The organism is Arthrobacter sp. 2RAF22 (assembly GCF_052115325.1).
Classification (GTDB): domain Bacteria; phylum Actinomycetota; class Actinomycetes; order Actinomycetales; family Micrococcaceae; genus Arthrobacter.
Map to the genome: position 1 here is coordinate 57,672 of NZ_JBFRGL010000011.1, position 56,841 is coordinate 114,512.

50 protein-coding genes and 1 riboswitch (2 of these 51 running past the window's edge) are annotated in these 56,841 nt (G+C 64.1%); of the genes, 25 read left to right on the plus strand and 25 right to left on the minus strand.

All coding sequences use genetic code 11. From position 1 onward, the window contains the following. On the plus strand, positions 1 to 1,633 hold the 3' portion of the coding sequence (locus tag AB4068_RS10450; RefSeq protein ID WP_441433338.1) for an amino acid transporter. The gene continues 356 nt to the left of window position 1, outside the view; 1,633 of the gene's 1,989 nt are visible here — the last part of the coding sequence; the start codon falls outside the window, past its left edge; the stop codon is at positions 1,631 to 1,633. 75 nt (positions 1,634 to 1,708) lie between these two features. On the opposite strand, the gene AB4068_RS10455 is transcribed toward AB4068_RS10450, so the two are convergent. The 3 genes from AB4068_RS10455 to AB4068_RS10465 all read right to left on the minus strand — a co-directional run bounded on the left by AB4068_RS10455 (position 1,709) and on the right by AB4068_RS10465 (position 4,308). Further along, positions 1,709 to 2,050, minus strand: coding sequence for a P-II family nitrogen regulator (locus AB4068_RS10455; RefSeq protein WP_059388134.1), 342 nt, complete (start codon positions 2,048 to 2,050; stop codon positions 1,709 to 1,711). After that, positions 2,047 to 3,462, minus strand: a complete 1,416-nt coding sequence (locus AB4068_RS10460; RefSeq protein WP_441433339.1) for an ammonium transporter — start codon at positions 3,460 to 3,462, stop codon at positions 2,047 to 2,049. The genes AB4068_RS10455 and AB4068_RS10460 overlap by 4 nt, the downstream gene beginning before the upstream one ends. Before the next feature lie 270 nt (positions 3,463 to 3,732). Further along, positions 3,733 to 4,308, minus strand: coding sequence for a helix-turn-helix domain-containing protein (locus AB4068_RS10465; RefSeq protein ID WP_059388136.1), 576 nt, complete (start codon positions 4,306 to 4,308; stop codon positions 3,733 to 3,735). Between the two features lie 303 nt (positions 4,309 to 4,611). Here AB4068_RS10465 and AB4068_RS10470 point away from each other — a divergent pair, with 303 nt between their 5' ends. After that, a complete protein-coding gene (locus AB4068_RS10470) occupies positions 4,612 to 6,144 on the plus strand; it encodes a sodium:solute symporter (protein ID WP_059388137.1) in 1,533 nt (510 codons plus the stop codon). Positions 6,145 to 6,225: 81 nt separating this feature from the next. After that, positions 6,226 to 6,345: riboswitch (SAM riboswitch) on the plus strand. A 14-nt stretch (positions 6,346 to 6,359) separates the two neighbouring features. Continuing rightward, on the plus strand, positions 6,360 to 6,680 hold the full coding sequence (locus AB4068_RS10475; protein ID WP_059388138.1) for a hypothetical protein: 321 nt from the start codon (positions 6,360 to 6,362) through the stop codon (positions 6,678 to 6,680). A gap of 25 nt (positions 6,681 to 6,705) precedes the next feature. Here the strand turns inward: AB4068_RS10475 and AB4068_RS10480 are convergent, their stop codons facing one another. Continuing rightward, entirely contained in the window at positions 6,706 to 6,894 is a 189-nt protein-coding gene (locus AB4068_RS10480; RefSeq protein ID WP_059388139.1) for a hypothetical protein, read from the minus strand. A 267-nt stretch (positions 6,895 to 7,161) separates the two neighbouring features. Here AB4068_RS10480 and AB4068_RS10485 point away from each other — a divergent pair, with 267 nt between their 5' ends. Further along, positions 7,162 to 8,349, plus strand: a complete 1,188-nt coding sequence (locus AB4068_RS10485) for a VIT1/CCC1 transporter family protein (RefSeq protein WP_306962162.1) — start codon at positions 7,162 to 7,164, stop codon at positions 8,347 to 8,349. Between the two features lie 47 nt (positions 8,350 to 8,396). Next, positions 8,397 to 9,317, plus strand: a complete 921-nt coding sequence (locus AB4068_RS10490) for a matrixin family metalloprotease (RefSeq protein ID WP_370872719.1) — start codon at positions 8,397 to 8,399, stop codon at positions 9,315 to 9,317. Positions 9,318 to 9,418: 101 nt separating this feature from the next. Here AB4068_RS10490 and AB4068_RS10495 read toward each other — a convergent pair whose 3' ends face one another. Further along, complete coding sequence (locus AB4068_RS10495) at positions 9,419 to 10,372, minus strand: polysaccharide deacetylase family protein (RefSeq protein ID WP_441433340.1); 954 nt, start codon at positions 10,370 to 10,372, stop codon at positions 9,419 to 9,421. 11 nt (positions 10,373 to 10,383) lie between these two features. Beyond that, the gene (locus AB4068_RS10500; protein WP_306962159.1) at positions 10,384 to 11,895 is read right to left on the minus strand and encodes a purine-cytosine permease family protein; all 1,512 of its coding nucleotides are present in this window, start codon (positions 11,893 to 11,895) and stop codon (positions 10,384 to 10,386) included. A 109-nt stretch (positions 11,896 to 12,004) separates the two neighbouring features. On the opposite strand from AB4068_RS10500, the gene AB4068_RS10505 reads away from it, so the two are divergent. Continuing rightward, on the plus strand, positions 12,005 to 13,492 hold the full coding sequence (locus AB4068_RS10505) for a PucR family transcriptional regulator (RefSeq protein ID WP_441433341.1): 1,488 nt from the start codon (positions 12,005 to 12,007) through the stop codon (positions 13,490 to 13,492). Between the two features lie 42 nt (positions 13,493 to 13,534). On the opposite strand, the gene purU is transcribed toward AB4068_RS10505, so the two are convergent. From purU to glyA, 7 genes are read right to left on the minus strand one after another with little or no spacing between them, the layout of a single operon-like run. Beyond that, the gene (gene purU, locus AB4068_RS10510; RefSeq protein ID WP_059388142.1) at positions 13,535 to 14,443 is read right to left on the minus strand and encodes a formyltetrahydrofolate deformylase; all 909 of its coding nucleotides are present in this window, start codon (positions 14,441 to 14,443) and stop codon (positions 13,535 to 13,537) included. A 2-nt stretch (positions 14,444 to 14,445) separates the two neighbouring features. Beyond that, the gene (locus AB4068_RS10515; RefSeq protein ID WP_441433342.1) at positions 14,446 to 15,837 is read right to left on the minus strand and encodes an L-serine ammonia-lyase; all 1,392 of its coding nucleotides are present in this window, start codon (positions 15,835 to 15,837) and stop codon (positions 14,446 to 14,448) included. Continuing rightward, positions 15,837 to 16,472 carry a sarcosine oxidase subunit gamma gene (locus AB4068_RS10520; RefSeq protein WP_441433343.1) on the minus strand — a complete coding sequence of 212 codons (636 nt, stop codon included), beginning with the start codon at positions 16,470 to 16,472 and terminating at the stop codon, positions 15,837 to 15,839. The genes AB4068_RS10515 and AB4068_RS10520 overlap by 1 nt, the downstream gene beginning before the upstream one ends. Next, the gene (locus AB4068_RS10525) at positions 16,465 to 19,410 is read right to left on the minus strand and encodes an FAD-dependent oxidoreductase (protein WP_441433344.1); all 2,946 of its coding nucleotides are present in this window, start codon (positions 19,408 to 19,410) and stop codon (positions 16,465 to 16,467) included. The genes AB4068_RS10520 and AB4068_RS10525 overlap by 8 nt, the downstream gene beginning before the upstream one ends. Next, entirely contained in the window at positions 19,407 to 19,721 is a 315-nt protein-coding gene (locus tag AB4068_RS10530; protein ID WP_059390258.1) for a sarcosine oxidase subunit delta, read from the minus strand. Before AB4068_RS10530 ends, AB4068_RS10525 begins: the two co-directional genes overlap by 4 nt. Before the next feature lie 24 nt (positions 19,722 to 19,745). Beyond that, positions 19,746 to 20,966: a sarcosine oxidase subunit beta family protein gene (locus AB4068_RS10535; RefSeq protein WP_078106196.1), complete on the minus strand. Its 1,221-nt coding sequence runs from the start codon at positions 20,964 to 20,966 to the stop codon at positions 19,746 to 19,748. Further along, positions 20,963 to 22,333 carry a serine hydroxymethyltransferase gene (gene glyA, locus AB4068_RS10540; protein ID WP_284989680.1) on the minus strand — a complete coding sequence of 457 codons (1,371 nt, stop codon included), beginning with the start codon at positions 22,331 to 22,333 and terminating at the stop codon, positions 20,963 to 20,965. The genes AB4068_RS10535 and glyA overlap by 4 nt, the downstream gene beginning before the upstream one ends. A 153-nt stretch (positions 22,334 to 22,486) precedes the next feature. On the opposite strand from glyA, the gene AB4068_RS10545 reads away from it, so the two are divergent. Continuing rightward, positions 22,487 to 23,158, plus strand: coding sequence for a GntR family transcriptional regulator (locus AB4068_RS10545; protein ID WP_441433345.1), 672 nt, complete (start codon positions 22,487 to 22,489; stop codon positions 23,156 to 23,158). Positions 23,159 to 23,533: 375 nt separating this feature from the next. On the opposite strand, the gene AB4068_RS10550 is transcribed toward AB4068_RS10545, so the two are convergent. Continuing rightward, a complete protein-coding gene (locus AB4068_RS10550; protein ID WP_059388145.1) occupies positions 23,534 to 23,815 on the minus strand; it encodes a hypothetical protein in 282 nt (93 codons plus the stop codon). Then, on the minus strand, positions 23,800 to 24,651 hold the full coding sequence (locus AB4068_RS10555) for a hypothetical protein (protein WP_332601675.1): 852 nt from the start codon (positions 24,649 to 24,651) through the stop codon (positions 23,800 to 23,802). The genes AB4068_RS10550 and AB4068_RS10555 overlap by 16 nt, the downstream gene beginning before the upstream one ends. A 254-nt stretch (positions 24,652 to 24,905) precedes the next feature. Between AB4068_RS10555 and AB4068_RS10560 the strand changes: the two genes are divergently transcribed. After that, positions 24,906 to 26,717 carry a hypothetical protein gene (locus AB4068_RS10560; RefSeq protein ID WP_307052813.1) on the plus strand — a complete coding sequence of 604 codons (1,812 nt, stop codon included), beginning with the start codon at positions 24,906 to 24,908 and terminating at the stop codon, positions 26,715 to 26,717. Positions 26,718 to 26,764: 47 nt separating this feature from the next. Continuing rightward, on the plus strand, positions 26,765 to 27,304 hold the full coding sequence (locus AB4068_RS10565; protein ID WP_307052812.1) for a hypothetical protein: 540 nt from the start codon (positions 26,765 to 26,767) through the stop codon (positions 27,302 to 27,304). Positions 27,305 to 27,511: 207 nt separating this feature from the next. On the opposite strand, the gene AB4068_RS10570 is transcribed toward AB4068_RS10565, so the two are convergent. Next, positions 27,512 to 28,249: a VOC family protein gene (locus AB4068_RS10570; protein ID WP_441433346.1), complete on the minus strand. Its 738-nt coding sequence runs from the start codon at positions 28,247 to 28,249 to the stop codon at positions 27,512 to 27,514. 105 nt (positions 28,250 to 28,354) lie between these two features. Here AB4068_RS10570 and AB4068_RS10575 point away from each other — a divergent pair, with 105 nt between their 5' ends. Continuing rightward, positions 28,355 to 29,179: an IclR family transcriptional regulator gene (locus tag AB4068_RS10575; RefSeq protein WP_441433347.1), complete on the plus strand. Its 825-nt coding sequence runs from the start codon at positions 28,355 to 28,357 to the stop codon at positions 29,177 to 29,179. Here the strand turns inward: AB4068_RS10575 and AB4068_RS10580 are convergent. The 4 genes from AB4068_RS10580 to AB4068_RS10595 are packed head-to-tail and all read right to left on the minus strand — an operon-like array spanning position 29,176 to position 33,340. Then, positions 29,176 to 29,817: an MBL fold metallo-hydrolase gene (locus AB4068_RS10580; protein WP_441433348.1), complete on the minus strand. Its 642-nt coding sequence runs from the start codon at positions 29,815 to 29,817 to the stop codon at positions 29,176 to 29,178. The genes AB4068_RS10575 and AB4068_RS10580 overlap by 4 nt on opposite strands. Further along, positions 29,814 to 30,902, minus strand: a complete 1,089-nt coding sequence (locus AB4068_RS10585; protein ID WP_441433349.1) for an S-(hydroxymethyl)mycothiol dehydrogenase — start codon at positions 30,900 to 30,902, stop codon at positions 29,814 to 29,816. Before AB4068_RS10585 ends, AB4068_RS10580 begins: the two co-directional genes overlap by 4 nt. 60 nt (positions 30,903 to 30,962) lie before the next feature. Further along, positions 30,963 to 32,099 carry an aromatic ring-hydroxylating oxygenase subunit alpha gene (locus tag AB4068_RS10590; protein ID WP_284989676.1) on the minus strand — a complete coding sequence of 379 codons (1,137 nt, stop codon included), beginning with the start codon at positions 32,097 to 32,099 and terminating at the stop codon, positions 30,963 to 30,965. A gap of 44 nt (positions 32,100 to 32,143) precedes the next feature. Beyond that, positions 32,144 to 33,340, minus strand: a complete 1,197-nt coding sequence (locus tag AB4068_RS10595) for an NAD(P)/FAD-dependent oxidoreductase (RefSeq protein ID WP_441433350.1) — start codon at positions 33,338 to 33,340, stop codon at positions 32,144 to 32,146. A 232-nt stretch (positions 33,341 to 33,572) separates the two neighbouring features. Between AB4068_RS10595 and AB4068_RS10600 the strand changes: the two genes are divergently transcribed. The 10 genes from AB4068_RS10600 (at position 33,573) to AB4068_RS10645 (ending at position 47,839) form a co-directional block, all read left to right on the plus strand. Next, positions 33,573 to 33,923 (plus strand): bifunctional 3-phenylpropionate/cinnamic acid dioxygenase ferredoxin subunit, encoded by a 351-nt coding sequence (locus tag AB4068_RS10600; protein ID WP_306962126.1) that lies wholly within the window; start codon positions 33,573 to 33,575, stop codon positions 33,921 to 33,923. Positions 33,924 to 33,973: 50 nt separating this feature from the next. Next, positions 33,974 to 36,481, plus strand: coding sequence for a GcvT family protein (locus AB4068_RS10605; protein WP_441433351.1), 2,508 nt, complete (start codon positions 33,974 to 33,976; stop codon positions 36,479 to 36,481). Between the two features lie 56 nt (positions 36,482 to 36,537). Then, complete coding sequence (gene betA, locus AB4068_RS10610) at positions 36,538 to 38,286, plus strand: choline dehydrogenase (protein ID WP_306962123.1); 1,749 nt, start codon at positions 36,538 to 36,540, stop codon at positions 38,284 to 38,286. Beyond that, a complete protein-coding gene (locus AB4068_RS10615; protein WP_284989674.1) occupies positions 38,283 to 39,803 on the plus strand; it encodes an aldehyde dehydrogenase family protein in 1,521 nt (506 codons plus the stop codon). Before betA ends, AB4068_RS10615 begins: the two co-directional genes overlap by 4 nt. Continuing rightward, positions 39,800 to 40,834 carry a quaternary amine ABC transporter ATP-binding protein gene (locus AB4068_RS10620; RefSeq protein ID WP_059388152.1) on the plus strand — a complete coding sequence of 345 codons (1,035 nt, stop codon included), beginning with the start codon at positions 39,800 to 39,802 and terminating at the stop codon, positions 40,832 to 40,834. The genes AB4068_RS10615 and AB4068_RS10620 overlap by 4 nt, the downstream gene beginning before the upstream one ends. Next, positions 40,834 to 42,867: an ABC transporter permease gene (locus tag AB4068_RS10625; protein ID WP_441433352.1), complete on the plus strand. Its 2,034-nt coding sequence runs from the start codon at positions 40,834 to 40,836 to the stop codon at positions 42,865 to 42,867. The genes AB4068_RS10620 and AB4068_RS10625 overlap by 1 nt, the downstream gene beginning before the upstream one ends. Before the next feature lie 38 nt (positions 42,868 to 42,905). Then, the gene (locus AB4068_RS10630) at positions 42,906 to 43,880 is read left to right on the plus strand and encodes an ABC transporter substrate-binding protein (protein ID WP_307052805.1); all 975 of its coding nucleotides are present in this window, start codon (positions 42,906 to 42,908) and stop codon (positions 43,878 to 43,880) included. Positions 43,881 to 44,305: 425 nt separating this feature from the next. Next, positions 44,306 to 45,601 (plus strand): MFS transporter, encoded by a 1,296-nt coding sequence (locus AB4068_RS10635; RefSeq protein WP_253257232.1) that lies wholly within the window; start codon positions 44,306 to 44,308, stop codon positions 45,599 to 45,601. A gap of 32 nt (positions 45,602 to 45,633) precedes the next feature. Further along, a complete protein-coding gene (locus tag AB4068_RS10640; RefSeq protein WP_441433353.1) occupies positions 45,634 to 46,890 on the plus strand; it encodes an aminopeptidase P family protein in 1,257 nt (418 codons plus the stop codon). Positions 46,891 to 47,011: 121 nt separating this feature from the next. Further along, positions 47,012 to 47,839 (plus strand): IclR family transcriptional regulator, encoded by an 828-nt coding sequence (locus AB4068_RS10645; protein WP_059388157.1) that lies wholly within the window; start codon positions 47,012 to 47,014, stop codon positions 47,837 to 47,839. 51 nt (positions 47,840 to 47,890) lie between these two features. On the opposite strand, the gene AB4068_RS10650 is transcribed toward AB4068_RS10645, so the two are convergent. Continuing rightward, positions 47,891 to 49,024, minus strand: coding sequence for an LOG family protein (locus AB4068_RS10650; protein ID WP_441433354.1), 1,134 nt, complete (start codon positions 49,022 to 49,024; stop codon positions 47,891 to 47,893). A 63-nt stretch (positions 49,025 to 49,087) separates the two neighbouring features. Between AB4068_RS10650 and AB4068_RS10655 the strand changes: the two genes are divergently transcribed. The 5 genes from AB4068_RS10655 to iolB all read left to right on the plus strand — a co-directional run bounded on the left by AB4068_RS10655 (position 49,088) and on the right by iolB (position 52,686). Beyond that, on the plus strand, positions 49,088 to 49,867 hold the full coding sequence (locus AB4068_RS10655) for a gamma-glutamyl-gamma-aminobutyrate hydrolase family protein (protein ID WP_441433355.1): 780 nt from the start codon (positions 49,088 to 49,090) through the stop codon (positions 49,865 to 49,867). A 127-nt stretch (positions 49,868 to 49,994) separates the two neighbouring features. Then, positions 49,995 to 50,399, plus strand: a complete 405-nt coding sequence (locus AB4068_RS10660) for a cupredoxin domain-containing protein (protein WP_216363150.1) — start codon at positions 49,995 to 49,997, stop codon at positions 50,397 to 50,399. Positions 50,400 to 50,409: 10 nt separating this feature from the next. Next, entirely contained in the window at positions 50,410 to 50,859 is a 450-nt protein-coding gene (locus AB4068_RS10665) for a hypothetical protein (RefSeq protein ID WP_306962110.1), read from the plus strand. Positions 50,860 to 51,034: 175 nt separating this feature from the next. Beyond that, positions 51,035 to 51,775 (plus strand): GntR family transcriptional regulator, encoded by a 741-nt coding sequence (locus tag AB4068_RS10670; RefSeq protein ID WP_059388160.1) that lies wholly within the window; start codon positions 51,035 to 51,037, stop codon positions 51,773 to 51,775. A gap of 17 nt (positions 51,776 to 51,792) precedes the next feature. Next, the gene (iolB, locus tag AB4068_RS10675; RefSeq protein ID WP_307052800.1) at positions 51,793 to 52,686 is read left to right on the plus strand and encodes a 5-deoxy-glucuronate isomerase; all 894 of its coding nucleotides are present in this window, start codon (positions 51,793 to 51,795) and stop codon (positions 52,684 to 52,686) included. A 199-nt stretch (positions 52,687 to 52,885) separates the two neighbouring features. On the opposite strand, the gene AB4068_RS10680 is transcribed toward iolB, so the two are convergent. The 4 genes in view from AB4068_RS10680 to AB4068_RS10695 are tightly spaced (at most 35 nt apart) and all read right to left on the minus strand, a layout consistent with a single transcriptional unit that may run on beyond the window. Beyond that, positions 52,886 to 53,926 (minus strand): Gfo/Idh/MocA family oxidoreductase, encoded by a 1,041-nt coding sequence (locus tag AB4068_RS10680; protein WP_059388162.1) that lies wholly within the window; start codon positions 53,924 to 53,926, stop codon positions 52,886 to 52,888. Next, the gene (locus AB4068_RS10685) at positions 53,923 to 54,741 is read right to left on the minus strand and encodes a TIM barrel protein (protein WP_441433356.1); all 819 of its coding nucleotides are present in this window, start codon (positions 54,739 to 54,741) and stop codon (positions 53,923 to 53,925) included. The genes AB4068_RS10680 and AB4068_RS10685 overlap by 4 nt, the downstream gene beginning before the upstream one ends. Next, on the minus strand, positions 54,741 to 55,844 hold the full coding sequence (locus AB4068_RS10690) for a Gfo/Idh/MocA family oxidoreductase (protein ID WP_284989662.1): 1,104 nt from the start codon (positions 55,842 to 55,844) through the stop codon (positions 54,741 to 54,743). Before AB4068_RS10690 ends, AB4068_RS10685 begins: the two co-directional genes overlap by 1 nt. A 35-nt stretch (positions 55,845 to 55,879) precedes the next feature. Next, a protein-coding gene (locus tag AB4068_RS10695) for a Gfo/Idh/MocA family protein (RefSeq protein WP_441433357.1) crosses the window boundary here: on the minus strand, positions 55,880 to 56,841 show its 3' portion. 79 nt of this gene lie beyond the right edge of the window; 962 of the gene's 1,041 nt are visible here — the last part of the coding sequence; its start codon lies beyond the right edge, outside the window; its stop codon occupies positions 55,880 to 55,882.

Here is a 56,841-nt window from a genome sequence, read left to right on the forward strand (position 1 = left end):
CATCGCGATGCTTGAGCGGCTCCTCCCCCGGTGGGGCGGCAAACTCTTCGTCCTCGCCTTGCTGGGATTCGCCGCCACGGACTTCATGATCACCATGACGCTCTCCGCCGCGGATGCGAGCGCCCACGCCATCGAAAACCCTTTTGCACCGGAATGGCTCCATGGGCAGGAAATCACCATCACCCTGGCGCTCATCGCCGGCCTTGGCGTGGTGTTCCTCAGGGGATTCAAGGAGGCCATCAACGTCGCCGTCGTGTTGGTGGGCGTCTATCTGGTGCTGAACGCCGTCGTCGTCGCGGTCGGCTTGGCGCACGTGGTGACCGAGGCGCATGTGGCGACCGATTGGTGGGCTGCATTGAACCAGCAGCACGGCAACCCGTTGATCATGGTGGGCATCGCGCTCCTGGTCTTCCCGAAACTTGCCCTGGGGCTCTCAGGGTTCGAGACCGGCGTCGCGGTCATGCCCCAGATCAAGGGCAGCCCGAGCGACACGGAGGAAAATCCCGCGGGCCGCATCCGCGGCACCCACAAACTGCTCACGACGGCGGCACTCATCATGAGTGCCTTCCTGGTGGCCTCGAGCTTCATCACCACGTTCCTGATTCCGGCCGCTGAATTCCAGCCGGGAGGGAAAGCCGACGGTCGAGCCCTCGCATTCCTTGCGCACCAATTCCTGGGCGACGGCTTCGGCACGGTGTATGACATCAGCACCATCGCCATCTTGTGGTTTGCCGGGGCCTCCGCCATGGCCGGCTTGTTGAACCTCGTGCCGCGCTATTTGCCGCGTTTCGGCATGGCCCCGGCGTGGACCAAAGCCGTCCGCCCGCTGGTCCTGGTCTTCACGGCGGTTGGATTCATCATCACGTTGGTCTTCGAGGCAAACGTGGAGGCCCAAGGCGGTGCCTACGCCACCGGCGTCCTGGTCCTCATGACCTCGGCCTCGATCGCAGTCACCCTGTCCGCGCGCCGGAAGAAGCAACGGGGCAAGGCCCTCGCTTTCGGTGCTGTCGCGGTGGTCTTCGCCTACACCACGGTGGCCAATGTGGTGGAACGCCCGGACGGTATCAGGATCGCTGCCCTGTTCATCCTCGGCATTGTCCTGGTGAGCTTCGCGTCGCGGGTACGCCGGTCCTTCGAACTGCGGGCTACCCACATCAAGATGGACCAGATGGCCCTCGAGTTCACGGCATCGAACGAGGAAGGCCCCATCCGGATCATCGCCCACGAGCCCAAGCGGCTGAGCGCCGACCGGTACGAGTTGAAGCTGCAGCATGCCCAGCAAGCCAACCACTTGCCGGTGGACAGCCACGCGATCTTCATCGAGATCATCGTGGATGACAGCTCAGATTTCGAGCAGGAACTCCTCGTGGAAGGCAAGGTCCGGCACGGCTTCAAGATCCTGGAGATCCACAGCAACAACGTGCCCAACACGCTGGCCGCGGTACTCCTCCACATCCGCGACGTCACGGGACTCATGCCGCACATCTATTTCCGCTGGACCGAAGGCAATCCGATCGCCAATCTGAGCAAGTTCCTCTTCTTCGGCGAGGGCGAGATTGCACCGGTGACCCGCGAAGTGCTGCGCGAAGCCGAACCGGACATCACGCGCAGGCCATGGGTGCACGTGGGCTGAAATGGGCTGAACATGGCAGTGTTGGTGCCGCTCGCCGCAGAGCGGCACCAACAGAGCGGCACCAACACAGTCTTCCTAGCTGATCGCGGAGGCGCCACGCTCCCCGGTCCGGACCCGGACGGCTTGCGAAACGTCGACCGTCCAGATCTTCCCGTCTCCGAACTGGCCCGTACTTGCACCGGAGATGATGGCGTCCACTATTCCGTCCACGAGATCGTCCGTGGCCAGGACCTCCACCCGGATTTTGGGAAGGAGATCGGAATTGTATTCCGCGCCCCGGTACACCTCCACGAAGCCCCGTTGCTGGCCGTAACCGTTGGCTTGGCTCACGGTCATCCCGTTGACTCCAAAGTGTTCCAAAGCTTCCCGGACCTCGTCGATCCGCTCCGGCCTCACGATGGCCGTGACCAGTTTCACGTCGACGCCTTGCTGCGCATCCGATCTGTTTTCCCGTTGGAGCTGGCTTCTGGGTCACCGCTGGAACTCGACGGAGCTTTGCCGTTCTGCGGTTCTCCCGGATTGAAGGACCCGCCAATCATGGCCAGCTCGTAGGCTGTTTCCGCGTGCTCCGTGATGTCGATGCCGGCCAGCTCTTCGTGCTCCTTGACGCGCATGCCCACCGTCTTGTGGATGGCGAGCCCGATGAGCGTCGTCATGATCGCCGTCCACGCAGTGACCACCAAGGCCGTCAATATTTGGGGCCAGAATTGGCTCAGGCCGCCGCCGTAGAAAAGGCCGCCTTCAGTCTTTGCCGAGGGTACCGCGAAGAATCCGAGGGACAGGGTCCCCCACAGGCCGCCGACAAAGTGGACGGCAACAACATCCAAGGAGTCGTCAAGGCCGATCTTGAACTTCAGTCCGATGGCCAGTGCACAGACGGCACCCGCGATGACGCCGATGACGATGGCGCCAATGGGGTCCACGAATCCACAGGCCGGGGTGACCGCCACCAAGCCGGCGACCGCGCCGGATGCGGCACCAAGGGACGTCGCGTGGCCGTCGCGCAGCCTTTCGACAAGCAGCCAACCGAGGAGCGCCGCGCTTGTGGCCAAGAGGGTATTCGTCCAGGCGAGCGCGGCAATTCCATCAGCGGCCAGTTCCGAACCGGCGTTGAATCCGAACCACCCGAACCACAACAGGCCTGCCCCGAGCATCACGAAGGGGAGGTTGTGCGGCCGGATGTTGGGGTCTTTCATGAATCCGAGCCGCTTGCCGAGCACTACCGCAAGCATCAGCCCTGCCATGCCGGCGTTCATGTGGACGACGGTGCCACCGGCAAAGTCGAGGGCCGAGATCTTGCTGCCGATGATCCCTGTGGATCCGAAGAGGCCGCCGCCCCAAACCCAGTGGGCAATAGGAGCGTAGACAATGGTGACCCAGAGGCCGGCAAACAGCAGCCAGGGGCCAAACCTGACCCGTTCGGCCACCGCGCCACTGATCAGTGCCACCGTGATGATGGCGAAGGTGGCTTGGAACCCTATGAAGACCATGTCCGGCAACCCCGGGGCTTTCCCGCCGATGACGCTGGCCAGTCCGCTGAGTCCGAAGTTCGCGAAGGGATCTCCGATGAATCCGCCAAGGGTATCCGGGCCGAACGCGAGTCCGTAACCCCACAGGGCCCAGACCACCGCGACAACGCCGATGGCGCCAAAGCTCATCATCATGATGTTGAGGACGGACTTCATCCTGACCAGGCCGCCGTAGAAGAACGCCAAACCTGGCGTCATGAGAAGGACGAGGGCGGAAGCTGCAAGCATCCAGGCTGTTGCGCCTGGATCGAGGGTCTGGGGGTTCACATCCAGCCCTACGCTGAAGAATACTGGGGTCATTTCGGGAGCCTTCCTGCATATACGGCGCTCCATGGCGCCCGCACGGCGAGACCATTTTTAAAACGAACAGGTCCTGGTACCCCACGGGATACCGACCTTGACGAGTTGCCTTGACTCGAAGGTACAGTCGCCCTGTTTCAGCAGTCGGCACGGATCATTTCAGGCACGTAACACCGAAGGCCCCAGGGTTAAATCCCGGAGTCAGTCATGTTTCAGGCGTGTTACGCCGCGTGTCGGCCACATGCGGTCCCGTATCGCAAAGTGCCGGCGTCAGCGGCTGGCTGCCGGCACCAGGATCCAGAGCACCTCAACGGGCTCGTCGGTTGGATTGACCCAGGTGTGCGGCTCGCGGCCCGGGAAGGACAGCGTGTCCCCCTCTTCGAGTTCGTACTCCTCGTTGGTGAGGATCAATTTGATGCGGCCCTTGACCACGTGCAGGACGTCGACGTCGCAATCGACGGCGTAAAGCTCGGCTTCTCCCCGGCCGCGGGGCTCGATGGAAGCCTGTAGGATCTGCAGCCGTCGTTCCGACCGGGCGGTCAGGAGCCGCTCCACGATTCCCTGGCCGCCAAGCGAAATCCGCGGCCCATCGTCGCGCCGCGTCAGGTGCGTCTCAGGTGCGGCGAAAAGATCGCCGATGGAGACTGAAAGAACTTGGCAAAGCGTCACAAGGGAAGCGACCGACGGCGATGTCAGGTCACGTTCCACCCGGCTCAGGAACCCTTTGGTCAGGCCGGTGGCGTCGGCAACCTGCTCGATGGTGAGCCGCTGCGATTGGCGGGCGGCACGGATTCTGGAACCGATGGCAACGGGGACATTGCTCGGTTCAACGGGGAGAGCCTTCATTCACGAACCTTTCAGGCCGTTTCTGCGGCCCTGTCATTGCAGCAATAGTAGCCGGATCGCCCGCGCGGCAGGGCCTTTGGCAAGCTGGAGGAGCGCCGATGAGTCCGCTGGGCGAGACAGCACCTTGACTGTTACTCGCATCACTACGTATCCTCATAGGCAACAAGTGTTGTTTGTGAGGCATACATCACAGACTACTCTCCCCAATCACCAGCGCAGAGACCTTCCGCAACCCGCAACGAAACCCAGCGGACCGGCGTCGGAATCCCCAAGGGCTCTGCGCATCACTTTCAGGAGCCAACCGTGGACTCTTCGTTCATCAATATTGCGATCGTGGTGGTGTATTTGCTCGCCATGCTGGCCTTCGGCTGGTGGGGCAAGTCGCGCACCAAGAACAACAGCGACTTCCTCGTGGCAGGACGCCGCCTCGGTCCGATGCTCTACACCGGCACCATGGCCGCAGTCGTCCTCGGCGGCGCATCGACGGTTGGCGGCGTCGGCCTCGGCTACAAGTTCGGCGTCTCCGGCATGTGGCTGGTTGTCGCGATCGGTTCGGGCGTGCTCCTCCTGAGCCTGCTTTTCGCCGGCACCATCCAGCGGCTGAAGATCTACACGGTCTCCCAGATGCTGAGCCTGCGTTACGGACAGCGCGCCACACAGACTTCCGGCATCGTCATGCTCGCCTACACCCTGATGCTGTGCGCCACGTCCACGGGCGCCTACGCCACCATCTTCGTTGTACTCTTCGGCTGGGAGCGCTGGCTCGCCATCGCCGTCGGCGGCGCAATCGTCCTGGTCTACTCAACGATCGGCGGCATGTGGTCCATCACCCTCGCCGACCAGGTGCAGTTCATCATCAAGACCGTGGGCATCTTCTTCCTCATGCTCCCGTTCGTCCTGAACGCCGCAGGCGGCTTCGATGGCATCCGTGCCCGCGTTGACGCCAGCTTCTTCCAGTTGGACGGCATCGGGGCACAAACCATCATCACGTACTTCGTGGTCTACACCCTGGGCCTGCTGATCGGCCAGGACATCTGGCAGCGCGTCTTCACCGCCAAGACTCCCAAGGTGGCCCGTTGGGGCGGTGCCACCGCGGGTATCTACTGCGTCCTGTACGGCGTCGCCGGCGCATTGATCGGCCTTGCCGCCCGCGTGGCACTGCCCAACATCGACGTGAAGGCCCTCGGCAAGGACGTCGTCTACGCCGAGGTTGCAACGCACATCCTGCCGATCGGCATCGGCGGCCTCGTGATGGCCGCTGCGGTCGCGGCCATGATGTCCACGGCTTCCGGAGCCCTCATCGCCGCGGCCACCGTTGCCCGCGCCGACGTGGTCCCGTTCGTGGCCAGCTGGTTCGGCAAGACCATCAACACCGACGACACCGAGAACCCCGAGCACGACGTCAAGGCCAACCGCTACTGGGTCCTCGGACTGGGCATCGTGGCCGTGTTGATATCCATGGCGGCGCAAGACGTCGTGGTCGCCCTGACCATCGCCTACGACATCCTGGTGGGCGGCCTGCTGGTTGCCATCCTGGGTGGCCTGGTCTGGAAGCGGGGCACCGGTATTGCCGCGGCCTGGTCCATGGCCGTGGGGTCCGTACTCACACTGGCCCTGCTGATCGCCTATGCCACGGGAATCATTCCCAGCGAAGACGGCGTCTACGCCAACGATCCCATCTACTGGGGCCTCGGAGCCTCGTTGCTGGTGTACGTCGTGGTCTCGCTGCTGACGCCTCCCACGGAGCCCCAGGTCCGCGAAGCATGGGACCGTCGCGTCGCCGGAGGAGTCACCGAGGAACTCCCGCTGGAGGCCCACCCGGTGGCCAGCCACTAAGTTTCACAGAGTCAAGTACGACGGCGGCGCCGCACCTTTTTCCGGGGTGCGGCGCCGCCGTCGCATGTACAGTAGGAAGAGCTTCAAGAGATGTGGCGCCAAGCTCCGACTTGCCACACGCCAACCCCATGTTCACGGGTGGTTCGGATGAAGAAGCGGCCCGGCTCGGACCAGAGACAACCGAACGGGCAAGAGCAACTCCACAGGAGAAGGCCATGCCTTTCGAAAACGGCGCCACCGCCATAGCCGACCGCACCACCCAGCCCAGCACCCTCTTGTCGCCCCGTCCCCGCCGGGTGGACGAATTCGTCCGGGTGATTCCCGGCGTCGACCTCTCCCAAGGCTCCGTCACGTTCGTCGTGGACGGAAACCTGGAACGCTATTGGCACCATGAGCCGCGGCTCATCACCCAAGCCCTTTCAAAAGCGGTCCAGCCCGCCCGCTGGTTCCCCGCCACACGGAAACTCACCCTGACGGTGGCGGCAACCGGGCACCGGGCAGGCGTGCAGAGGCACTTCATCCTGAGCGCGTTTTAGCGCCCAGGGTTTAGCGAGCCCGGGGCTATTCGAACTCTTCGTCCTCGCGGTGTTCCTCTGCGTCGAGCGGAACCACCCGTTCGTCGTCGTCGAGGACCTCGGATTGTTCCTCCCAGTCCTCGTCCACCTCAAGGTCTTCGCTGTAGTCGTAGGCGGGATCGGCCTCGACCGTGGGACGGTCGGGGTGACGGGCGTGGGTTTCGGTGCTGTCCATGGTGCAACCTCCGTTCGACGTGCCGCTGAGCCCATCGCACAGGCACATGAGGCAGCCGGTCACCACGCTACCCCGCCAATTCGTGGACCCTGTCCATCCATCCCAGCACTGCCCCCAGCCGCGGTCAAGGCCTCCCGGGAGCCTCCCGTTTTTGAGGCGCGCCTAAAATGTCCAGTGAGGATTGCCAGCCGAAAAACCGCGGAAATTGGCGATAGAGTGGAGCCGCAATGAGGCGATGAAGCCCGCCCCAGCAACCCAGGAGTCCCGGTGCACCCGCACGCAGATCCACAGAACCCGACAGATCCAGACAACGCGCATCCCGACAATCCCTCGGACCAAAGCAGTCCATCGCAAGATGAAGCGGCCCCCAAGACTCCCCCGTCGTCGTCGGACATCAAGCGCTGGCGTCAGTACTTGGCGGACGAGCGGGCCGAGGCCGCCGTGTACCGCCAACTGGCGCAGCGCCGCGACGGCGAGGAACGCGAAATCCTGTTGGCACTCGCAGAGGCCGAGGGCCGCCACGAGGCACACTGGCTCAAGCTCCTCGGGGAACATGCCGGCATGCCGAAGGCGGCCTCGATCCGAAGCCAAATGCTCGGCTTCCTCGCCCGGAACTTTGGATCAGTGTTCGTGTTGGCCCTCGCCCAAAGGGCTGAAGGCCGCTCGCCTTACGCGAAGGATCCAGCAGCGACCCGCGCCATGGCGGCTGACGAACAGATCCACGAGGAAGTAGTCCGCGGCCTGGCGACGCGCGGCCGCAACAGGTTGTCCGGCACTTTCCGCGCGGCCGTATTCGGCGCCAACGACGGCCTTGTCAGCAACCTCTCACTCGTGATGGGCATGGCGGCCACCGGCGTCCCCGCCACTGTGGTCCTGTTCAGCGGCATCGCAGGCCTGCTGGCAGGCGCGCTGTCCATGGGTGCCGGCGAATATGTCTCTGTCCGCTCGCAGCTCGAGCTCCTCAAGGCCACCCGCCCCACCCAGGCCACGCTGACCGCAGCCCCGGCCCTGGACATCGAGCACAACGAGCTGGTTCTCGTGTATCTGGCCCGGGGCATGTCCCGCGAAGCCGCCGAACACCGGGCCGCTGAACGCATGGGCGTCTACAGCTGCGATTGCGATCCCAGCCTCTCCCTGCACCCCGAAGTGGAAGAAACCGTCAATGAGCACGAGGCCGTGGGCTCCGCTTGGGGCGCCGCGATCTCGAGCTTCTGCTTCTTCGCTTCGGGCGCCATTGTGCCCATCCTGCCGTTCATCTTCGGCATGACCGGCTTCGCGGCGCTTGCTGTGGCCGGTACGCTGGTGGGCATCGCGCTTCTGTCGACCGGCGCCGTCGTCGGCTTGTTGTCCGGAACCTCGCCGCTGACCCGCGGCCTCCGGCAGCTCGCCATCGGTCTCGGCGCGGCCGCGGCCACGTATGGGCTGGGCTTCGTCTTCGGCGCTGTCATCGGTTAGTACCGCCGGCCCGCTGGGGTGCCGGGTACGGGGATTTGGGGGAAGACTTGCATTCAAACTACGGGTACGACGGCGGCCCGCCGCCCAAGCGCCCCAGCACCGCGCTCGCGCTGTTCCGAAATTTGATGCTGGTGGCGGTGGTCGCTGCCGTAGCCGTGTTGGTCAGTGGATTCCTCCGGGGCGACCCTGGAATCACCGGCTTGCTTCCGAACCTGGCCCCGTCCGCCCACGCCACGGCAAGTAGCTCCGGGCCGGGCGGGGCTCCCGGACAAAGTCAGCCGAAGGCGGCCCGCGCGCCGGATACACCGCCGCCTGGCCTGGAAGAAGCCGGCCACCCGCTTGGCTCCCCCGCCAAGCCTGCGGTGGCCAGCAACTCCTTCAAGTTCCTGGCCACCAATGCCGACGGCACCCCCGTGGGCTACTCTCCGTGCCGGCCACTGCACTACGTGGTCAACGCGGCTCTCGCCCCGGCCGGATCCGAGGGGCTCATCGCCGACGCCATTGCAAAGATTGCCGCTGCTACGGGCCTCACATTCGTTGACGACGGCACCAGCAAGGAAACCCCCTCCGAGAAGCGCAAGCCGTACCAGCCCGCGCTCTACGGAGACCGTTGGGCACCGCTGCTGATTTCCTGGACCACTCCCGAGGCGGCTCCCGCATTGACAGGATCCGTCATCGGAACCGGCGGCAGCACCATGTACAGCTTCGGCACCGGACCCAAGAGCTACGTTTCGGGAAGCCTGGACTTGGACGCCCCGCAAATCACGGAACTGCTGGGCGTCTCCGGCGGCGCCCATTACGTCTCCGCGGTGATCCAACACGAACTTGGCCACGTGGTTGGCCTTGACCACGTAGACGATCCGATCCAGCTCATGTACCCGGAGATCGGCGCCCCTGATGGTTTGGCGGCCGGAGACCTGAATGGACTCTACAAACTCCACACCGCTCTGTGCCGCACCGACCTGTAGCCCGGCCCACCCTTAGCCCGCCCACCCAACTAGCTCGCATTAGGTGTCGTTTTGGGCCCTGATAACGACAACAACTGCGAGTCAGTTGGGTGGGGACGGGCTTAGTTGGGGGCGGGTAGTAGGACGCGGGCGGACGTGAAGCTGGCTCCTGCGCCCGGGTAGGACGGGACCTCGATCCGGGCGTGGCTGTGGATCTCGTTCACCGTGGCCTTGGTGTGCTCGGCGATCCGTTCCAAGGTGGTCACCCACATCCCGTCCATGGCCTTGACTCGTCCGATCAGCTGCTCCAAGGCAACCGCCTTGGACGGACGGCCGGAGATGAAGGGGTGGTTGGTCAAGACGAAACAGCTGCCTTGGGTGTGGTGCGCTTCGGCTTCGAGGGTCCACATCTCCAACACCTTGGCCGGACTCTCGATGACCCCGCTGCCTGTCACTCCCGGATAGAACGCGTATTGTTCCCAATCGTCCAAGGCCCAATCCACCGGGATCTCCACGATGTCCCGCGAATCACCCGAATCCGAGGCAACCGCCATGCGGTAGGGGGCATCGCCGTCGAGCAGGCTTGAATCGTAGAGGAAGCCACGGTCCGCGAGTAGCGCCGGCGAATGCCAGTTGAGCTCCCACCACGGTGCCCTGTAGCCGACCGGCCTGACCCCGGCTACCTTCGCGAGCGCGTCGAGCCCGCGGTCCAGGTAGTTGGCCTCGGTGGCGGCGTCGATTCCCTGCATTGGCTCGTGCAGGTAGCCGTGGTGGGCGACTTCATGGCCGCCGTCGACGATCCGCCGCACCACGTCCGGGTAGCTTTCCGCCGTGAATCCCGGGATGAAGAAGGTTCCCTGGATCTCTTGGCGCTCGAGGATCTTCAAGAGTCGCGGAACAGCAACCCTCGGGCCATACGACTGGTGGCTCATGAGGGACATGCGCCTGGTGCTCGTGGGATCGTGCGCGATGGTGCAGGATTCGGCGTCGACGTCGAACGTGAAGGACGCCGCTGCCCTGAAGCCTTCAGGCCAAGTGATCGAGTGTGCCTCGTCGGGGAAAGCGTTGGTGGTCATCAGGTTTCCTTTCAGTCGTTGACCAGATTGGCGACGGCGTCTTCCGCAACGGGCTGCGGCGCCGCGGTCTCGGAAGACAGCGGAAGGTACCGGGCATGGACCCGTGGGCCCAGCGCGCCATAGACTGCCGCGGCAACAAGTCCGCCGGCCAGCCAGGACAAGTCGATCCCGCCCATGGCCGTGGCGATGGGGCCTTGCATGATCGGCAGGACGCCGTACATGAACAGCCACGTGGCAAAGATGCCTACCAGGAGCGCGGTGATCCCGGCCCAGTTGAACGCCGGGAGCCGGCGGGTACCCACAGGGTCGAAGAGCCGGTCGACTGCTACGGGGCTGCGCTTGTCCACCCAGAAGTAGTGCACCAACATGATGCCTCCCCACGCGGCTACCCACGCCACGAGCCCGCCGAGCCACGTGCTCAGCGTTGACGCGAAATCCTCCTGCAGGATGAAGAACACGACGCCGACCAGGGCCAGGAGTCCGACGAAGAGGTTCAAGGAGCGACGCTTGGCCTTGATGTCCAGGGCCTGGGCGGCCACCGAAAAGGTGTAGATGTTCAGGATGTTCGTCGCGATGGGACCGTGCAGCACCAGGAAGAGCACCGGGATGGCCAGCACGCCGAAGTTGTCCACGATGAGGTGGCCGGGATCGGCCGTGCCGCTCTTCGTTGCCAAGCTGGCGCCAAGGATGCCGAGCCACACCACCGGGAGGAACTGGCCGAATACGGAGGCCAGGTAGACCTTGTGCTTGGGGACGGACTTGCTGACGAAGCGTGAATAGTCCGCCGCGTAGGTGAACCAGGTGATCCCCCAGCCGATGCCGATAACCGTCATCACGGTGGTCATGGCCGCGATTCGTGCGCCGCCTTCAAGGACAGCACCGGGAGGGCCAGCGTAGCCCCAATCGATGTTCATGCCGAACCAGGCCACGGCGGACATCGCGATCAGCACCACGATGGTGGGCGGGACGGTCCACTTCTCGAAGGCCGCGATGGCCTTGTAGCCGAACCAGGCGATGGTGACCTGGGCGGACATGATCAGGAAGGCCACCAGGATCTTGGGGCCTACGTTGGGCTGCTCGGGATCGACCATGCCGAGCTTGCCGAGGAGTGCCATCACGAGGTCCAGGATGATCCAGGTGTTGACGGCGCACCAACCGATTCCGAGGAGCGCCTGGATGGCGCTCGGGAGGTAGTTGCCGCGGCGGCCGAAGACGGCCCGGGCCAGGACCATGCCGGTGGCACCGGTCCTCTGGCCCAGGAGGACAAACAAGCCAAAGAGCGCCATGCCGATCAGGTTTCCCACCACCAGGACCGTGACGGTATCGGCAAAGCCCAGTCCAAGCTGGACGCCGAGGGCCCCGAGGACCCAGTTGATGGGGGCAAGGTTTGCGCCTGCCCAGATCCAGAATTGGCCCGCTACGCTGCGGGTACGCGCTGATTCGGGAATGGACTGCAGGTTCTGTTCGACGTCGGTCTGCGCCGTTGCAGCCCCAGGCGTCGCAGTGGATAAGTTCTCGTGCATTGGGGGGATCCTCCGTGTAGGAAAGGGACTCCTTCAATGTATGTGCCCCACATCACAGCAACAAGATACGATGTGTACGATAGATTCCAATAATTAGTTACGGAGTGTCATGTCTTTGCTCCTTGCCGACGCCTTCGAACACGAAAGCCTGAAAGCCGCCGAAGCAGTTCTCCGGACGGATGTGCCCGAGGCACTGTCCCGGCAGCTCCGTTGGGTCCATTCAAGCGAAGTGCTGGACATCGCTCCGTTGCTCCGGGGCGGAGAGCTGCTCCTGAGCGGCGGGCAGGCCCTCGCCACCGCCTCGGACGAGCGGCGCGTGGACTACGTCCGCCAACTGGCGGCGCGCGGCATCACCGCTTTGGCGATCGAAACGGGTCCCGAGCTGCCCGCAATTCCGGAGTCCATGATCGACGCCGGCCAGGACGCCGGGCTGCCCATCATCGAGTTGTGCAAAGTGGCCCCTTTCGTCGGCATCATGCAAGCCATCAACTCGCTCCTTGTCAGTGAGTCGGTCGCACAATTGCAGTTCGGCGACGAAACGAGCCATGCCATGGCGGCGGAACTCGCGCACGGAGGCGGACTGGATCAACTCCTCGCGGTGCTGGCAGGCCGGACGGGTTCCAGCGCGAGGCTCGTCTCGCCGTCGGGCATCACTTTGGGAAGCGCGACGGCGGCCGCGCAGCCCGAGTCCGGGACCGTCACCACCGTCGATGTGCCCGTCCGCGGCGTCCTTGCGGCCCGGCTGGAGTTGGAAGTGCCCGACGACGGCGACGCCAACCTCGCGCAGGTGGCCGGCGAGCGGTGCGTCGATATCCTCGGCTTGGCCCTGCTGCAACGCATGCCGCCGGGACTCAAGGAACTTGCCGGCATCGAACTCATGCGGGCCGTCAGTTCGGGTACGCAGTCATGGCGACTGCAGCAATTGGGACCGGCGTCGGGGTTTCCCGCCAGCGGCCCGGTGGCCGCCGTCGTGGTGCGTTCCCCTGCGGCTGGGCAGCTCCGGACACGGCTCGACGGCATCCTGGACGGCACGGTTCCGCAAAGCGCGAGCTACGCGGACAACGCGGAATTGATTGCCTTGGCCGCGCTTCCCCGCACCAGGGCAGTGGCTTCGCGCATCGCGCTCATCCATGCGCTTGAGGCCCTGGAGGTCCCCGACGGCTCGGTCACCGCCGTGGGTCCGCTGGCGCAGGGAATCGGCGAGGCGCCGTGGTCGCTGGCAGAGGCGCGCCGGACGCTCGAGCTCATGCCGGGGTCCGGGCCGGGAGCCGCGAACGGCGTGGTCGATACCGAGGACTTCGCCGTCGAGCGACTGGCACAAGGAAGCCTCGACGCGGCAGTCCGTGAAGGATTCGTGCGGCGGCAGCTCGGCGCCGTCGTCGAGCATGACGAGCTGCGGCGCTCGGAGCTGATGCGGACGTTGGCCGTCTGGCTGGATACGGGGTGCAATACCGCTCACGCGGCACGGGAACTGCACTTGGAACGGCAGTCGATGCACCACAGGCTCCAGCGGATTTTCGAGTTGTGCGGCGGGGACCCCCGGGGAACGGGCAGGCTCGTCGCGCTTCACGTGGCAACACGCTTGGCGCGGCTTTAGGCAACGCCTGAACGGCCCACCGTTGGGTGGGCCGTTCAAACGCTACTTGAGCACTACGGTTCTGCTGCCTTGCAGGATCACGCGCCCTTCGCAATGCCAGCGGACGGCGTTGCTGAGTGCTTTGCACTCGGTGTCGCGGCCGGCTGCCACGAGGTCGTCCGGACCGAAGGTGTGGTCAACTTCTACCACTTGCTGGGCGATGATCGGTCCCTCATCCAACTCACCGTTGACGTAGTGCGCGGTGGCACCCACGGTCTTGACGCCCCGGGCGTAAGCCTGGTGGTACGGCTTGGCACCTTTGAAGCTGGGCAGGAATGAATGGTGGATGTTGATGGCCCGGCCGTCGAGCTTGCGGGCAAGATCGTCGCTGAGGACCTGCATGTAGCGGGCCAGGACCACCAGTTCGACGTCCAGGCGATCGATCAGGTCAAGGAGTTGTCCTTCAGCCGCCGCCTTGGTGTCCGCGGTGACGGGCACGTGGAAGAACGGAATGCCGTGCCATTCGACCGTCCGCCTGTGGTCCGGATGGTTGGAGACCACCCCGACAATCTCGACCGGCAGTTCCCCGATACGGGCCCGGAACAGGAGATCGTTGAGGCAGTGCTCGAACTTCGAGACCATGATCAGGACGCGCCGCTTGGCACCGTGGCGTTGCAACTGCCAGCGCATGCCGAACTTTTCGGCAACAGGCGCAAAGGCTTCCCGGAGCGAGTCGATCGTCGATTCGTCACCTTCCGATGCGAAGTGGATCCGCATGAAGAAATGGTGATCCAGTTGGGAGTCGAATTGCTTGTTGTCGATGATGTCGCAGCCGTGTTCCAGGAGGAAGCCGGAGACGGCGTGCACGATGCCCCGCGTTTCCGGGCAATCGAGCGTCAGGACATGCTCAACGGTGGTAGCCGGCAGGGCCGCTCCAGGCCGCGGGGCGGATTCATTCTGTGTGACAGTCATGGCTAGCACTCCACTACGTTGACGGCGAGGCCTCCGCGGGAGGTCTCCTTGTACTTGCTTTTCATGTCCGCTCCTGTCTCTCGCATGGTTTTGATGGCTTTATCAAGGGACACTTTGTGGCTGCCGTCGCCGTGCAGGGCAAGACGGGCAGCGTTGATGGCCTTCACGCTGGCGATGGCGTTGCGTTCGATGCACGGGATCTGCACCAGCCCGCCTACGGGATCGCACGTGAGGCCAAGGTTGTGTTCGATGCCCACTTCCGCGGCGTTCTCCACTTGTTTGGGAGTGCCTCCAAGGACCTCGCACAGACCAGCGGCAGCCATCGAACAGGCTGAGCCCACTTCACCCTGGCAGCCGACTTCGGCGCCGGAAATGGAGGCGTTGATCTTGAACAGGATCCCGACGGCGGCCGCCGCGAGCAGGAAGCGGACCACGCCGTCGTCGTCGGCGCCCTGCACGAATTTCGTGTAATAGTGCAGCACCGCCGGAACAATGCCCGCCGCACCGTTGGTGGGCGCCGTGACAATGCGGCCACCCGCGGCGTTTTCCTCGTTCACGGCCAGCGCGAACAGGTTCACCCATTCCATGGCGACCAGCGGGTCTGCCGAGCTTGAGCCTTGCAGACCGGCGTCGGTGGCCTTGAGCGACTTGAACAACGACGGCGCCCGTCGCCTGACGTTCAAGCCTCCCGGGAGGATTCCTTCCGCGGCGCAGCCATTGTCGACGCATTCGCGCATGACGGCCCAGATCTGCAGCAGCCGCTCGCGAAGTTCGGCCTCGCTGCGCCACACGAGTTCGTTGGCGAGCATGACATCGGAAATGGACATGCCCTCCCGTGCGCAGATCGCCAGGAGCTCGTCTGCAGTGCTGAACGGATAGGGCAGCACGGTGCTGTCAGCGACCACTTTGTCGTTTCCGGACGCGTCACCGTCCACCACGAAGCCGCCGCCGATCGAATAGTAGCTCCGTTCGCGGAGCACTTCCCCGGTGTGGTCGAGGGCACGGAAGGTCATGCCGTTGGGGTGGGCAGGCAGGGATTTGCGTCGGTGCAGGACCACGTCTTCATCCCAGTTGAAGTCCACGCGGTGATGTCCGGCTATCCGCAATTCGGCGTCGAGGGCGGCCGCGGCAACCTGGTCATCGGCAGTGGACGTGTCCACCGTTTCCGGTGATTGGCCCTGTAGTCCCAGCACCACGGCTTTGTCCGAACCGTGGCCGCGGCCGGTGGCGCCCAGCGAGCCGAAAAGCTCTGCCTGGACGCGCACCGTTGCCGCGAGTTGCCCGGAGGATTCCAGGCCGTCGGTGAACTGCTTCGCCGCCCGCATCGGGCCGACCGTGTGCGAAGACGACGGCCCGATGCCAATGGAAAACAGGTCAAGCACGCTCAATGCCATCAGGGGACCTCAGGAGAGGCGTATTCCCTCATGCCGTCAAGCAGCCAGCGGCCCAGGAAGTCGGCGAACGACGCCCTCGGGAAGATCCGGAAGCTGTCCTCGCCGGTCTTGAACAGCATGGCGGGGATGTTGCCGATTTCCGTGGCCAGGGCCGTTCCGGTGCGGAAGGCGCGGGGGTGCAGGTCCAGCGAACAACCCTTCTCCAGGACGTCTCGCGCCCGGATCCCGGACAGTTCGAAGGTGGTGCGGTTGGCGGACAAGTCCACCACCTGTCCAGGGTTGTCGCCCAAGGCCTCCACCAGGGCGCGGACAAGGTCTCCGCCCAGTGAATCGTGGGCCGATTCCGGTGCGACCACCAGGAATTCTTCCGGCCCAAGCCACAGGGTGGTGGCCCTCTCACCCCCGCTGATGTCACCGCAGGCAGCCGGCAGGCCGCCTGTCACGGACGCGAGGCGGGCTCCGGCGTCGGAATTCCTGTCAACCCGGATCCCCACCATGGTTTGGAACGGGATCTCCTTCAACGCCACGGTTCCAGCCACGGAGCCGGACTCGAAGGTCGGTGCCAAGTGCGACGCCGGGCTGCGGCGTGCCGCACGGAGCGTCTCAGGGTTTGCGGGGGTTGCTGTTTCAGCCATCTTTACGGGTCCCTTCTGCGTCGAAAAGTACGGTTTCTCCGACAACGACGTCCAGCAACTGGTCGCCGACGGAGGCCACCAAGGTCTCGCCGATGCGGTTGCGGCCGTTGGTGATCAGAGCCAGGCCGAAGGAACGGCCCAATGCGGCACTGTGGTAGCTCGAGGTCACGAAGCCCTGCATCGGCACGGGGCCGTAAGCCGGGTTGACCGGGATTCCCTTTTCCACGAGCTGGGTGCCTTCCGGAAGACGGAACGAGCCGTCCGCCGGCAGGACGCTGACCAGGTGCTTGCGGTCAGTGCGGACCGCGTCCTCGCGGCTGTACGAACGCTTGCCGATGAAGTCCTTGGCTTTGGAAACGATCCACTCCATCCCGGCATCCTGCAGGGTGACAGTCCCGTCCGTGTCCTGCCCGACGATCGGGTAGCCCTTCTCGGCACGCAGCACGTGCATGGTTTCCGTGCCGTACGGGGTGATGTTGAACTCGGCACCTGCGGCAGCAACGGCTTCCCAGGTGTTGAGCCCGTACCAGGACGGAACATTGATTTCGTAGGCAAGCTCACCGGAGAACGAGATCCGGCAAACCCGTGCCTGGACTCCGGAGGCCAGCGTGGTCTCGCGGAACGTCATGAACGGGAACGCTTCGGCATCCAGCCCGCCGTCGGCCGCCAGTTGCGGGGCGACTTTGGCGATCACGGCGCGGGATTTCGGCCCGACGACGGCAATCGTCGTCCACTGTTCGGTCACCGACGTGCACACGACGTCGAGTTCGGGCCACTCGGTCTGGTGCCATTCCTCGAGCCAGTCGAGGACCTTGGCTGCGCCGCCGGTGGTGGTGGTCATGAAGTAGCGGCCCTCGTCGAGGCGCAGGGTCACGCCGTCGTCGAAGATCATGCCGTCCGGGGTGCACATGACCCCGTAGCGGGCGGAACCGGGGGCAAGCTTCTTGAACGCGTTGGTGTAGATGCGGTTCAGGAACTCACCGGCGTCCTTGCCACGGATCTCGATCTTGCCGAGCGTGGTGGCGTCCATGAAGCCCACGGATTCGCGGACTGCGGCGCATTCGCGGAGCACCGCGGCGTCCATGTCCTCGCCCGCTTGCGGGTAGTACCACGGCCGCTTCCACTGGCCGACGTCCTCGAAGAGCGCTCCCTGGGCAACGTGCCAGGGGTGGATGGAGGTCACGCGGGCGGGATCGAACAGCTCGCCGCGCTGGCGTCCGGCCAACGCCGCGAAGGCCACCGGCGTGAACGGGGCACGGTAGGTCGTGGTTCCGATGTCCCCGATGCCACGGGCTGCCTCGCCCGCCTGCTTGAGGGCCGCCGCGATCACGCCGATGGCGTTGACCCCGGAGGTCTTGCCCTGGTCGTTGGCCGTGCTGATGGAGGTGTACCGCTTGATGTGTTCCACCGAGCGCATGCCGGCCCCGGTGGAACGGAGCACGTCGGCCACGGACTGGTCGCGCTGGAAGTCGACGAAGTGGTGGTGCCACTCCCCCGCGTTTCCGCTCTGCCCCGGCACCAGCCACAACTGGCGGGTCGGGGCGGAGGCCACGGGCGCCTTCAACTCGACAGGCACCGTCTGGGTGCTGAAGCCTGCGGCGATAGCGGCCGCGGCACCGGCGGATGCGCCTTCGCTCAGGCAATCCTCGAGCTCGTAGCTGCCACGGCCTGAACCGGCAACATGCTGGTCCCTGACCACGGAGCTCGGCACGAAGCCGGCCAGGTCATCGTCCCAACGCAACTTGCCCTGGCGCTGGCTGTGGAGGTGGACCACGGGACTCCAGCCACCGGAAACCGCCAGCAGATCGCAAGCGATCCGTTCGACGCCGGAGGTGACTTCGCCGTCGTCGTTGAGGCTGCGGATGGTGACGCCGTCGATCCGGCCGTTTTCCCCCGCGCCGGAGGTATCGGCGACGGCGCTGCCGACGAGGACGCGGAGGCCGCTTTCGACGGCGGTTGCCGCTTTCTCGCTGAGCTTGGGGCGGGCGTCGACGACGGCGGCGACCTTGACGCCTGCGGCCAGCAAATCCGCAGCGAGCAAGTAGGCCGAATCGTTGGTGGTGCCGATGACGACCCGCCGTCCGGCGGCGACTGCGTAGCGGTTGAGGTAGCTACGGACAGCCGAGGCCAGCATGATGCCGGGCCGGTCGTTGTTCTCGAAGACGAGCGGACGCTCGTGGGCACCGGGGGCCAGGACCACCTGCTTGGCACGGATGTGCCAAATTCGCTGGCGGGAGACGCCGTCCGCGGCCGGGCTGCCGAGGTGGTCGGTGCGGTTCTGTGCCGCGATCACATAGTTCGCGTCGTAGGAGCCGAACGCCGTGGTGCGGTTGAGGACGGTGCATTCGGCGGCGGAGACGAGCTCCGCCTCGACATCGGCGATCCATTCGAGCGCCGGCTTGCCTTCGATCACTTCGGCGAGTTCCGGGGCAGCGGAGCCGGAAAGCAGCGAGCCGCCGAGTTCGGGCTGGTCATCGATCAGGATGACCCTGGCCCCGGTGCGGACGGCTTCGCGGGCTGCCGCGAGGCCGGAAACGCCGCCGCCAACCACCAGGACGTCTGTGTGGACGTACTTCTTGTCGTACTCGGCGCGGTCCTCGTTGGGATCGAGCTTGCCGAGGCCGTTCAGGAACTCAACGTTGAGCCCGTCCACGAGAGACACGGTGGTCGCCGGAAGCATCGACTCGGCGACATGGCCGGGGAAGCGGGCAGCCACCTTGACCAGGGCGTTGGATTCTTCCACGCCGGCGGACATGATGCCGCGGGGCCGGTCCTCGTAGAGGGAGTTGCCTGCGTTGATGCGGCCGTTGGCCAGCAGAGCGGAAGCAACAGTGTCCCCCGGGTGGCCGGTGTATTCCTGGCCGTCCACGGTGAACCGCCAGGAGATGCTGCGGTCGATGCGGCCGCCGGTGGCGAGGCGGGCGTTCTGCGGGGTCACTTCGTTGCTCCTTCCGGAGTGGTGGCTGCTGTGGGGTTCACATCAGGGCGCGGTTCGCCCATCTTGTAGATGGCCTGGATGTCATAGCTGACGGTGTCACGGAGCATGTTGAACCATTGGCGGCAACCGGTGCTGTGTACCCAGCGTTCGGCGAAGGCGCCTTTCGTGTTGTCGCGGTAGAACAAGTACTCGGCCCACTGGCGGTCCGTTAGCGCGTCCGGGTTTTCCGGGTAGGCCACGTGGGCCTGGCCGCCGTAGTGGAATTCGGTTTCGTCTCGTGGCCCGCAATTGGGGCAGCTGATGAGCAGCATGGTTGGTCTCCTAAAAGGCTGCGGCTAGTGGGCGACGGCGGCGGCGCCGTGTTCGTCGATCAGGGCACCGGTCTCGAAGCGTTCCAGTGAAAAGGGCTTGTTGAGCTCGTGCGGCGTTCCCGTGGCGATGGTGTGGGCGAAGGTCAGGCCCGCAGCGGGCGTGCCCTTGAAGCCGCCCGTTCCCCATCCACAGTTGACGAACATGTTCTCAACCGGCGAGAGTCCGACGATCGGCGAGGCATCCATGGTGGTGTCCACAATTCCGCCCCAAGTCCGGAGCACATGGGCCCGGGCGAAGATCGGGAACAGTTCGACGGCGGCAGCCATCTGGTGCTCGATCACGTGGAAGGAGCCGCGCTGGCCATAGCCGTTGTAAGAGTCGACGCCGGCGCCCATGACCAACTCGCCCTTGTGCGCCTGGGAAACATAGACATGCACGTGGTTGGACATGACCACCGTGGGGTGGACCGGCTCATGCAGCTCCGATACCAGCGCCTGGAGGGGGTGGGACTGGATCGGGAGGCGGAAGCCGGCCATTTCGGCGAGGACCGAGCTGTGGCCGGCGGCCGCGAGGCCAACCTTTTCGGTGTGGATGGTTCCCTGGTTGGTCTTGACGCCCACCACGCGGTTGCCGTCCTTCAGGAAGCCCGTTACTTCGCAGTTCTGGATGATATCCACGCCGAGCTCGTCGCACTTGCGGGCGAAAGCCCAGGCGACGTGGTCGTGCTTCGCGATGCCAGCCCGGGGCTGGTAAGTAGCGCCCATCACCGGGTAGCGGATGTTGTCGCTGATGTTCAGGATGGGGCAGAGTTCCTTGACCTGCTGCGGGTCCAGCCATTCGGCGTCGACCCCGTTGAGCTTGTTCGCGCCGACGCGGCGGACGCTTTCGCGGACGTCGCCGAGGGTGTGGGCGAGGTTCATGACGCCGCGCTGGCTGAAGAGGAAATCGTATTCGAGTTCCTCGGGCAGGATCTCCCAGAGCTTAAGGGCGTGCTCGTAGATGGCGGCGCTCTCGTCCCACAGGTAGTTGGAACGGATGATGGTGGTGTTGCGCGCCATGTTGCCGCCGGCCAGCCAGCCCTTTTCCAGGACGGCGATGTTGGTCATGCCGTGGTTCTTGGCCAGGAAGTACGCGGTGGCCAAGCCGTGGCCGCCACCACCCACGATCACGGCATCGTAGGAAGCCTTGGGCTCCGGGTTACGCCACAGAAAATCCGGGTGTTCGGGGAGTTGGTCTGCGCTCACTGGGCTGCTCCAATCATTTCTGCCTCAAGTTCGGTGGAAGCGGCGTCGTTGCCGCTGCCAGCCTGGGAAAGGTGCGGGTAAAGCGGGAATTGCTCGGCGAGCGCGGTAACCCTCCCCCGGAGTTCGACGGCGGCCTCGTCTCCCAAGGTGCCGCTGCTGTTTGTGCCAGTGCTGGCGGAGGCGATCAACGCCGTCGCGATGATGTCCGCGACCTCCGCGAATTCCTTGGCACCGAAGCCGCGTGCGGCGAGCGCCGGGGTGCCGATGCGGAGTCCGGAGGAAACCATCGGCGGCCGGGGGTCGAAAGGGACGGCGTTGCGGTTCACGGTGATGCCGATGCGGTGCAAGGTGTCCTCGGCCTGCTGGCCGTCCAGTTCCGAGTGGCGCAGGTCAACGAGGACCAAGTGGACGTCGGTGCCTCCGTTGACCACCGAGATCCCTGCTGCGGCCACGTCGTCCTTCAGGAGTCGTTCGGCCAGGAGCTTGGCGCCTTCCAGCACCCGTGCTTGGCGTTCCTGGAATTCAGGCTCAGCCGCCATCTTGAACGCCACGGCCTTGGCCGCGATCACATGCTCCAGCGGGCCGCCTTGCTGGCCGGGGAAAACCGCGCTGTTGATCTTGCGTGCGTATTGTTCCTTCGACAGGATGACTCCGCCGCGCGGGCCGCCGAGTGTCTTGTGGGTTGTGGTGGTCACGACGTCGGCATACGGCACCGGGTTGGGGTGCAGTCCCGCTGCGACGAGGCCGGCGAAGTGGGCCATGTCCACCATGAGGTAGGCGCCCACGAGGTCGGCGATGCGGCGGAATTCTGCGAAATCCAAGTGGCGCGAGTAGGCGGACCAACCGGCAACGATCAGCTTCGGGCGGTGTTCCAGGGCGAGGGCTTCCACTTCCGCCATATCCACCCGGAGGTCGGATTCGCTGACGTGGTACGGGATGACGTTGTACAGCTTGCCGGAGAAGTTGATGCGCATGCCGTGGGTCAGGTGGCCACCGTGCGCGAGGTCGAGGCCCATGATGGTGTCCCCCGGTTCAAGGAGCGCGAACATGGCTGCGGCGTTGGCCTGGGCGCCGGAGTGCGGCTGGACATTTGCGGCTTCGGCGCCGAAGAGGGCCTTGACGCGATCGATGGCCAGCTGCTCGATGACGTCCACATGCTCGCAGCCGCCGTAGTAGCGCTTGCCGGGGTAGCCTTCCGCGTACTTGTTGGTCAGGACCGAGCCCTGTGCCTGCATGACGGCTGCAGGAGCGAAGTTTTCGGAGGCGATCATTTCCAGCGTGGACTGCTGGCGGATGAGTTCCTGGGCGATCGCCTGCTCAACCTCCGGGTCCGCCTGGGCGAGTGGGCGGATCAGCGGTTCAACCATCGTGGTCTCCTTTTGAGATACTTATATTTACTGACTAATCAGCAACTGATATATTAGAACTGTTGCCATAGTATGTTGAAGATCACACAGCCGTCAACAGTCCGGCGGCAACTGAACCGCCAGACTTGGAATTGTGGCAAACGGGAGAGGCACATGAGCACTGCACTGGAAGCACCGGACACAGGCACGCAGGGAACGTCCTTGGCGGAAAACGCCTACCTGCTCCTGCGCGACCGGCTCATCATGCTGGACATCAAACCCGGAGACCCCATCAACGACGGGCAGGTCGCCGCGGAGCTCGGCATCGGACGGACACCCGTGCGCGAGGCCATCAAGCGGCTGGAAAGCGACCACCTTGTGGTCTCATATCCCCGCCGCGGAACCTTCGCCACCGGCGTCGACATCACCCAACTCGCGGACGTCTCGGAAATCCGCGAGCTGCTTGAGCCCTTGGCGTCACGGCGGGCTGCCCGCATGGCCAGCCCGAAGCTGAGGGAAGAACTGCGCGAGGTCGCCGCAGCCATCAGCGGCCTGGAGGCACACGACGCCGGCCAGCAGGACCTCATGCGCTACGACATCCAGGTGCACCGGCTCATCTACAGGGCCGCGGCCAATCCGCACCTTGAGGACGTGCTGATCCGCTACGACAACCTGGCAACCCGCATCTGGTGCCACATGCTGGACAAGATGCCTTCTGTGACGGGCCACGTCGCAGAGCACGCTGAGCTGCTCACCGCAATCGCCGACGGCGACGAGGACCGGGCGGCAGCGCTCGCCCTGCACCACGTGGCGAGTTTCGAAGAGTCGATCCGCAAGGTGCTCTAGGTTCGTGGGATACCGCTGCCCTTAGCCGTTTCTCTTCCAGTGCTTCGGCCACTTCACGTTAAACAGCAGCAGCCCCAGCAAGAGCGCATCAACCGTCATTACTCCCGCCATGAAGTAAGCCCAACCGATGATCATGGCTCGATCACCACCAGTCGGCCGCCCGAGGTGCGGGGTTGCATCAGAACACTCATACCAATCTCCTGACCCGGATCCCCCAGTCAATCGATAGTCCACCAAGTGTGGCACGACGGCGCCCAAGAAGGAACGGCTTTGGCGATCGACGGCGGGCCGCACTAAAGGAATTGACAACGACGGCGACGTGTCCTTTTCGGGGCGTGTCGCCGTCGTGCGCGCCTGAGCATTGAACAGCGGGAGCTACACTTTCGAGACCTCGCCGCTGTGGGGGCCAATGGTTCCCGTCTGCAGGCTCAGGAGCGTCAAGAGGATGACCATTCCGAGCAGCACAACGGCCGTGGCCAAGGTGAGGGTGCGGTTCCGACTCGGGGCTTCTCTGGCTGCAAGAAAGAGGGCAGATCCTGACAGGACAGCAGAGATAGCTGTGAATGGATAGAGCGGCAAAATCAACAAGATGGCCGCTCCCAGCAGGAAAAATCTGGAGAGCGCAACGCCTGAGCGCTTCCTTACCAAGGGCTGCATGATTGGTCATCTCCTTTTTGACCATTGCCGTGACCTATGATCCGCACGCAGGGGCGAGGCGACGACACGTCCCAACCCCCGACACCGAGTTTGAATTCGCGCTGTCCGACAATTTTAGCCGAGCCGCCCGAGATGATTGCGTGCCTGGAGACCTGGCCATTGTCGCGCCACCCGATTGCAAACGTCTCACCCCACGTGCCGTTGAACCATGATTGTGTTGCTGACGAACCGTTGCCACACCATCCGCCACTAACGGTCAGCTTGTAAAGCCACCCTCCAAAGGCATTCGTGCCTATCACCCAGGATGAAGTGTTCCAGCATCCGGAAGCCAGAGTGCCGAACTGAGCCGGCGTTATTCCCTTCAATGTGGATTTCTTGGCCAGACTATCTGCCGGCGCGTAGCTTTTCGGCGAACTGATGACATTCGCGACCGCGCTATAGGCCTCAAACAAACCAAGCTCTTCCGAGCCGAGCGATTTGGCCGCAAGCTCGGGATTGTCGGACTCAAAGACCTTGCGCGCTACGGCCTCAGCCTTCGCAGCTTCCTTGGGTGCGTTTTCCACTCTCGCCGGAGCGCCTCCCGCGTTGGCATCGACGTCAGCTATGGCGGGTGTCGCTGTTGAAGCGGCTAGGAGCGCAGCCATGGCCAGACAGGCCAGGATCCTTTTGATAATCATTTGGTCCCCAATCGTGAAACTGTCATGGGCGTGGTCGACGACCCGCCTCACGAAGGCCTCATCGATGTTCCTTTTCGGTAATCGAAAGAACAGATACACCGAGTTCTTTAAGGCGCGACGGGGGCCTTCATCGCAAACGCTAACAAGGGAAAACTGCACTGAGTGGTCTTCCGAATCAAAATGAGTGGCGAATCGCCCATATTTGAGTGGTAGCGAGGGGAAGCACGTTAGAACGTTCGTAGCCGCCGTGCTTCGACGATACGACCACCATCCTTGGGAACTGGTTCTGTCAGAGCTTCATCGCGTTACCGGAACTTCACGGAGCAGCACTGCAGACGATGCAGCGGTTGGGCCAAACGCTCGGCGGGGGCCTCTTCCGGGGTGCCGGTTGGGCAGCCGCCGATCTGAGCAAGGTGGATCCTGACGCCGGGCGGAGATGGAAAGCATTCCTCGCGACCTCAATTCACGGTCACTCTGCGCCGGTTGCCACCGAGACATTTTTGTCGTATCAGCCGAACAGCCGCCCTGAAGACCCTACGGTGCTCAGGGCGGCTCTCAGGCCTTACCTCGTGCTCAAGCGACGATGGTCCCTTGATGGCTCCGAGGATCTGACAACTCTCCCCGACGCCGAAGTGCATTGGAACACCAAGGAGCGCAGTCTCACCAAGCACGTCTTGAAGGTCATCGAGGCGACCGTACCCGGCGACTTGATGCTGGGAGCGGTACTCGAAGACTCACTGAGCGCCGCTTACGACCTTCTCGACGCTTATCACGGCCTACGCTCGTGGGATCCGCTCAACTTTCGTCGCTCGGCAATCGAACCGCACGGGCAGGATCGGTTTCGCCATCCCGTGGACGCAGTCATCGATGGGCTGCGAGCGTACGGCGAGAAAGCCCTGCTCGCACGGCCGGACCTGCCCGAACGGTGGTGGTCGATCGGTCGAGACCTCTTCCGACGTCTCGCGCTACATTTGGTCGCACTTGACGCCTCGCGGTCGTACGACGAGAAGATCTCGTGGCTGCTAGAACGATCTGCTCTCTACGAAACTACTCTCAAACACGAGACTTATCGCATCCTCAAAGTGTCGGCGGAAAAAGCATCGAAAGAAGCACGAGATCACCTCCTTTCGGCCGCACAAGCCGGGCCTAGCCTTCCCAAAGACGTCACGGAAGACATCCTCGACCGTGAACAGCACACCAAATACGCAACCTACAACTTGCTTGTATGGCTGACCCAAGTTGCGCCCGGATGGGCTGAGGCCGGCACAGCCCTTGCAGAGGCACAGGACGCAAACCATGTTTTCGCCCCGCGGGAGAATCCCGACTTCGACAAGTGGATGACGACCGGCACCTGGGGCGGAAAACTGCCGATGGAACTGGATGACTTTATCGGGTCCCTTGAAAAGGATCCCGCTGGTACCGTCGATGACCTCCTAGCCGGGGACTACTCGGAACGGAGCTTGAACGAACCAGAGTGGCGCGACGCTCTTTCTCTCGTGAGCCAAGTGGCTGAGTCCCGCCCCGACCTCGGCGAACAACTTTGGGCCCTCGTCGATGATCGGCCAGACCGCGGTTCTCAGGCCGACGACCTTCGCCGAGCTATTGTCGATGGTTGGGCGGAATCGGCTCTGGGTGCGATTGCCAACACCGTCGTCGCACGAGTTACAACACAAGTCGCAAGTTTAGAATCCGCTCGCTCAGTCGGCCGATTCCTGCTGGAGCAGGTTCGAAAGCAGATCGAGAGTGACGAGACACCGGCTCTCGCGGCGATGCGCCGCATCGCCCTCGACCTTTGGAGGAAGCATGGCCACTCGTTCACGCATTCCGAGGCAGCGGACCCGAACTCGATGGCACCGCTTACCTCAATTCTTGGCCAGGAGACCTCGCCCAGTACTGGATGGCTGAGGTTGATCGACGATGGCGGAAACATCGTGATGACTGGTTGGGCCTCAGCGATGACGAGCACGAGGCTCTTACGCAGCTTCTCTGCGGGCCGGCGCACGCGTTCGATGCCACAGGACCCGCTCTGGCGAGCCACTTGTTCTTCTTATTCGCTGCCGACCCGGCCTTCGCGACAGAGCACCTGCTCCCGTTATTCCGTGCTGACGCGACCGCGCCGTTGTTTTGGCCTCCCTACCTTCGCCACCCTCGCTACAACGACAAGCTGCTCGCCGCTGGTTTCCTGGACAGTATCATCGCAGAGTGGGCGCGGCTCGACTCGCTAAGGGTCAACGAGCTCCAGAATCAATTCTTCGGCCTGGTCATCTCGATCGTGTCCTTCGCTGGTATCGCCCCGGAGTCGCGCCAAACCCTGCTCGATCAGAGCGTTCTTGCCGCCGACGGAGCGCACGAAGCGGAGTTTGCTCAGGCGGTGGTGTATTTCCTTCGTGCAGACGGGGTCGACGGTGCTGAAGTGTGGAAGCGATGGCTTCGCGCCCACCTGACATCTCGACTGAACGGCGTGCCGAGAAGGCTGAACGTCGAAGAACTATCCTGCTGGGCTGACACCGTCTCTTACCTCGGCGATGGCATTCCCGAGGCGACCGAGATGCTCCGCAACCGCAGCATCGGTCTCGGCGATCGGTTCATCCGTCCGGACTTCCCGGAAGGAGCGCTCACCCTTTACGGCCCGGTTCTGGCATCGCACTTCGCGGAACGCATTCGCAACTCGTCACCCGGCGACTATTTCACCGTCCACCAAGTGAACGAGCTGATCGATGCGATGCGAAATACCCTCGGCGACGCAGGGGTACAACCGTTAGTGCACGCGGTGACGACGAGAGGATTCATTGGCGGCAGCACCGACCAGTGACGCTCGTGAGGGGCGCTTCCTCATCATCGTTGTCGAGCTCGGCCGGACGCATGGCTGCGGCTCGATACCGATCTCGCCGACGCGCAACGGGCGAAGCCGATGTGAGTGATCGCGGAGGCGAGCGTCCACAAGTCAGCGGCCATGAGGAGCACTGGAAGACCCCTGCATACTCTGCACTGGACGCGCCTTGGAAGCCGAAGCGCTGCGTCAGCCGGGGCTGAGAACGCAGAACTCGTTGCCCTCCGTGTCGGCGAGGCACACCCATGGCACGTCGCCCTGGCCGACGTCGGCGTCCGTGGCGCCCAGGTCCCGCAACCGGGCCACCTCCGCCGCTTGATCATCTCCGGGGTACGGCCTCAGGTCGAGATGGACCCGGCCGCGCGCGGCATTCGCGGCGGGAGTCCGGACGAATTCCAAATACGGCCCAACGCCCTTGGCCGAACGCAGCCTCGCAAAATCATCAGTCTCCTCGTGCACAGTCCAGTCCATCGCCCCGCTCCAGAACCGCACCATGGCCCGCGGATCCGCACAATTGACCACCACCGCGGCGATCGGCCCGGTGTCCTGGTAGATCGGCCGAGGCTCCAACACGCAGAACACGTTGCCCTCCGGATCGGCCAGGACCGTCCACGGCACATCGCCCTGGCCGATATCGGCAGGCGTCGCGCCGAGCTTCACCAGGCGCGCCACAAGCTCCGCTTGATGGGCCTCAGAGGCGGTGGCGAGGTCGAGGTGGGCGCGATACCTCACCGTTTCGGGGTCAGGCACAGTGACGACATCGACGCAGACGGCGGCGGGGTCCGGCCCGGTGAAGCCCGCGGGTTCAACATTGCTCACACCGGGGCCTTCGCTGGAAATATCCCAACCAAGCGCCTCCGCCCAAAACCGGCCCAGAGCCGAGTCGTCCCGGGCCTTGAAATTCACTTGAACAAGTCGCAGTGCCATACCGCCCGATCCTATAACCAGGCAATACCCGGCTGAGCGGCAACATCCCAGGACACGCTGACCGGAGAGGCCGCGCATTTGACCGTGTTTGAGACGATGAACCACATGGACGCTGATGCTAGCCCTGCCAACGACCCCGATTCCGATCCGGCCGGCGCACACCACGCGGGTGTGCAGTCCGTTGACCGGGCCATCACCGTGCTCGAAATCATCGCCCGCAACGGCGATGCCGGCGTGAGTGAGATCGCTGAGGAAATGGGCGTCCACAAGTCAACGGCATCGCGACTGCTGAGCGCCCTGGACGCCCGTGGAATGGTTCAGCAGAACCACGAGCGCGGAAAATACCAACTCGGATTCAACATCCTGCGCCTGGCCAGCGCCATTCCGGCCCGCCTCAGCTTGGTAAAGGAAGCCCGGGAAGATCTCGAAGCCCTTGCGGAGAAGTTCGCCGAGACCGCCAACCTGGCCGTGCTTCGGTCAAATTTCGCGGTCAACGTGGACCAGGCCATTGGCCCCAACACGCTTGGCACGCAGGACTGGATCGGCGGGCTCACCCCGCTCCACGCCACGTCCAGCGGCAAGGTCATGCTTGCAGCGCTGCCGCCTGGGACACGTGACCGAATTCTCAGGGAATCCGGCCAGGCACGATACACTCCGCAGACCATCACCGACCGCGACGAGCTGGAGCGGCAAATGCCGGTCATTGCGGAGGCCGGGTACGCCGCCACGTATGAAGAACTCGAGCGCGGACTCAACGCCGTCGCCGTTCCGATCCGCAACCACAGCGGCACGGTGATCGGAGCCATCAGCCTTTCCGGGCCGGCCTTCCGTTTCGAGCCGGAAAAAATACCCGGCCTGCTCGATGCGCTCAAGCAAGCCGGGTATTCAATCAGCGTCAAGATGGGTTACACAGCAGCCGGCGGCGCCTAAGCGCCGTCGGCCTGGCGATCCAGCGCTGCCTGGGCGAGGTTTTCCGCCTCGGCTTTGATGGTGGTGTTGTCGCCGTGACCGGTCCGGACCACGGTTTCCGGCGGAAGCGTCAGGAGGCGTTCCCGGATCGAGGCCAGGATGGTCGGATAGTCGCTGTGGGACCTTCCGGTTGCTCCCGGGCCGCCGTTGAAGAGGGTGTCGCCGGTGAACACCGTGCCTTCGCTTTCGAGGTAGAAGCACGTGGAACCCGGTGAGTGGCCGGGGGTGTGGATGGCTTGCAGTGCCGTGCCGGCCACTTCGAAGACGTCGCCGTCCGTGATGTAACGGTCCGGGCCGGCGTCCGGGTACACCTGCTCCCACAGGACCATGTCTGCCGGGTGAAGGTGGATCGGCGCGTTCACTGCCTTCGCGACGTCGAGCGCTGCTCCGATGTGATCGTTGTGCGCGTGGGTGAGCAGGATGGCGCGCACCTTCCGGCCACGGACCTGGCCGATGATTGCCTCCGCGTCGTGCGGCGAATCGATGATCACGCATTCGTCGTCGTTGCCGACGATCCAGACATTGTTGTCCACGTCCCACGTACCGCCGTCGAGCGAAAACGTGCCCGAGGTGACGAGGTTCTCAATGGCGACGCTCATCCGATTTCCACCACCGAACGGAGCACTTTGCCCTCGTGCATCTTGGCGAACGCCTCTTCCACCTGGTCGATGGTGATCCGTTCGGACACGAATGCGTCCAGGTCCAGGTTGCCTTGCTTGTAGTGCGCCACGAGCATCGGGAAGTCGCGGGAAGGCAGGCAGTCGCCATACCAGGAGGACTTCAGCGAACCGCCGCGGCCGAAGACATCCAGCAAGGGCAGCTCAAGCAACATGCCCGGCGTCGGGACGCCCACCAGCACTACGCGGCCGGCGAGGTCGCGCGCGTAGAAGGCCTGCTTGTAGGTCTCCGGGCGCCCGACGGCGTCAATCACCACATCGGCGCCGTTGCCGCCGGTCAGGGCCCGGATGGCCTCGACGGGGTCCTCCTGGCTGGAGTTGACACCGTGTGTGGCTCCCAGGGACATGGCCATCCCGATTTTGTTGGCGTCGATGTCCACGGCGATGATCGTCGTGGCGCCGGCGAGCTTTGCCCCGGCAATAGCGGCGATGCCGACGCCGCCGCAACCGATCACGGCCACGGACTCGCCCCGCTTGACCTCACCGGTGTTGATCGCGGCACCGATGCCTGCCATCACACCGCAGCCGAGCAGCCCGACGGCGGCGGGATCGACGTCGTCGTCCACTTTGGTGCACTGCCCGGCGGCCACGAGGGTCTTCTCCGCGAAGGCGCCGATCCCCAGTGCCGGGGTCAGTTCCGTGCCGTCCTCCAGGGTCATCTTCTGGGTGGCATTGTGCGTGTTGAAGCAGTACTGCGGCTGGCCCTTGGCGCACGCACGGCAGTGGCCGCACACGGCGCGCCAGTTCAGGATGGCCCTGTCCCCCGGCGCCACATCGGTGACGTCCGGGCCAACGGCGCTGACCACGCCGGTGGCTTCGTGGCCGAGCAGGATGGGGAAATCATCGGTGATGCCGCCCTGCTTGTAGTGCAGGTCGGTGTGGCAGACACCGCAGGTGAGGATGTCCACCAGAGCCTCCCCCGGACCAGGGTCCGGCACCATGATGGTCTCCAGCGTGACCGGGGCGTTCTTTTCCTTGGCGATGACGGCTTTTACTTTATGAACCATTGGCTTGCGTCCCTTTCCTAGGTTCCTGGTTACTCGTTACGACGACAGACATTCCTCAGGCTAGCTGTCGGCGGGGACGTCGGCGATCTTGCTCGTGACCCAGCTGTGGAACGCCTCAATGTGGTGCTCGCTCGGTACCAGGACGCCGCCCTTGGCGTAGATCTTGGAGCCCATGGCCGGCTGGCAGCGTTCGCAGGCGTCGAAGTCCTGCTCGTTGACCCGGTGGAAGAGCTCCACCGAAGCGCTCACGTCCTTGCCGGATTCCACGACGCTGGGCAGGTACAGCCAGTCGCATTCGACGATCGTGTGGTCGGCAGCCAGCGGGAACATGCGGTGGATGATGACGTGGTCCGGAACAAGGTTGACGAAGACATTCGGCTTGATGGTCACTGCGTAGTACCGGCGGTCGTGGTCGTCGCCGACTCCGGGAATCCGATCCAGGCCTTCGGAACCATCAATCGTGAAGCCCTTGATGTCGTCACCGAACTCCGCGCCGTGGCCCACAAAATACTGCGCCGCCAGGCCGTCGGCGAACTCGGGCAGGACTTCGGTGAGTTCGGGGTGGATCGTGGCGCAGTGGTAGCACTCCATGAAGTTTTCGATGATGAGCTTCCAGTTGGCCTTCACGTCGTACTTGATGCGCCGGCCAAGGCTCAGGTTCGCGATGTCATAGTCGTCGACAGCCCGCAGATCCCCGAGGCGCTCCTCGATCGCGCCCATGACGTCTTCCTCGAACGACGGTGGCTCATCCGCGAGGCTGACCCAGACGTAGCCCATGTATTCCCGGACGTGGACCTTGACCAGCCCGTATTCGTTTCGATCGATATCCGGCATCTTGGTGAGGTTCGGGGCCGCGATGAGCTTCCCCTCAAGATCGTAGGTCCAGGCGTGGTACGGGCACTGGAACGAGCGGTTGGCCTCGCCGGACTCCTCCATGCACAGCTTCACGCCACGGTGCCGGCAGATGTTGTAGAACGCGCGGATCTCGCCCTTGCGGGTGCGGTTGATGAGTACGCTCTCACGGCCGATCTGCACGGTTTTGAACGAGCCGGCCTTTTCCAGGTCCGCGGTCCGCACAGCGCAGAACCACATTTGTTCGAAGATGTGTTCCTGCTCGGCACGGAAGATGTCTTCACTGACATAAGTGTGGCCGGGGAGAGTGGGGATCAGGCTGGGGGAAACAACTTCAGTGGTCATGCTGACTCCTATTCAGTGATGAACGTGGTTGGCGCTCGAGAGGACTAAGGGGTTGCCAGGACGGGCGGGGCATTGCGGGCGTTGAGTTGCCGGCGCCAACGGGTGAACAGTCGCGGCTGGTTCACACCTAGTACGCCCACCGGTTCCTCGCCCCGGTAATACACGGCCAGGAAGCTGTGGTTCTCGAGCTGCCCTGCCTCAATTTCGACGCGCTCCGCGTCCCGCGCATGGCCGGCGAACTGGAGCGTTACTCCGTACTGGTCCGACCAGAAGTACGGCAGGTTGAGCGGTTGGGGTGCTGCTGAGTGATCCAAGAGCCCTGTCACGGCAAGGGCGGCACGTTCCTGGGCGCCGCTCCAATGCTCCACGCGATGGTGCTGCCCGCTGCGTTCGTCGTACCAGGCCGCGCAGTCTCCCACGGCGACCACGCCGGGGACGTTTGTCCGTCCCATCGAATCGCACGTGACGCCGTCGTCGATCGCCAGCCCCGAACCGGCCAGCCACCCGACGTTGGGGACCGCACCGATTCCGAGAAGTACGACGTCGGCGGAACGGTACTGTCCATCGCTGAGCCGGACGCCGGTCACATTTCCTTCGTAGCTGTAATACGAGTCGATTCCCGTGTCACAAATCAGTTCCACTCCATTGATCCCATGGAGCGTGGCCATGACGCCAGCCATCTCCGGACCGATCGGAGCGCTTAGCGGGATCGGGCTCTTGCAGATAATGGTCACGTCCATTCCCAGGCCCTTGGCCGTTGACGCCACTTCCGCGCCGATGAAGCCTGCGCCAACCACCAACAGGCGGCCGCCCGGAACGAGTTCCGGAGCCAGGTCCTGCGCATCCTCGAGAGTCCGCAGAGTAAAGACGTTGGATAGGCCCGCAAGTTCGGGCAGGGTGCGGGCCGAAGCTCCGGTGGCGATCACGACGCCGTCGGCCACCACCGTGCGTCCGTTGCCTAGGGTGATGGTCCTGCTGGCCGCGTCAAAGCTCTTCGCAGGCGAGCCCAACATCCATTCAGCCTGCAGGGGATCCGCCATTCCCCCCTCTTCCGCTTCCAACATCAAGTGCTTGATGCCGATCTTTCCTGCCAGGAACTCCTTGGACAGGGGCGGACGGTCATAGGGCCGCTGCTGCTCATCTCCAATGATGATCAGCCGGCCACAAAAACCCTGCGCGCGGGCAGCGCGGGCGGCGGAAAGTCCAGCCAATGAAGCGCCCACGATCGCCAATGTCTCCATGGCTTCCTCCTCGTTGAGCCGTTCGAAATTTTATTGCGCATTACGCAACGAACTTCGTTATGCGAAACAGTGTGACGGCCTTCACATCGCCTGTCAAGCAATCTGCGCAGTAATTTCCACCTCTTGACAAGCCCCTGTGAGGTCCATCACTCTGTTGCGTATTGTGATCTTCGTTGATCATGAGACAACCGCCCCCAGGTTTTCGACCAATCCGGTGAAAGAGGTTCGTGAGATGCACAGTGCTTGTCCGCTTAGCTCGTTGGCTCCGGGGGACGCGATTCGACTCGAGACGTCTCCGCCGATTGCCGTATTCCACACCGAAGACGGCGAACTCTTTGCCCTCGACGACACCTGCACGCACCAAGACGCCTCACTCGCCGACGGCTGGGTGGAGGACTGCTGGGTGGAGTGCCCCCTCCATGCTTCAAAGTTCAATCTCCGCACGGGAGCCGCCGATGCGCCTCCCGCCAAACTGCCCGTCAGGGTCCACGAAGTCCTGGTAGTGGACGGCCAGATCATGGTCAAGGAATCCGAGGACGAGCCCAACCTGCCGCCCGGGTTGACCGTCGACGGCCACGTCTAGCTTCCGGCGAGCCCCAAACTTCGATACGACTTACCTCAGGAGCAACACGCATGTCCACATCACCCCGCGTCGTCATTATCGGAGCCGGCATCGTCGGCGCCAATCTTGCGGATGAGCTGTCCACCCGCGGCTGGACCAACATCACCGTGGTCGAGCAGGGCCCGTTGACGTTGGCGGGTGGCTCAACCTCGCACGCCCCCGGCCTCGTGTTCCAGACCAACGCCTCCAAGGCCATGACCGAATTCGCTTCCTACACCGCGGACAAGCTGCTCTCCCTCAGCGATTCCGGCGTCTCCTGCTTCAACCAGGTGGGCGGCCTCGAGGTCGCCACCACGCCAGGGCGCCTGGAGGACCTCAAGCGCAAGCTGGGCTACGCGGCGTCGTGGGGTGTGGAAGGCCGGCTCATCGATCCGGACGAGTGCGCCAAGCACTACCCGCTGCTCAACCAGGAGAAAGTACTCGGCGGACTCTACGTCCCCTCCGACGGCCTGGCCTCCGCAGCCCGCGCCGTCGGCCTGCTCATCGCCAAGGCGAGCGCCGCAGGCGTCACGTTCCGCGGTTCCACTCCCGTCACCGGCATTGAACAGACAGGCGGCAAAGTCACGGGAGTCGAAACGCCCGACGGTGTGATCCCTGCGGACATCGTTGTTTCCTGCGCCGGGTTCTGGGGACCCAAGATCGGCGCCATGGTGGGCATGTCCGTGCCACTCCTCCCGCTGGCCCACCAATACGTCAAGACCACCTCCGTACCGGAGCTCGTGGGCCGGAACGATGCCTCGCGGCTGCTTGATCCCGCCAACGGCGCGTGGATGCCCATCCTTCGCCACCAGGACAAAGACCTCTATTACCGCGAGCACGGGGACCGGATGGGCATTGGTTCCTACGCCCACAAGCCCATGCCCGTGGACCTCCGGGAGCTCCCCGAGGTTGCCGCGGCGGACATGTCCGAGCACCGCATGCCATCCCGCCTGGCGTTCACCGAAGAGGACTTCCTGCCGAGTTGGGAGGACTCCAAGGAACTCCTTCCGGCACTTGCCGGCGCGGGGATTGCAAATGGCTTCAACGGCATCTTCTCCTTCACCCCCGACGGCGGTCCCTTGGTGGGCGAGTCCAAGGAGGTTGAGGGGTTCTTCGTTGCCGAGGCCGTGTGGGTGACGCACTCCGCCGGCGTGGCCAGGGCAGTGGCCGAGCTCTTGATCGAGGGCCAATCCCGGATTCCGCTCCACGAATGCGAAGTCTCCCGCTTCGAAGAGATCCAGACCGCGGAGAGCTACGTCAGCGAAACCTCCCAGCAGAACTTCGTAGAGATCTACGATGTCCTGCACCCGCTGCAGCCACGCGTCTCGCCCCGCGAACTGCGCGTGAGCCCATTCAATGCCCGGCAGAAGGAGCTCGGGGCGTTCTTCCTCGAAGCCCAGGGTTGGGAGCGCCCGCACTGGTTCGAGGCAAACCGCGGCTTGCTGGAGATCCTCCCGGAAGAATGGCGCGCACCTGAACGCGAACCGTGGGCCGCAATGTTCCACTCCCCCATTTCCGCTGCCGAAGCGTGGAAGACGCGCACCGCCGTCGCGCTCTATGACATGACGCCGCTCAAGCGGCTGGAGGTTTCCGGCCCTGGCGCCGAAGCCCTCTTGCAGCGCCTCAGCGCCGGGAAGGTCGACAAGAAGCCGGGTGCGGTGACGTACTGCCTACTCCTCAACGGCGACGGCGGCATCCGCAGCGACATTACGGTGGCCCGCCTCGACGAAACCACGTTCCAGGTAGGCGCGAACGGCAACATCGACTTCGCCTACCTCACCACCGAAGCCCGCAAACAGACCGCTGGGGACGTCACCCAGTGGGTCCAGGTCAGGGACATCACGGGTTCCACGTGCTGCGTGGGGCTTTGGGGGCCGCTCGCCCGCGAGGTCATGGCCAAGGTGAGCGACGACGATTTCAGCAACGACGGATTGAAGTACTTCCGCACCAAGAAAGTCCGGATCGGCGGGATCCCTGTCCTCGCGATGCGCCTGTCCTACGTCGGCGAGTTGGGCTGGGAGCTGTACACGACGGCGGAAAACGGCCAAAAGCTCTGGGACCTTTTGTTCGAGGCCGGCCAGGAGCAGGGCATCATCGCGGCCGGCCGCGGCGCGTTCAACAGCCTCCGCCTCGAGAAGGGCTACCGGCTGTGGGGCACCGACATGACCCCCGAGCACGAGCCCTTCCAAGCGGGCCTTGGCTTCTCCGTCGGCAAGGACAAGGAAGGATACATCGGTGCCGAGGCCCTCAAAGCCCGCCGCGAACTGCCCATCAACCGCCGCTTGCGTTGCCTGACGGTCGACGACGGCACGTCCGTTGTGTTGGGCAAGGAACCTGTGTATTTCAAGGGAGAGCCCGCCGGCTACGTCACAAGCGCCGCCTACGGCTACACCGTCCGAAAGCCCATCGCCTACGCTTGGCTGCCCGCCGAAGCGGGCGAGGGTGACACCGTCGAGATCGAATACTTCGGGAAGCGGATCCCGGCCACCATCTCTGCCGATCCCCTCGTGGATCCAACCATGGAAAAGCTACGGGGCTGACGCCCCTCCTGGCTACTCGACACAGCAATGGGGATCACTTCAAAGGAGTTCAACTAATGGCCAACGAAAAGTTTGACTACGTCATTGTGGGTGGGGGCAGCGCCGGATCGGTGCTGGCGGACAGGCTCAGCGCAGACCGCACCAAGACCGTCCTGGTCCTGGAGGCCGGCCGCAGCGACTACCCCTGGGACCTGTTCATCCAGATGCCCGCGGCGCTCACCTTCCCCAGCGGGAACAGGTTCTATGACTGGCGCTACCAGTCCGACCCTGAGCCGCACATGCACGGACGCCGGATCGCCCACACCCGCGGCAAGGTCCTGGGCGGCTCCAGTTCCATCAACGGGATGATCTTCCAGCGCGGCAACCCCTTGGACTACGAACGCTGGGGAGCCGACGCCGGGATGGAGACCTGGGACTTCGCTCACTGCCTCCCCTACTTCAACCGCATGGAGACCGCGCTGGCCGCGGAACCCGACGATGAACTGCGCGGACACGACGGACCGCTGGTCCTTGAACGCGGTCCGGCGCGCAATCCCCTCTTCCAAGCCTTCTTCCGCGCGGCCCAACAAGCCGGATTCGCACGGACCAACGATGTCAACGGGTACCGGCAGGAGGGCTTCGGTCCCTTCGACCGCAATGTGCACAAGGGCCAGCGGCTCTCGGCCTCCCGGGCTTACTTGCGGCCGCACCTCGACCGGCCCAACCTCACGGTCAGGACCCGGGCACTCGTCTCGAAAATCAACTTCGACGGCATTGGAACGTCCGATGTCAGGGCCACGGGCGTGAGCTATCGACGCAACGGCAAGCAGCACAGCGTGGATGCCCAGGAAGTAGTCCTGTGCGGAGGGGCCATCAACACCCCGCAGCTCCTGCAGTTGTCCGGCGTCGGGGACTCCACGCACCTCACGTCCCTCGGCATCAAACCCGTAGTTGACCTGCCCGGCGTCGGCGAAAACCTGCAGGACCACCTGGAGGTCTACATCCAGCACGCCTGCACCCAGCCGGTGTCCATGCAACCCAGCCTGAGCCTGTGGCGCTACCCGTGGATCGGCCTGCAGTGGCTGTTCGGGCGCAAGGGACCTGCTGCCACCAACCACTTCGAGGGCGGCGGCTTTGTGCGCTCCAACGAGGACGTGGCCTACCCCAACCTCATGTTCCACTTCCTGCCGGTGGCCGTCCGCTACGACGGCCAGAAGGCCGATGCCAAGCATGGCTACCAAGTGCACATCGGGCCCATGTACTCCGATGCGCGCGGCAGCCTGAAGATCACCTCCACGGACCCCACCGTCCACCCGTCCATGAAATTCAACTACCTTTCCACGGAGCAGGACCGGCGCGAGTGGGTCGAAGCCATCCGGATTTCCCGGCAGATCCTCGAGCAGTCGGCCATGGCGCCTTTCGATGGCGGGGAGCTCTCCCCCGGTCCAACCGTCCAGACGGACGAGGAAATCCTCGACTGGGTAGCCCGCGACGCAGAAACCGCGCTGCACCCGTCCTGCACGGCCAAGATGGGCCCGGCCACCGATCCGATGTCCGTGGTGGACCCGCTCAGCATGAGGGTGCACGGCACCTCGGGCCTGCGGGTGGCTGACGCTTCGGCAATGCCCTACGTGACCAACGGCAACATCTACGCGCCGGTCATGATGCTGGCCGAGAAAGCCGCTGACCTGATCCAGGGCCGCGAACCCCTCGCTCCGATCGCCGCCGAGTTCTACCGGCACGGCAGCAGCCCGGTTCCGGACAGCCTGGAAGGCCTGGACAGCCGGCCCCAGGTCACTCCCGCGAGGAACCAAGGAGCGGCATGAACAGCCCACAACTTTCCCAGACCCACACGGTGCGCGGCAGCTACGTTGACGGCGGCTGGCGGCAGTCCGCCGGAGGAATCCGCAGCATCAACTGCCCGGCGGACGGAACGCACGTTGCCGACGTCGCGGAATGCACCTCGGCCGACGCCGAGGCAGCGGTGGCGAGTGCCCGGAAGGCGTTCGACGACGGCGGCTGGCCGGGCACTCCGGAACTGGAACGCGGCGCGATCCTGCTCCGCGTGGCCGGGCTGCTCCAGCGGGACAAAGCCGGCTACGCCGCGGCCGAAGCCCTCGACACCGGCAAGCGACTGGTCGAAGCCGAATACGACATCGACGACGTCATCGCCTGCTTCCGTTACTACGGCAGCGTGGCAGGCACGGACGCAGGCCGCGTGATCGATACCGGCCGGCCCGGCGCCATCAGCCGGGTCGTCCATGCACCCGTGGGCGTCTGCGGCCTCATCACGCCGTGGAACTATCCGCTTCTGCAGGCTTCATGGAAGGTTGCGCCGGCACTGCTCGCCGGGAACACCTTTGTCCTCAAGCCCAGTGAGCTGACGCCTTCGACGTCGATCCTGCTCATGGACACGCTGCGCGAAGCCGGCGTGCCCGACGGCGTCGCGAACCTCGTGACGGGAACGGGACCGGAAGTGGGGGCTGTGCTCAGCTCGGATCCGCGGGTCGATCTGGTCTCGTTCACGGGCGGACTGGAGACCGGCAAGCGGATCATGGTGGCCGCGGCGGAGACGGTCAAGCGCGTGGCCCTCGAACTCGGCGGCAAGAACCCGAATGTGGTCTTTGCCGACGCTGACCGTGAGGCCGCCATCGACAACGCCCTGACGGCTGTCTTCCTGAACTCCGGCCAAGTTTGCTCGGCCGGGGCGCGGCTCATTGTCGAAGAGTCCATTCACGAAGAGTTCGTGGCCGAGGTGGTTCGCCGTGCACGCCAGATCCGGCTGGGCGGCCCCTTCGACCAGGAGGCCCAGACCGGCCCGCTGATCTCCACGGCCCACCGGGACAAGGTCCACGCCTACGTGCAGGCCGGGGTTGCGGAGGGCGCCCGGTTGCTGTGCGGAGGCTTCATTCCGGACACCCCGGAACTGGGGCGTGGCAGTTTCTACCCGCCCACCGTATTGGACGGGTGCAAGACCTCGATGCGCGTGGTCCAGGAGGAATCCTTTGGCCCCGTCATGACGGTGGAAACATTCACCACCGAGGAAGAGGCCGTCCGGCTGGCCAACGATACCGTCTACGGACTGGCCGGCGCCGTGTGGACGGCAGACGCCTCGAAGGCCCAGCGGGTCTCCGAAGCGCTGCGCCACGGGACGGTCTGGATCAACGACTACCACCCATACGTTCCGCAAGCCGAATGGGGCGGCTTCGGACAATCAGGCAACGGCCGCGAATTGGGGCTCGCGGGCTTGGCCGAATACCGAGAAACAAAGCACATCTGGCAAAACATCAGCCCCGGGCCCAGCCATTGGTTCGAGCCGTCACAGGCAGGAGTACAGCAATGAGCAGTCCTGACATATCAGTGCGCAACCTCTGGAAGGTCTTCGGACCCGGAGGTGAAAAGATCCCCAAGAATCCCGAGCTGTCGAGCTTGAGCTCCGGCGAATTGCTTGAACGCACCGGCTGCAATGCTGCCGTGCGGGACATGAACTTCGACGTCGCCAAGGGCGAGGTGTTCGTCGTCATGGGCCTCTCCGGATCAGGAAAATCCACCCTGATCCGATGCCTCACCCGGCTGATCGAACCGACGTCGGGAAGCGTCCTGGTGGACGGAAAAGACGTGTTGGATGCGGGAACCACCGAACTTCGGGAACTGCGCCGGAGGAAGATGTCCATGGTCTTCCAGCACTTCGGCCTCCTACCGCACCGCACCGTGCTGGACAACGTGTCCTACGGCTTGCAGATCCGCGGGGCGTCGAAAAACGAGCGTTACGCCAAATCCCGCGAAATCATCGAACTGGTAGGCCTCAAGGGCTACGAGCAGCATTTCCCCGATCAGCTTTCCGGCGGAATGCAGCAGCGTGTTGGGCTTGGCCGCGCCTTGGCGGGCGATCCGGACACCATCCTCTTCGACGAGCCGTTCTCGGCCCTGGATCCCCTCATCCGGCGCGATATGCAGGCCGAAGTCATCCGGCTGCACAAAGAGATGGGCAAGACGATGGTGTTCGTTACCCACGACCTATCCGAAGCGCTCAAACTCGGGGACCGCATCCTGATCATGCGGAACGGCGAGACTGTCCAGTGCGGCACCGGCGATGATCTTGTCGGTTCGCCAGCGGACAAGTACATAGCCGACTTCGTCTCGGAAGTACCCCGCGCGGATGTCCTGACGCTCAAATGGATCACCGATCCGGTAGCTTTGGGCACTCCCGGGGATGCTCCCGTCCTGAGCGCAGGCACCATTATCCGCGACGCCATCCCCACGGTCATGAACTCGACGTGTCCCGTGCTCGTGGAAGAGTCCGGCAAAATCACGGGCCAGATCGACCGCGACAGCATCTTGTCGGTCATCCGCAGCACGGAAGTTGCGGCGTGATGTCCACTCTAGTTCGTGATCGCGCCCCGGTTCAGGCCGGCGCCAACACCCTCCGCCCGCCGCGCAAGCGGCTGAGTCGCCGAGTTTTCCTCCTGGGTGCCGCCGGAGTCCTCTGGCTCCTCGGTTTCTTGTTCCTGCACGGCACATCGACCCTCACGCTGCCGGCGTCGGAATTGACTGACCTGCACCGTTCGCTCAACCAATTCAATGCCTGGGTCGCATCGAACCGGGCGGACAATCCCGTTTTCCAGTACGTCTTCACTCCCTTCCGTTCCGCCGTCGATTCAGTCGCAAATCTGTTCACCAGCACTTTTGCCGCCAGCTCCACCGGGCTTCGCCTACCGGAAATCGGCTGGCTGGGAACTGTCGGCCTGCTCAGCTGGATCGCTTTTGCGGTCGGCAATGCCCGGGTGGGATTGCTGACGGCGGCCGCATTCACGTTCTTCGGGCTCCAGGGCCTGTTTACGGAAGCGGCTTACACCTTCGCCCTCGTCCTCACAGCCGTGCTGTTCAGCCTGCTGATCGGCATCCCGCTCGGAGTCTTGGCCGGGATCTCGGGCCGGGTTTCCCAAGTGATCACTCCGGTCCTCGACTTCATGCAAATCCTCCCCACGTTCGTCTATCTGGCTCCTTTGGCCCTTATCTTCCTGATCGGCCCTGCCTCCGCCGTCATCGCCACGGTGATCTACGCGGTGCCTCCTCTCATCCGACTGACGGCACACGGAATCCGGAACATCCCGGAGAACACCAGGGAAGCCTCCGATTCCTTGGGCACCACAGGGTTGCAGCGGCTTCTCACCCTGCAACTTCCCCTGGCACGGCGCACCATCGTGATGGGGATCAACCAAAGCACCATGGCTGCTTTGTCCATGGTCACCATCGCAGCGCTGATCGCGGCGCCGGGGCTGGGACAAGTGGTTGTGCGTGCCTTGCAGTCGCTCGACGTCGGGACAGCAGTCAACGCAGGTCTGTCGATCGTCCTCCTGGCCATTGTGCTGGACCGGGTCACCACGGCCGCCAGCCGCCGGGCCGAACCCGGAGCAGCCCGCAAGCGCCGGATATCGCGGAAAAGCAGGTACATCCTGCTCGCTGCCAGCCTCGCCGTTGTCCTTGCCATGGTCCAGCTTTCCCGGACGATGCTCTGGGCCGCAGCCTTTCCGAAGAACCTCAACTTTGGCCCGGACATCGTCAGTGGAGTCAGCGCTGCCAGCGCATGGCTGCAGACAAATCTTTCCCTGTTTACGGTGTCGTTCCGCGAGGCCCTGACCAACGGAATCCTCAACCCGTTCCAATCCCTTCTGACCGAGACCCCCTTCTACCTCCTCGTCGCGGTTGTCCTCGTGGCGGCTTACGCACTTGGCGGTTGGAAACTGGCACTGGTCACCGCCTCATGCCTGGCCGCGATCATTTACCTGGGCCTGTGGAGCGATGCCATGGTCACCCTGGCCAGCACCCTTGTTGCCACGGCCGTGGTCATGGTGCTGGGCATCATCTTCGGTGTGGCGATGGGCAGGTCCAACAAGGTGGACCAGATCATGCGGCCCATGCTGGATGCGGGCCAGACCATGCCTGCCTTCGTCTACTTGGTTCCATTCCTAGGCCTCTTCGGCGCAACGAGATTCACGGCCATCGTCGCTGGAATTATCTACGCAGCGCCTGTGGCCATCAAGATCACGGCCGACGGCATCGCGGCGATCTCCCCGACCGTCATGGAGGCTGCGGTATCCAGCGGGTCAACCCCGTGGCAGGTCATCACCAAGGTCCAGCTCCCCATGGCCAGGAAATCCCTGGCCCTCGCCGCAAACCAAGGCTTGATCTACGTCTTGGCCATGGTAGTCGTCGGAGCCCTGGTCGGTGCAGGCGGCCTGGGATACGACGTCGTCGCCGGCTTTGTCCAGAGCTCGCTGTTCGGCAAGGGCCTCGCCGCCGGCCTGGCCATCGTCTTCCTCGGCATCCTGCTGGACCGCATCACCCAGGCTGCGGCAGCCGACCCGGTCCGCAAAATCCGCTCAGCAAAATCGAGCGCGCACTAGTCCTCCCCGTTCACCGCCCCAACAAGGAGACCCCAACCATGAGTAGAACCAGACAGCTTTTGAAACGAACAATTCCCGTACTGGCCGGAACCGTTACCGCAGCCCTCTTGCTAGCTGGCTGCGGAGGCGCTTCCGTGAACCAAGCGGCAGCCGCAGGCTCCTCGGAAACGCCCTGCGGAACCGTCAATGTCGCCCTCAACGCGTGGGTCGGTTACACGGCAAATGCGGCCGTCTACAGCTACGTAGCCCAAAACAAGCTCGGTTGCACAGTAGTCCAGAAGGACCTGTCGGAGCAGATCTCCTGGCAGGGCTTTGGTTCCGGTGAAGTCGATGTCATCCTCGAGAACTGGGGTCACGCCGACCTCACGAAGCAGTACATCACGGACCAAAAAGTGGCTGTGGACGCCGGCCCGACGGGCAACGAAGGGCACATCGGCTGGTACGTACCACCATGGATGGTCCAGAAGTACCCGGACATCCTGGACAGCAAGAACTTGAACAAGTACGCCTCACTCTTTGCCACCTCCGAATCAGGCGGCAAAGGCCAGGTCCTGGACGGCGACCCCGCCTTCGTGACCAACGACGAAGCCCTGGTCAAGAACCTTGGCCTCGACTACAAAGTGGTCTTCTCGGGCTCGGAAGCAGCTCTCATCCAGTCGTTCCGTACGGCCGAAAAGAACAAGACACCGCTGCTTGGCTACTTCTACGAACCGCAATGGTTCCTCTCCGAGGTCCCCCTCAAGAAGGTCAGCCTGCCCGCCTACACCCCGGGCTGCGATGCCGACGCCGAGAAGGTGGCCTGTGACTACCCCGACTACAAACTGAACAAAGTGATGGCCAAGAAGTTTGCGGACAGCGGTTCTCCCGCGGCGAAACTGCTCAAGGCCTTCTCGTGGACCAACGCCGACCAGGACTCGGTCGCAACGGACATCCAGGGCGGCATGAAGCCGGATGCCGCCGCCAAGAAATGGGTGGATGCCCACCCCGATGTGGTGGCTGCCTGGCTCAAATAGCCCCTGACGTTTGCTTTGAAGCTCCCCGGATCCTGCGATCCGGGGAGCTTCTTTTTTGCCTTTCCGGCCGGGGGCTTCATCCCCGTCGCGCCATTCCATGCAACCACGTTGCAGTGGTTGCGCCATCCACCCCACCTAGCTCCCACCCACCCTCCCAACGAGCTAGCACTTGTTGTCGTTTAGCGCCCTCAAAACGACAACAAGTGCGAGTCAGTTGGGCGACAGCCGAAGACTCTTGACGGTGACGCGCAACACATCTATTCTGGTGCAACAGCGTTGCGTTGAATGCAACCCCAAAAGTTCTTGGTGGATTCATGAAAAACGAAACATCCTCCGTGGCAGCCATCCCGGGAAGCGCTCCTGCCGGATCCAAAGGCGGATCCGGCGACCTTCCCGACGAAGCAGCCATCCAAGGCGGCACATCGATGCCAGCCAATAGCCACACAGTCAGCAAAGACACCCGGCGACGGGTCATCACTGCAAGCTTCATCGGCAATTTCGTCGAATGGTTCGACTACGCCGTCTACGGCTACCTTGCCGGGATCATCTCGACCGTCTTCTTCCCCGCATCGGACCGGCAGACCGCACTGCTCGCCACGTTTGGCGTCTTCGCCGTCTCCTTCTTTGTCCGTCCATTGGGCGGATTCATTTGGGGCCACATCGGTGACCGCCTCGGACGCAAACAAGCACTCTCCCTCTCGATCGTGCTCATGTCCGTGGCTACGTTCTGCATCGCCCTCATCCCCGGCTACAACACCATCGGCGTCATGGCGCCGGTCCTCCTGCTGCTCGTCCGGGTTGTCCAGGGCTTTTCGGCGGCCGGCGAATACGCAGGTGCCTCAGCCTTCCTGGTGGAGTACGCGCCGGCCAATCGGCGCGGACTCTATGCCGCCGTCGTACCTGCCAGCACGGCGGCAGGCCTGCTGCTCGGTTCCCTTCTGGCGGCACTTCTCAGTTCGGTACTGAGCGCCGAGCAGCTCGGCGAATGGGGCTGGCGATTGCCCTTCCTCCTGGCCGCCCCGATGGGCCTGATTGGCCGCTACATCCGTACCAAACTCGAGGACACCCCGGCCTTCCGCGAAATGGCCGCGAAGGACACCGCGGTCAAGGCTCCGGCCTTCGCGATGTTCAAGACGTACCGCAAGCAGCTGATCATCGCGACGGGCGCGGTGCTGCTCAACGCCGTCGGCTTCTACGTGATCCTCAGCTACATGCCGACGTACCTTTCCGAGGAGCTTCATTTCGGTGCAGCCGAATCGTTCCTGGCCACCACCATTGCCCTCCTCAGCTACATCGGATTCATCTTCCTGACGGGTATCGCCTCGGACAGGTTCGGCCGCAAGCGCATGCTCATCACGGCTTCCGTACTGTTCGTGGTGCTGACCGTTCCGGCGTTCATGCTCCTCGACACCGGAAATTTCCTGGTCATTGTCCTGGTCCAGATCCTGCTGGGCGCCATGCTCACCCTCAACGACGGCACCCTGCCCAGCTTCCTTGCCGAGCTCTTCCCCACGAGGGTCCGCTACAGCGGCTTCGCCGTCAGCTTCAATCTCTCCAACGCCCTGTTCGGCGGCACCGCCCCGTTCATGGCAACACTCCTCATCGGCCTGACCCACAACCAGCTGGCCCCCGGCTGGTACCTCGTAGCAGCCTCCGTCATTTCCCTCATCGCGGTCCTCTTCGCTGTGGAGACTTCCAAGAAGCCCCTCCAGCAGGACTGAAAACAACCCACCCATTGAAAGGAACACCACCCATGACCATCACCGAGAATGAAGCCGTAAGCGACGTCGCCAAGCTGGAGCGCCTCAAGGTCCTCAACAACGGAGAGAAAGTCTCCCTGACGTTCTCCGACACAGAGTTTGAACGACGCCTCGCGGGTCTTCGCCGGATCATGGCCGAGAAGGATCTGGACGCCGTTGTCCTGACCAGCTACCACTCCATCAAGTACTACTCCGACTTCCTGTTCACCTACTTCGGCCGTTCCTACGCCATGGTGGTCACGGCCGACGACACCGTCACCGTTACCGCCAACATCGACGCCGGAATGCCGTGGCGCCGCAGCTACGGGGACAACCTTGTCTACACGGACTGGCGCCGGGACAACTACATCTTCGGTATCCAGGAAGTGCTGCGAACCCGCGGGATCACCGTCCGCCGCCTGGGTGTCGAGGACGATTCCCTTCCCCTGGACAACCGCAACAAGATCCAGGCCGCCTTCTCCGGGGCGACGCTAGTGGACGTCGCCCAGGCCGCCATGCGCCAGCGCATGATCAAATCGGCCGAAGAGATCGAGGTCATCAAGCACGGCGCCCGGATCGGCGACCTCGGCGGCGAGGCCATTCGCAACGCCATCACGGCAGGAATCACCGAGTACGAGGTTGCCCTGATCGGCACCGAAGCCATGGTGCACGAGATCGCCCGGACGTTCCCGGACTCCGAGATCCGCGACACCTGGGTGTGGTTCCAGTCCGGCATCAACACGGACGGCGCCCACAACTGGGCCACCACCCGCAAGATCCAGGAACACGACATCCTGTCCCTGAACTGCTTCCCCATGACCTCGGGCTACTACACGGCCCTGGAGCGCACCCTGTTCTACGGCGAACCCGATGCCCGCTCCCTGGAACTGTGGAACATCAACGTGGAGGTCCACAAGCGTGGCCTCGAGCTCATCAAGCCCGGGGCGGTCTGCAAGGACATCGCTGCTGAGCTCAACGAGATCTATGTTTCGCACGGTCTTCTCGCCAACCGCACCTTCGGCTACGGACACTCCTTCGGGGTCCTCTCGCACTATTACGGCCGTGAAGCCGGACTGGAGCTGCGCGAGGACATCGACACGGTCCTGGAGCCCGGCATGGTGGTCTCCATGGAACCGATGATCACCGTCCTCGATGGCGAGCCGGGTGCAGGCGGGTACCGGGAGCACGACATCCTGGTGGTCGGTGAAGACGGTGCCGAGAACATCACCAAGTTCCCGTTCGGCCCGGAATACAACATCATCGGCGCCTAACCCCCACTTCCCGTGGACATGCCCAGCCTTGCGTCCGAGCAATGGACATATGACTCATATGCTCATTGCTCTCGGCCAAGGCTGGGCATGTCCCCATTAAAAGAGCCATATAGTGACCATCATGACCCCAGCAGAACCGCGTGCAGAACGGCGTGCAACCACCAGCGAAACCCCGGCCAACGGCGATTCCAAAGGCGCTTCGGTACTCGAGAATGCCATTGCCGTGCTCCGCAGCTTCACCGCCGAAGAACCCTTGCTGGGAGTCACCGAGATCGCCGGCAGGATCGGCTTGCACAAGAGCACCGTGTCCCGGATCCTGGCAACCTTCGAACAAGAACATCTGGTGGAGCGCGACCCCGAGTCCCGCCGCTTCCGGCTCGGCTTGGGGATGATCGCCCTTGCCGGCCCCCTCCTTGCCGAACTGGAAGAGCGCCGCGTGGCCTATCCCGTGCTGCGTGAGCTGAGCGAACGGACAGGCGAGACGAGCGCGCTCATGGTGTGGAACGGGAGCGAATCCATGTGCGTAGAGCAAATCGCCAGCCGCCACCAAGTCAAGCACCTCGCTCCGCTGGGTGCCCGCTACAACGAGGCGCTCAGCTCCTCGGTGCAGGTCTTCCTCGCCGCCGAAGACGCCGACCGTGTCCGCAAGCTCCTCCGCAGCGGCTCCATTACATTGCCCGGTCTCGACGAGGAAGCAATCGAGGCCTACCTTCTTCGGCTGCAGGAGTCCGTGACCCGGGGCTGGGCCTTCAATTTCGGCGAAACGTCCATCGAAGAAGTCGGCGTCGCATCGCCCGTCTTTGACCACCGCGGAGACATCGTTGCCTCCGTCCTGATCCCGGCGCCGAAGTTTCGGGTCTCGCAGGACACGCTCGCCAGCCTCGGCGAGGCATGCCAAGACGCAGCCCGCAAAGTCACCACGCGCCTGGGCGGCCGCGCCCCGCACTAACTCCCAAGTAGCTCGCATTTGTTGTCGTTACGAACCGCCATAACCAAGCAGTTAGCCCGCGACCACGGCGAGCGCTTCCTCGACGCTGTCCACCAGGAAGATCCGGCCCTCCATCACCTTCCCGGCAGCAAGGCTCTGCAACATGGGCCACGCGGGATACTTGTGCTCCCAATGATCGCGCCCTACGAGCACCATGGGCGTGACGGTTCCCGGGGCGCCGTAGAAGTTCTCGCACGCGTCCTGGAAGATTTCCTGCACGGTGCCGGCTGAGCCCGGAAGGAACACGATCCCGCCGTTGCATAGCTCCAGCAGGATCGCTTCGCGCACGGAGTTGGCGAAGTACTTGGCGATGTGGGTGGCGAAGAGGTTGGGCGGCTCGTGTCCGTAGAACCAGGTGGGGATGCCCAGCGACGTCCTTCCGCTCGGATGGTGCCCGACGACGGCGGCCGCCGCCCGCGCCCACGCCGTCACCGAGGGACGGAAACCCGGCACCGCCGCGAGCGACTGCAGCGCGGAGGCGAAATCGGCGTCGGGCAGTCCGCTCAAGTAGGCGCCCAAATTGGCGGCTTCCATGGCACCGGGCCCTCCCCCGGTGGCTACCGTGAAGCCGGACAAGGCCAAGAGCCGGCCCAGGCGCGCCGCGTCGTCGAAGTCCTGTGTTCCGCGTTGCGCGACGTGGCCGCCCACGACTCCCACGATCTTGTTCCCCGCGAAATCCCCGTTGCCCAGGAGCTCGTCCAAGGCGTCCCCGATAGCGTGGTCGTGCAGGGCTGCGGCGAGGGTGGCGTCCAGGCTGGTCCGTTGCCCCGGCATGATGCTCCAGTGGTAGACCTGGGCATCCAAGGTGGCTTCGTATTCCGTGGAGTCAATGTCCTCGTACAGTTCGGCGGCGCTGTAGAGGCTGCCCCGGTACGGGTTGAACGGCACCCCGCGCAGCTTCGGAAAGATGAGTGCGCCTCGGCTCCGCAGGGAGTCCTCGACGCCGTCGTCGAAAGTACAGCCCAGGAAGATGGCGCCTTGGGGATCCAGCCGCTGCAGGTCCGCCCGCCGGCCCCGTAAGTCAAGCGACTGGGCGTGCCAACCGTGCATCGTTGCGGCACCGGAGCTCAGGAGCCGGTCGAAATGGGCCACGCTCTCAATGTCGAGCGTGCGGGGACTGGGAGTCAGTGCGCGCGACGGATTCATGGCATCAGCGTAAGCCCGCGGTTCCCGTTGCGCAGGAGTCTCCCGTCCAGTGCATCATGGAGCATGCAGACTTCCGAACAGCAGAGCAGCGTCCGGCCCCGGATCGGCATTCCCGTCCGCCTCAGCAGCTCCGAAAGCACGGATCCCCGCGTGGGAGAGGCGAATGAACTCTTCGACTTCATCGTCGAACTGGTGCGCGACTCCGGTGCGGAGCCTGTACTCCTGGACGCCTCCTTTACCGACGAAGCCGGTCCGCTGGCCGCCGAGCTTCGCTCCCTCAACGGGGTCCTGCTGCCCGGCGGCGGAGACCTGGATCCGCGGCTCTACGGTGAAGAAGCGACTGACGCCTGCTACGACGTCAACCCTGACCAGGATCGCTTGGACTTGGCGGTGGCCCGTGGATCGCTCGACGCCGGTTTGCCCACCCTCGGAATCTGCCGCGGCCACCAGCTCCTCAACGTGGTCTACGGCGGGACGCTCATCCAGGACATGCGCCCCTCATCGGTCGAGCACAACGGCCTCAGCCCGGCGGAAGGCGAGCTCAGCGCCTGGGCGTGGCACGACGTCGAACTTTCACCGGAATCCAAAGTGGCTGGACTCTACAACGCACGGGGCTCGGTGCGGATTGCTTCGGGACATCACCAAGCCGTGGCCCGGATAGGCGATGGCTTGGTGGTGACGGCGGTCGCGGAGGACGGGACCGTGGAAGCCCTCGAGGATCCGCAGCGCTGGGTGGCATCCGTGCAATGGCATCCCGAGGCCTCGCAGCTGCCCGACGAGGAACGGCTCGCCCCGTTCAAGGCGTTCGTGGAGGTCTGCAGGACGCTGCGTCCGGTGGGGTGATGGAGCGGGACGCCCCCGCTCGCCGGAAACAATTTCCCGCGCCCGTGAACCTGACCGCTCCGGAATTCGTCTCATCAATGTGGCAAGCACTTTCGCGCCACCGGACACGAGAAGCGGGGAACCAAACATGAGGAGCAACCCCAAGGCCATGATGGTCATCGTTGGAGCGGCTGCCCTGATTGCCGTGAGCGGTTGCGGGGCGTCCGGAACCGGCTACCAGGGCGCATCGTCGAGCCCACCTTCCGCCGCGTCGTCGACTGCTCCGCCGTCCGGGACCTCGCAATCGCTCACTATCACCATCAAGGACTTCGGTTATCAAGGACCTGTCTCGGTCAGCCCGGGCGCCAAAATCACCGTGAAGAACGAGGACACGCAGGCCCACACGGTCACCTCGGACGACGGAAAGGCGTTCGACGCCGCCGTCGACGGCGCAGGCGGAACGGTCCAGTTCACGGCGCCCACCACACCGGGCAGCTACCCCTACCACTGCGCGTACCACTCCAACATGCACGGAACGCTGGTCGTGAAATGAGCACAGCAAAATGAGCACCCGTGAAGCGGCCCGCCGCAAGCCGATGAGCCGCAGGCCGAGGGACATCCTGCTGCGGCTGCTTGTGGCGGCGGCCCTGGTCGTCGACGCCGTGGTGCACTTCGATCTCGCCTCCGGCTACCAGTTGGGTGCCCCTGGCGGAATCGGTGAAGGCAATCTGTTCCGCCTTGAGGGCGCGGTCGCAATCCTCGTCGCCCTGTATGTCCTGGTCCGCGGCAGTCGGCCTGCCTACGCCGCCGCGGTGGTCGTCGCTGGAAGCGCCTTCATTGCGGTCCTCCTCTACCGCTATGTCGACATACCTGCCATCGGTCCGCTCCCGTCCATGTACGAGCCCGTATGGTTTTTCGAGAAGACCCTCAGCGCAGTCGCCGAGGGACTGGGCGCCGTGCTTGCCGCCGTCGGCTACGTCCGTCAACGCAGCAGCGCCAGACGCTCGTCCTGATGTCTGGACATGTCCCAAACAAGACCCCTGAAACGGCGCAATAGACGCGCCTCCAGCACCCTTGACCCGCGCAATGCTCCTGCTATCATCAGTAAAGCAGTATGTCCTATCAAGCGAACATGAACGGACATGCTTGCAACTTCCGGGACGGTCCTGGAATGCGAGGGAGCATGCAATGGCGAATCAACTTGGCCTCACTATCGACCGTTCTTCCCCTGTGCCCTTGTACCACCAGGTGGTCCAGGGCATCGAGGCCGCCATCCACAGCGGAGTGCTCGAGCCCGGAAGCCGTTTGGACAACGAGATAGACCTCGCCGCACAGCTCAACCTGTCCCGGCCCACCATGCGCAAGGCCATGGACGAGCTCGTCCGCTCGGGCCTGTTGGTCCGCAAGCGCGGCGTCGGCACACAGGTGGTGTCGAGCCAGGTCCGCCGGCCCCTGGAGCTCTCCAGCCTCTACGACGACCTGACCAACAACGGCAAGAAGCCCACGACGCAGGTCCTGAGCTTCTCGCACATGGAGGCCGACGCTGCGACGCTGACTGCCCTCCAGCTTCCGGCCGGTTCAAAGGTGTACCACTTCACGCGCTTGCGCAAAGTGGGCGGCAAGCCCCTGGCGCTCATGGAGAACTGGGTCCGCGACGACATCGCCACCATGGACGAGGCCATGCTCGCGGAAGAAGGCCTCTACGCCATCCTCCGCCGCGGCGGCGTCAATTTCCGGCTCGCTTCGCAGCGGATCGGCGCCATGATCGCCAATGACTACCAGGCACCGCTCTTGGAGGCGGAAGTCGGCTCGGCATTGGTCACCATGGAACGGACCGCCGTCGACGACACCGGACGCATGGTGGAAACCGGCCACCACGTGTACCGGGCCGATTCCTACAGCTTTGAAATGACACTCGTACAGCGCTAACGCAAGGACACAACTTCATGGCCAACTGGGTCTATCCACTGGGAACCGCCAACGACGGCGATTGGGACATCTCGCTCGGAACCTCCGATTCCGCGTTGACTGTGGACGGGTGGGCCCACACCGGGCTCAAGGTGGCCACGCTCGCCGCGGGCGCCGCCGTCGAACTCCCCGCCGCAGCTGAGGAGCGGATCATTGTGCCGCTCAACGGCGCCTTCACGGTGACGGTCGACGACGTCGAGTATCCCCTCGCGGGGCGGGCGTCGGTATTCCATGGCCCCAGCGATGTCCTGTATTCCGGCACGAACGCCGCGGTCACCATCAGTTCGCCCGACGGTGGCCGAGTCGCCGTCGCGACTGCCCCCGCCAATGCGTCGTACCCCACCAGGCTCGTGACCGCGGCCGAAACCCCTGTGGAGCTGCGCGGAGCAGGCAACTGCTCCCGCCAGGTCCACAACTTCGGCACTCCCGCCGCCCTTGAGGCCGACCGTTTCATCGTCTGCGAAGTGCTGACGCCCGCAGGCAACTGGTCCTCCTATCCTCCGCACAAGCATGACGAGGAAAAGGACGGCGAAACGGAGCTTGAGGAAATCTACTACTTCGAGACCCGCGTGGCTCAAGGGTCGGGTGCACCCGCCGACGCCGATGCAATCGGCTATCAGCGTGTCTACGCCTCAGATGAACGGCCGATCGATGTGGCCGCGGAGGTTCGCACGGGCGACGTCGTTCTTGTTCCCTACGGCTGGCACGGCCCCGCCATGGCCGCTCCCGGCTACGACTTGTACTACCTGAACGTCATGGCCGGCCCGGGACCTGTGCGGGAATGGCTCATCAGCGACGACCCCCACCACGGGTGGGTGCGGCAGAGCTGGGACGGACAGGACATCGACCCCCGCCTGCCGTTCGGCGCCTAAGGAGCGGCACACCCAATCCCCACCGCCACCCTCGCCTCGCAAGTCCCCGCCGGCTCCCAACCTTCGCAAGCTCAGGCTGGGGCCCTCGCCGGCGGGGCCCCACGGCCAGGGAACCCTGGCGGCGTGGGCCCAAGCAGTTGTTGTCGTTCTGGGCCGTCAAAACGACAACAACTGCGAGCTAGTTGGGACCTGTAATCGCCTAACTCGCCTTCGCCCCCACTAGCGCCACTCTGACGGGAACTCCGCTTGCCAGCGACTCCTGCGCGGCATCCGCCACACGGGAAGCTGCGACGGCGTCCTCGGGGGTGCACGGGTTTTCCCGTTGGCCCAGGACCAGTTCAACGAAGGCCGCCATTTCCGAGCGGTAGGCCTGGTCGAAGCGTTCGGCGAAGGTCTTGTGGGGTTCTCCGGACGGGAAGGCGATCCCGGCCTCGGCTGATTCCATGGCTGTCTTGTCGTCCAGGCCAACCATGACGGAACGCTTGGAGCCTTGGATTTCGAGGCGAACGTCATGCCCTGCACCGTTGTAGCGGGTTGCCGAGACTGTGCCGACCGTCCCGTCGTCGAAGGTGATCAGAGCTAAGGCGGTGTCCACATCGCCCACTTCTCCGATGGCGGGATCGCCGTTGTTGGAACCCTTGGCATAGACCTCTACGATCTCGCGGCCGGTCAGCCAGCGCAGGATGTCGAAGTCGTGGACCGAGCAATCGCGGAACAACCCGCCGGACGTTGCCAGGAACTCCACGGGCGGCGGTGCCATGTCGCAGGTCACGGCGCGCAGTGAGTGGATCCAGCCGAGCTCCCCCGCTTGGTACGCACGCCTGGCTTCAAGGTAGCCGGCATCGAAGCGACGCTGGTGGCCGATCTGCACCACGCCATCGTTGGCACGGATATGTTCCAGGACAGGCAGCGAATCGGCCACATTCATGGCTACAGGCTTCTCGCAGAACACCGGGATACCGGCGTCCACCCCAGCTCGGATTAGTTCCGGGTGCGTACCCGTGCCGGTTGCGATCACCAGCCCATCCACGCCGGAGGCGATCAACGCCTCCACCGAGGGCAGGAACTCGGCGCCGAGACCAGCTGCGACTCGACGGGCATGGTCTTCAGCCACGTCCGTGAGCCGCAACTCCACGTTGATGCCTTGTCCATTCAATTCCCCGTTGAGGGCCGCGATGTTGCTGGCATGCATGACGCCGATCCGCCCTACTCCAACCAGCCCGAGAACGACGTCCTTCATAGTGCTACCTCCGTTGAAAAAGCTGAGCTGTTGCGGGATTCCGCGGCCTCAACCGTGAACGCCCGCCGGAATGCCTCGAGCGCCTCCATGTCGTCTCCGCTGGCCCAGGCCTCCATGCCGACGGTGCCTTCGTAGCCCGCGGCGACGAGCGCCCGAGCCACAGCCAGGTAATTGATTTCGCCGGTGCCGGGTTCACAGCGGCCGGGGACGTCCGCCACCTGGATCTCGCCGATGTGCGGCAAGGCGGTACGCACCAGTTCAATGAGGTTCCCCTCCCCCAATTGAGCGTGGTACAGGTCCAGCATCATCTTCACGTTGGGATGTCCGGCCGCCTCCACGAGCGCCAAAGTGTCCTTGGCCCGTGCGAGCGGAATTCCGGGGTGGTCCAGCACGGTGTTGAGGTTTTCGAGGCAAAACGTCAGTCCGTGCTTTTCCCCGAGCGCGCCAAGGCGTTCAAGGGTCCGGGCACCCGTGATCCACATACTGCCGTTGGCCCGGTAGGCGGGACGGGCTGCTTTGCCGTCGATCAGCTCCGCCGAGTGCACCACCATGCGGCTGACGCCGAGTTCCAAAGCGGTCGGAACCAGCGTCTCGGCCGTCCTCACCACATCATCGGCGGTGTCCGCGTCAACCAGGCTGCCGGAGGTGTAGCCGGTCATGGAGGAAAAGACCGCACCGCTCGCCTTGAGTGCGGCAATGTCCTTGCTCCTCGAATCCCAGAGTTCGACGTCGAATCCGGCCTCATGGATCCGACGTACCCGCTCGGCGAACGGCAGTTCCGTGAAGACCATTTCGGCGCAGACAGCCAGCCGCATCAGACACCGGCCTTGCTGTTGCTCGAAACTGCAGGTACCGCCACCGGTCCGCCTTGCTGGACCGATTCGATGCAGGCCAGCGCCACCGCGAGGGCGCGCCGCGCATCCGCGGCTCCCGGGGTGAGGGTGAAAGCGCCCGACGGCGGTTGCGTGCCATCGCGGCGCGCGCGGACTGCCGCCGCGAAGTCCACGAGCTCAGCGGTGTAGGCTTCGCGGAACAGTTCCACGTTGAGCCTCGGAGTCTCAGCGGAGAGGCCCTCTGCCGTGTACCTCAGGGCAGCCGTTTCAGTGGGCCGTCCGGCCTGCACCATGCCCTTGGAGCCGAAGACTTCGCCCCTGACGTCATAGCCGTACAGCGCACTGAAGTTGGCTTCCGCCACCGCCAGGGCGCCATTGCTGTAGCGGATGGTGACCACGGCGGTGTCCAGGAATCCCTGGTCACGAAGGCTCGGCTCAACCAGTGCGTCCGCGACGGCGTAGACCTCCACCGGTTCGGCGCCTTCGTTGAACCAGTTCAGAGTGTCGAAATCGTGGATGAGGGTTTCCAGGAAAATCGTCCAGGCCGGAATCCTGGCTGCATGTCCGATGCTCCCGGTACCCGGATCCCTTGTCAACGAGCGCAAGAGCTGCGGCTCCCCTACAATTCCTTCGGCCAGGTCCTTCTTCGCGGCTTGGAAGTCGGTGGCGTAACGGCGATTGAAGCCGATCTGGAAATGTACCCCGGCGGTTTCGACGGCGAGGAGGGCGGCGTCGAGCTCTTCGAGGCTCTGCGCGGCAGGCTTCTCGCAAAATACGTGCTTGCCGGCGGCCGCGGCCTGGGCGATCAGGGAAGCGTGAAAACGCGCGGGACTGGCGATGATGACGGCATCGATGTCAGGATCGGCCAGGATGTCCGCGGCGTCGGGGGTGACCTTCGCCGTACCAAGCTGGGAAGCCACGGACGCGGCGGAGTCCACGTTGGGATCGGCGACGGCGGCCAGGACCGCACCCGGAACCCTGCGAGCTATGCTTTCGCCGTGAAACGCTCCCATCCAGCCGGACCCTATGAGTCCAAGCCGCACAGGCGTGGGGAGACTGGAGGAGTGCTGTTCGATGTAGGCCATGGGCCCGTCCTTTCGATAGTCAGTACAACAATTGCTCAGGCGGCATTGCCTTCGCCCTGGAATTCAATGCCCACTTGGCGGCGGATTTCATCGGCAACATCCATCGTCCGGATGGAGGAGGCCAGGGGCCGTTGTTGGGTTTCCGTCTCACCCGCGGCGACGGCGCGGGCCACCGCTGCGGCTTCGAAGTGCAAGCCTTCCACATGCCCGCCCACAGCCTCGTTGTGGCGAAGCCGCGTGCCGTCCGGGAAACGGAGCTCGAAACCGCCGGGCATATTGAAGGGGCCGTCGATGGTCAATGTGGCCTCGGAGCCAACGATCGTCGCCGCGGTGGGGGTGAAATTATGCAAGTGCGTATTCATCACGGCCTGGCCCCCGCCCGTGAATTGCATGATGGCGGAGAGTTGGCCGTTGACACCCGATTCGTGGGGCTCGCCGAAAGCGCTCAAGCGTTCCGGGGCGCCGAGGACTTCGGTGATGAGGGCCAGAGGGTAGGTGCCGAGGTCCAGCAATGGCCCGCCAGCCAGAGCGGGATCGAAGATGCGGTGGCCTCGTTCAAAGTGCTCACCGTATTCCGCCAGGACCGTCGTTACGGTACCCAGCGTCCCGGCGTCGAGCACTTGCCGGATCACGTCGAACTTCGGAAGGAAGAAGCTCCACATAGCCTCGGCGGCGAAAACGCCGGCTGCCTTGGCCCGCGCGGCGATATCCCGTGCCTGCGCGGCATTCAGGCCGATCGGTTTCTCGACCAGGACGTGTTTGCCGGCCTCGATGGCCATCAAAGCAGCCGCATGGTGGAAGTTGTGCGGAGTGCACACGTACACAATGTCTATGTCCGGAGCCGCGGCCAGCTCTTCGTAGCTTCCATAGGCGGCGGGCACGCCGAAAGCATCCGCGAACGCCTTGGAGCGGTCCAGGGAGCGGGAGCCGACGGCGGCGATCACTTGCGTTGAGTGGGCCTGCACCGATTCCGCGAAGCGTTCGGCAATCCACCCCG

What these genes read in the sequence shown, in the direction of transcription:
- iolB (WP_307052800.1), top strand. Translation starts at nt 51,793, where the DNA reads ATGGCCAACTGGGTCTATCCACTGGGAACCGCCAACGACGGCGATTGG.
- AB4068_RS10575 (WP_441433347.1), top strand. Translation starts at nt 28,355, where the DNA reads ATGGACGCTGATGCTAGCCCTGCCAACGACCCCGATTCCGATCCGGCC.
- AB4068_RS10465 (WP_059388136.1), bottom strand. Translation starts at nt 4,308, where the DNA reads ATGAAGGCTCTCCCCGTTGAACCGAGCAATGTCCCCGTTGCCATCGGT.
- AB4068_RS10545 (WP_441433345.1), top strand. Translation starts at nt 22,487, where the DNA reads ATGAGCACTGCACTGGAAGCACCGGACACAGGCACGCAGGGAACGTCC.
- AB4068_RS10660 (WP_216363150.1), top strand. Translation starts at nt 49,995, where the DNA reads ATGAGGAGCAACCCCAAGGCCATGATGGTCATCGTTGGAGCGGCTGCC.
- AB4068_RS10595 (WP_441433350.1), bottom strand. Translation starts at nt 33,340, where the DNA reads ATGGAGACATTGGCGATCGTGGGCGCTTCATTGGCTGGACTTTCCGCC.
- AB4068_RS10630 (WP_307052805.1), top strand. Translation starts at nt 42,906, where the DNA reads ATGAGTAGAACCAGACAGCTTTTGAAACGAACAATTCCCGTACTGGCC.
- AB4068_RS10665 (WP_306962110.1), top strand. Translation starts at nt 50,410, where the DNA reads ATGAGCACCCGTGAAGCGGCCCGCCGCAAGCCGATGAGCCGCAGGCCG.
- AB4068_RS10580 (WP_441433348.1), bottom strand. Translation starts at nt 29,817, where the DNA reads ATGAGCGTCGCCATTGAGAACCTCGTCACCTCGGGCACGTTTTCGCTC.
- AB4068_RS10655 (WP_441433355.1), top strand. Translation starts at nt 49,088, where the DNA reads ATGCAGACTTCCGAACAGCAGAGCAGCGTCCGGCCCCGGATCGGCATT.
- AB4068_RS10505 (WP_441433341.1), top strand. Translation starts at nt 12,005, where the DNA reads ATGTCTTTGCTCCTTGCCGACGCCTTCGAACACGAAAGCCTGAAAGCC.
- AB4068_RS10520 (WP_441433343.1), bottom strand. Translation starts at nt 16,472, where the DNA reads ATGGCTGAAACAGCAACCCCCGCAAACCCTGAGACGCTCCGTGCGGCA.
- AB4068_RS10690 (WP_284989662.1), bottom strand. Translation starts at nt 55,844, where the DNA reads ATGGCCTACATCGAACAGCACTCCTCCAGTCTCCCCACGCCTGTGCGG.
- AB4068_RS10500 (WP_306962159.1), bottom strand. Translation starts at nt 11,895, where the DNA reads ATGCACGAGAACTTATCCACTGCGACGCCTGGGGCTGCAACGGCGCAG.
- AB4068_RS10585 (WP_441433349.1), bottom strand. Translation starts at nt 30,902, where the DNA reads ATGGTTCATAAAGTAAAAGCCGTCATCGCCAAGGAAAAGAACGCCCCG.
- AB4068_RS10570 (WP_441433346.1), bottom strand. Translation starts at nt 28,249, where the DNA reads ATGGCACTGCGACTTGTTCAAGTGAATTTCAAGGCCCGGGACGACTCG.
- AB4068_RS10480 (WP_059388139.1), bottom strand. Translation starts at nt 6,894, where the DNA reads ATGGACAGCACCGAAACCCACGCCCGTCACCCCGACCGTCCCACGGTC.
- AB4068_RS10495 (WP_441433340.1), bottom strand. Translation starts at nt 10,372, where the DNA reads ATGACCACCAACGCTTTCCCCGACGAGGCACACTCGATCACTTGGCCT.
- purU (WP_059388142.1), bottom strand. Translation starts at nt 14,443, where the DNA reads ATGACTGTCACACAGAATGAATCCGCCCCGCGGCCTGGAGCGGCCCTG.
- AB4068_RS10625 (WP_441433352.1), top strand. Translation starts at nt 40,834, where the DNA reads ATGTCCACTCTAGTTCGTGATCGCGCCCCGGTTCAGGCCGGCGCCAAC.
- AB4068_RS10645 (WP_059388157.1), top strand. Translation starts at nt 47,012, where the DNA reads ATGACCCCAGCAGAACCGCGTGCAGAACGGCGTGCAACCACCAGCGAA.
- AB4068_RS10475 (WP_059388138.1), top strand. Translation starts at nt 6,360, where the DNA reads ATGCCTTTCGAAAACGGCGCCACCGCCATAGCCGACCGCACCACCCAG.
- AB4068_RS10685 (WP_441433356.1), bottom strand. Translation starts at nt 54,741, where the DNA reads ATGCGGCTGGCTGTCTGCGCCGAAATGGTCTTCACGGAACTGCCGTTC.
- AB4068_RS10670 (WP_059388160.1), top strand. Translation starts at nt 51,035, where the DNA reads ATGGCGAATCAACTTGGCCTCACTATCGACCGTTCTTCCCCTGTGCCC.
- AB4068_RS10640 (WP_441433353.1), top strand. Translation starts at nt 45,634, where the DNA reads ATGACCATCACCGAGAATGAAGCCGTAAGCGACGTCGCCAAGCTGGAG.
- AB4068_RS10635 (WP_253257232.1), top strand. Translation starts at nt 44,306, where the DNA reads ATGCCAGCCAATAGCCACACAGTCAGCAAAGACACCCGGCGACGGGTC.
- betA (WP_306962123.1), top strand. Translation starts at nt 36,538, where the DNA reads ATGGCCAACGAAAAGTTTGACTACGTCATTGTGGGTGGGGGCAGCGCC.
- AB4068_RS10515 (WP_441433342.1), bottom strand. Translation starts at nt 15,837, where the DNA reads ATGGCATTGAGCGTGCTTGACCTGTTTTCCATTGGCATCGGGCCGTCG.
- AB4068_RS10590 (WP_284989676.1), bottom strand. Translation starts at nt 32,099, where the DNA reads ATGACCACTGAAGTTGTTTCCCCCAGCCTGATCCCCACTCTCCCCGGC.
- AB4068_RS10460 (WP_441433339.1), bottom strand. Translation starts at nt 3,462, where the DNA reads ATGACCCCAGTATTCTTCAGCGTAGGGCTGGATGTGAACCCCCAGACC.
- glyA (WP_284989680.1), bottom strand. Translation starts at nt 22,333, where the DNA reads ATGGTTGAACCGCTGATCCGCCCACTCGCCCAGGCGGACCCGGAGGTT.
- AB4068_RS10680 (WP_059388162.1), bottom strand. Translation starts at nt 53,926, where the DNA reads ATGAAGGACGTCGTTCTCGGGCTGGTTGGAGTAGGGCGGATCGGCGTC.
- AB4068_RS10650 (WP_441433354.1), bottom strand. Translation starts at nt 49,024, where the DNA reads ATGAATCCGTCGCGCGCACTGACTCCCAGTCCCCGCACGCTCGACATT.
- AB4068_RS10620 (WP_059388152.1), top strand. Translation starts at nt 39,800, where the DNA reads ATGAGCAGTCCTGACATATCAGTGCGCAACCTCTGGAAGGTCTTCGGA.
- AB4068_RS10600 (WP_306962126.1), top strand. Translation starts at nt 33,573, where the DNA reads ATGCACAGTGCTTGTCCGCTTAGCTCGTTGGCTCCGGGGGACGCGATT.
- AB4068_RS10530 (WP_059390258.1), bottom strand. Translation starts at nt 19,721, where the DNA reads ATGCTGCTCATCAGCTGCCCCAATTGCGGGCCACGAGACGAAACCGAA.
- AB4068_RS10550 (WP_059388145.1), bottom strand. Translation starts at nt 23,815, where the DNA reads ATGCAGCCCTTGGTAAGGAAGCGCTCAGGCGTTGCGCTCTCCAGATTT.
- AB4068_RS10605 (WP_441433351.1), top strand. Translation starts at nt 33,974, where the DNA reads ATGTCCACATCACCCCGCGTCGTCATTATCGGAGCCGGCATCGTCGGC.
- AB4068_RS10615 (WP_284989674.1), top strand. Translation starts at nt 38,283, where the DNA reads ATGAACAGCCCACAACTTTCCCAGACCCACACGGTGCGCGGCAGCTAC.